Annotated in this window: 41 protein-coding genes and 2 CRISPR repeat arrays; of the genes, 22 read left to right on the top strand and 19 right to left on the bottom strand. The window is 55.5% G+C overall.

The window, feature by feature from the left end; translation table 11 throughout:
• Positions 1 to 581 (top strand): integrase core domain-containing protein (locus K5E19_RS00005; protein WP_221549473.1); only part of this gene is annotated, 581 nt, incomplete at its 5' end.
• A 208-nt stretch (positions 582 to 789) separates the two neighbouring features.
• Here the strand turns inward: K5E19_RS00005 and K5E19_RS00010 are convergent.
• The 4 genes from K5E19_RS00010 to poxB form a co-directional block, all read right to left on the bottom strand.
• Positions 790 to 1803 (bottom strand): NAD(P)-dependent oxidoreductase, encoded by a 1014-nt coding sequence (locus K5E19_RS00010; RefSeq protein ID WP_221549475.1) that lies wholly within the window; start codon positions 1801 to 1803, stop codon positions 790 to 792.
• 93 nt (positions 1804 to 1896) lie between these two features.
• Positions 1897 to 3333: an SDR family oxidoreductase gene (locus K5E19_RS00015; RefSeq protein ID WP_221549477.1), complete on the bottom strand. Its 1437-nt coding sequence runs from the start codon at positions 3331 to 3333 to the stop codon at positions 1897 to 1899.
• Positions 3334 to 3343: 10 nt separating this feature from the next.
• Positions 3344 to 4345, bottom strand: coding sequence for a low-specificity L-threonine aldolase (gene ltaE / locus K5E19_RS00020; protein ID WP_221549479.1), 1002 nt, complete (start codon positions 4343 to 4345; stop codon positions 3344 to 3346).
• 38 nt (positions 4346 to 4383) lie between these two features.
• Positions 4384 to 6102: a ubiquinone-dependent pyruvate dehydrogenase gene (gene poxB, locus K5E19_RS00025; RefSeq protein ID WP_047346936.1), complete on the bottom strand. Its 1719-nt coding sequence runs from the start codon at positions 6100 to 6102 to the stop codon at positions 4384 to 4386.
• 151 nt (positions 6103 to 6253) lie between these two features.
• Between poxB and K5E19_RS00030 the strand changes: the two genes are divergently transcribed.
• Positions 6254 to 6688: a DoxX family protein gene (locus K5E19_RS00030; RefSeq protein WP_221549482.1), complete on the top strand. Its 435-nt coding sequence runs from the start codon at positions 6254 to 6256 to the stop codon at positions 6686 to 6688.
• A 90-nt stretch (positions 6689 to 6778) separates the two neighbouring features.
• On the opposite strand, the gene hcr is transcribed toward K5E19_RS00030, so the two are convergent.
• The 4 genes from hcr to aqpZ all read right to left on the bottom strand — a co-directional run bounded on the left by hcr (position 6779) and on the right by aqpZ (position 11321).
• Positions 6779 to 7747, bottom strand: a complete 969-nt coding sequence (gene hcr, locus K5E19_RS00035; protein ID WP_221549484.1) for an NADH oxidoreductase — start codon at positions 7745 to 7747, stop codon at positions 6779 to 6781.
• 10 nt (positions 7748 to 7757) lie between these two features.
• The gene (hcp, locus tag K5E19_RS00040; protein WP_108415988.1) at positions 7758 to 9410 is read right to left on the bottom strand and encodes a hydroxylamine reductase; all 1653 of its coding nucleotides are present in this window, start codon (positions 9408 to 9410) and stop codon (positions 7758 to 7760) included.
• A gap of 144 nt (positions 9411 to 9554) precedes the next feature.
• A complete protein-coding gene (locus K5E19_RS00045) occupies positions 9555 to 10454 on the bottom strand; it encodes a lysine exporter LysO family protein (protein ID WP_221549486.1) in 900 nt (299 codons plus the stop codon).
• A 171-nt stretch (positions 10455 to 10625) separates the two neighbouring features.
• Positions 10626 to 11321, bottom strand: a complete 696-nt coding sequence (aqpZ, locus tag K5E19_RS00050) for an aquaporin Z (RefSeq protein WP_010429151.1) — start codon at positions 11319 to 11321, stop codon at positions 10626 to 10628.
• A gap of 374 nt (positions 11322 to 11695) precedes the next feature.
• Between aqpZ and K5E19_RS00055 the strand changes: the two genes are divergently transcribed.
• Positions 11696 to 13354 (top strand): ATP-dependent endonuclease, encoded by a 1659-nt coding sequence (locus K5E19_RS00055; RefSeq protein ID WP_221549487.1) that lies wholly within the window; start codon positions 11696 to 11698, stop codon positions 13352 to 13354.
• Here the strand turns inward: K5E19_RS00055 and K5E19_RS00060 are convergent.
• A complete protein-coding gene (locus tag K5E19_RS00060; RefSeq protein ID WP_221549489.1) occupies positions 13351 to 14307 on the bottom strand; it encodes a VirK/YbjX family protein in 957 nt (318 codons plus the stop codon). The two genes, K5E19_RS00055 and K5E19_RS00060, sit on opposite strands and share 4 nt — an antisense overlap.
• Before the next feature lie 159 nt (positions 14308 to 14466).
• Between K5E19_RS00060 and macA the strand changes: the two genes are divergently transcribed.
• Positions 14467 to 15582 carry a macrolide transporter subunit MacA gene (macA, locus tag K5E19_RS00065; RefSeq protein ID WP_221549491.1) on the top strand — a complete coding sequence of 372 codons (1116 nt, stop codon included), beginning with the start codon at positions 14467 to 14469 and terminating at the stop codon, positions 15580 to 15582.
• A complete protein-coding gene (macB, locus tag K5E19_RS00070) occupies positions 15579 to 17519 on the top strand; it encodes a macrolide ABC transporter ATP-binding protein/permease MacB (protein ID WP_221549493.1) in 1941 nt (646 codons plus the stop codon). Before macA ends, macB begins: the two co-directional genes overlap by 4 nt.
• Before the next feature lie 70 nt (positions 17520 to 17589).
• On the opposite strand, the gene cspD is transcribed toward macB, so the two are convergent.
• Positions 17590 to 17811: a cold shock-like protein CspD gene (gene cspD / locus K5E19_RS00075; protein ID WP_221549495.1), complete on the bottom strand. Its 222-nt coding sequence runs from the start codon at positions 17809 to 17811 to the stop codon at positions 17590 to 17592.
• Between the two features lie 267 nt (positions 17812 to 18078).
• Here cspD and clpS point away from each other — a divergent pair, with 267 nt between their 5' ends.
• Together clpS and clpA are read left to right on the top strand one after the other, a co-directional pair.
• Positions 18079 to 18399 carry an ATP-dependent Clp protease adapter ClpS gene (clpS, locus tag K5E19_RS00080; RefSeq protein ID WP_006174393.1) on the top strand — a complete coding sequence of 107 codons (321 nt, stop codon included), beginning with the start codon at positions 18079 to 18081 and terminating at the stop codon, positions 18397 to 18399.
• Positions 18400 to 18426: 27 nt separating this feature from the next.
• Positions 18427 to 20706, top strand: a complete 2280-nt coding sequence (gene clpA, locus K5E19_RS00085; protein ID WP_221549497.1) for an ATP-dependent Clp protease ATP-binding subunit ClpA — start codon at positions 18427 to 18429, stop codon at positions 20704 to 20706.
• Positions 20707 to 20798: 92 nt separating this feature from the next.
• On the opposite strand, the gene K5E19_RS00090 is transcribed toward clpA, so the two are convergent.
• Both K5E19_RS00090 and K5E19_RS00095 read right to left on the bottom strand, forming a co-directional pair.
• On the bottom strand, positions 20799 to 21278 hold the full coding sequence (locus K5E19_RS00090; protein ID WP_221549499.1) for a type VI secretion system tube protein TssD: 480 nt from the start codon (positions 21276 to 21278) through the stop codon (positions 20799 to 20801).
• A gap of 232 nt (positions 21279 to 21510) precedes the next feature.
• Positions 21511 to 22212: a hypothetical protein gene (locus K5E19_RS00095; protein ID WP_221549501.1), complete on the bottom strand. Its 702-nt coding sequence runs from the start codon at positions 22210 to 22212 to the stop codon at positions 21511 to 21513.
• 641 nt (positions 22213 to 22853) lie between these two features.
• On the opposite strand from K5E19_RS00095, the gene K5E19_RS00100 reads away from it, so the two are divergent.
• The 7 genes from K5E19_RS00100 (at position 22854) to cas6f (ending at position 32844) form a co-directional block, all read left to right on the top strand.
• Positions 22854 to 23294 carry a hypothetical protein gene (locus K5E19_RS00100; protein WP_221549503.1) on the top strand — a complete coding sequence of 147 codons (441 nt, stop codon included), beginning with the start codon at positions 22854 to 22856 and terminating at the stop codon, positions 23292 to 23294.
• A 178-nt stretch (positions 23295 to 23472) separates the two neighbouring features.
• Positions 23473 to 24464: direct repeats of the CRISPR family, unit length 28 nt; unit sequence GTTCACTGCCGTACAGGCAGCTTAGAAA.
• 334 nt (positions 24465 to 24798) lie between these two features.
• Positions 24799 to 25782, top strand: a complete 984-nt coding sequence (gene cas1f, locus K5E19_RS00105) for a type I-F CRISPR-associated endonuclease Cas1f (RefSeq protein WP_221549505.1) — start codon at positions 24799 to 24801, stop codon at positions 25780 to 25782.
• Positions 25779 to 29009 (top strand): type I-F CRISPR-associated helicase Cas3f, encoded by a 3231-nt coding sequence (cas3f, locus tag K5E19_RS00110; RefSeq protein ID WP_221549507.1) that lies wholly within the window; start codon positions 25779 to 25781, stop codon positions 29007 to 29009. The genes cas1f and cas3f overlap by 4 nt, the downstream gene beginning before the upstream one ends.
• Before the next feature lie 16 nt (positions 29010 to 29025).
• The gene (gene csy1 / locus K5E19_RS00115) at positions 29026 to 30336 is read left to right on the top strand and encodes a type I-F CRISPR-associated protein Csy1 (protein WP_221549509.1); all 1311 of its coding nucleotides are present in this window, start codon (positions 29026 to 29028) and stop codon (positions 30334 to 30336) included.
• Positions 30333 to 31268 carry a type I-F CRISPR-associated protein Csy2 gene (gene csy2 / locus K5E19_RS00120; protein ID WP_221549511.1) on the top strand — a complete coding sequence of 312 codons (936 nt, stop codon included), beginning with the start codon at positions 30333 to 30335 and terminating at the stop codon, positions 31266 to 31268. Before csy1 ends, csy2 begins: the two co-directional genes overlap by 4 nt.
• A 13-nt stretch (positions 31269 to 31281) precedes the next feature.
• Positions 31282 to 32280: a type I-F CRISPR-associated protein Csy3 gene (gene csy3 / locus K5E19_RS00125; RefSeq protein ID WP_221549513.1), complete on the top strand. Its 999-nt coding sequence runs from the start codon at positions 31282 to 31284 to the stop codon at positions 32278 to 32280.
• Positions 32281 to 32289: 9 nt separating this feature from the next.
• Positions 32290 to 32844, top strand: coding sequence for a type I-F CRISPR-associated endoribonuclease Cas6/Csy4 (gene cas6f / locus K5E19_RS00130; RefSeq protein WP_221549514.1), 555 nt, complete (start codon positions 32290 to 32292; stop codon positions 32842 to 32844).
• 21 nt (positions 32845 to 32865) lie between these two features.
• On the opposite strand, the gene K5E19_RS00135 is transcribed toward cas6f, so the two are convergent.
• From K5E19_RS00135 to trxB, 7 genes are all read right to left on the bottom strand, one after another.
• Positions 32866 to 33339, bottom strand: coding sequence for an RES family NAD+ phosphorylase (locus K5E19_RS00135; protein ID WP_221549515.1), 474 nt, complete (start codon positions 33337 to 33339; stop codon positions 32866 to 32868).
• Positions 33336 to 33779: an antitoxin Xre/MbcA/ParS toxin-binding domain-containing protein gene (locus tag K5E19_RS00140; RefSeq protein WP_023337017.1), complete on the bottom strand. Its 444-nt coding sequence runs from the start codon at positions 33777 to 33779 to the stop codon at positions 33336 to 33338. The genes K5E19_RS00135 and K5E19_RS00140 overlap by 4 nt, the downstream gene beginning before the upstream one ends.
• 235 nt (positions 33780 to 34014) lie before the next feature.
• Positions 34015 to 34520: direct repeats of the CRISPR family, unit length 25 nt; unit sequence CACTGCCGTACAGGCAGCTTAGAAA.
• A gap of 168 nt (positions 34521 to 34688) precedes the next feature.
• Entirely contained in the window at positions 34689 to 34907 is a 219-nt protein-coding gene (infA, locus tag K5E19_RS00145; protein ID WP_002211347.1) for a translation initiation factor IF-1, read from the bottom strand.
• 284 nt (positions 34908 to 35191) lie between these two features.
• On the bottom strand, positions 35192 to 35896 hold the full coding sequence (gene aat / locus K5E19_RS00150; protein WP_221549516.1) for a leucyl/phenylalanyl-tRNA--protein transferase: 705 nt from the start codon (positions 35894 to 35896) through the stop codon (positions 35192 to 35194).
• 46 nt (positions 35897 to 35942) lie between these two features.
• Positions 35943 to 37664 carry a heme ABC transporter ATP-binding protein/permease CydC gene (cydC, locus tag K5E19_RS00155; RefSeq protein WP_221549519.1) on the bottom strand — a complete coding sequence of 574 codons (1722 nt, stop codon included), beginning with the start codon at positions 37662 to 37664 and terminating at the stop codon, positions 35943 to 35945.
• Positions 37664 to 39430 (bottom strand): heme ABC transporter permease/ATP-binding protein CydD, encoded by a 1767-nt coding sequence (gene cydD, locus K5E19_RS00160; RefSeq protein WP_221549522.1) that lies wholly within the window; start codon positions 39428 to 39430, stop codon positions 37664 to 37666. The genes cydC and cydD overlap by 1 nt, the downstream gene beginning before the upstream one ends.
• A gap of 114 nt (positions 39431 to 39544) precedes the next feature.
• Complete coding sequence (trxB, locus tag K5E19_RS00165; RefSeq protein WP_221549524.1) at positions 39545 to 40513, bottom strand: thioredoxin-disulfide reductase; 969 nt, start codon at positions 40511 to 40513, stop codon at positions 39545 to 39547.
• A 544-nt stretch (positions 40514 to 41057) separates the two neighbouring features.
• Between trxB and lrp the strand changes: the two genes are divergently transcribed.
• The 8 genes from lrp to K5E19_RS00205 all read left to right on the top strand — a co-directional run bounded on the left by lrp (position 41058) and on the right by K5E19_RS00205 (position 52987).
• Positions 41058 to 41552 carry a leucine-responsive transcriptional regulator Lrp gene (gene lrp / locus K5E19_RS00170; RefSeq protein ID WP_000228469.1) on the top strand — a complete coding sequence of 165 codons (495 nt, stop codon included), beginning with the start codon at positions 41058 to 41060 and terminating at the stop codon, positions 41550 to 41552.
• 136 nt (positions 41553 to 41688) lie between these two features.
• A complete protein-coding gene (locus K5E19_RS00175; RefSeq protein ID WP_221549526.1) occupies positions 41689 to 45357 on the top strand; it encodes a DNA translocase FtsK 4TM domain-containing protein in 3669 nt (1222 codons plus the stop codon).
• A gap of 128 nt (positions 45358 to 45485) precedes the next feature.
• The gene (gene lolA / locus K5E19_RS00180; protein WP_221549528.1) at positions 45486 to 46100 is read left to right on the top strand and encodes an outer membrane lipoprotein chaperone LolA; all 615 of its coding nucleotides are present in this window, start codon (positions 45486 to 45488) and stop codon (positions 46098 to 46100) included.
• Between the two features lie 9 nt (positions 46101 to 46109).
• Positions 46110 to 47453 (top strand): replication-associated recombination protein RarA, encoded by a 1344-nt coding sequence (rarA, locus tag K5E19_RS00185; RefSeq protein ID WP_221549530.1) that lies wholly within the window; start codon positions 46110 to 46112, stop codon positions 47451 to 47453.
• Positions 47454 to 47545: 92 nt separating this feature from the next.
• Complete coding sequence (gene serS, locus K5E19_RS00190; RefSeq protein WP_010429208.1) at positions 47546 to 48838, top strand: serine--tRNA ligase; 1293 nt, start codon at positions 47546 to 47548, stop codon at positions 48836 to 48838.
• Between the two features lie 211 nt (positions 48839 to 49049).
• Positions 49050 to 51494, top strand: a complete 2445-nt coding sequence (gene dmsA / locus K5E19_RS00195) for a dimethylsulfoxide reductase subunit A (RefSeq protein ID WP_221549532.1) — start codon at positions 49050 to 49052, stop codon at positions 51492 to 51494.
• A gap of 10 nt (positions 51495 to 51504) precedes the next feature.
• Positions 51505 to 52122, top strand: coding sequence for a dimethylsulfoxide reductase iron-sulfur subunit DmsB (gene dmsB / locus K5E19_RS00200; RefSeq protein ID WP_089597769.1), 618 nt, complete (start codon positions 51505 to 51507; stop codon positions 52120 to 52122).
• A gap of 1 nt (position 52123) precedes the next feature.
• On the top strand, positions 52124 to 52987 hold the full coding sequence (locus K5E19_RS00205) for a dimethyl sulfoxide reductase anchor subunit family protein (RefSeq protein ID WP_221549534.1): 864 nt from the start codon (positions 52124 to 52126) through the stop codon (positions 52985 to 52987).
• Positions 52988 to 53080 lie beyond the last annotated feature (93 nt).

A 53080-nucleotide genomic window follows, 5' to 3' on the forward strand; every position in this document is an offset into this window, starting at 1 on the left:
TCGGCGTGTTTGAGCGTTACGGCCTGCCGGACCGGATGACGATGGACAACGGCTCACCGTGGGGCGACACCACCGGCACCTGGACGGCGCTGGAGCTGTGGCTGATGCGCCTGGGTATCCGGGTGGGACACTCCCGGCCTTATCATCCGCAGACGCAGGGCAAGCTGGAGCGTTTTCACCGCAGCCTGAAGGCGGAAGTGCTGCAGGGAAAATGGTTCGCAGACAGCGGTGAGCTGCAGCGCGCCTTCGACCACTGGCGGATGGTCTATAACCTTGAACGCCCGCACGAGGCGCTGGATATGGCGGTACCGGGCTCGCGGTATCAGCCGTCAGCGCGGCAGTACAGCGGCACCATGACGCCTCCGGAATACGACGAGGGCATGATGGTCAGGAAAGTGGATATCAGCGGAAAGCTGAGCGTGAAAGGGGTAAGTCTGAGCGCAGGCAAGGCGTTCAGGGGAAAACGGGTCGGGCTGAAGGAGACGCAGGAAGACGGCAGCTACGAGGTGTGGTGGTACAGCACGAAAGTGGGGGTGATCGACCTGAAGAAAAAGTCGATCACCATGGGTAAAGGATGTTAAAAAGTGTTCACCATGTCCCCGAACACCTGTCTACCATGTCCCGAGACTGTACAGTGGGAGAGGGCCGGGGTGAGGGCATCAGGCCGCACACTCTGTCTTTTGCCGGGTGGCGCTGCGCTTACCCGGCCTACATGGGGCTAGAGGGGCGAGGGGATAGTACGGTGCAGTTGTAGGCCCGGTAAGGCGAAGCCGCCACCGGGCATAAAGGTTAGCGATGAAGCTTCCCGTGATCCCGTAACCACGCCGCTGTGCGCACAATCCCTTCATCCAGCGGCACAACCGGTTTATATCCCAGCTCGTTCTCCGCCCGCGAAATATCCAGCGTGAAATCAAAGTTAAGCTTCGATACGCCATAATGCGTCAGTGCAGGCTCTTTGGCCGATTTACTGCCAAAACGCTCCATGCTGCGGGCAATCATATCCAGCATCGGGTAGGGCACTGAACGGATACGGCAGTCGATCTGCAACTCGTCGATCAGCCGCTGCACAATGCTGCGCAGCGTGCAGGGTTCGCCGTTGGTGATGTTATAGGCGCGACCGGAAATGAGCTTGTCGCACTCCGGCTGACTCGCCAGCCACATGGCGTGAACGGCGTTTTCGTAGTAGGTCATATCCACCAGCGCATCGCCGCCGCGCGGCAGCAGCACGCTGCCGTAGTGGTGCATCATCTGCGCCAGACGCGGAATAAACACCTTGTCGTGCGGCCCGAACAGGCTCTGCGGGCGCAGCACCGTAAAGCGGGTGTGCGGGTTCGACTGCGCCAGCAGGTCAATCACCTCTTCGCTGGCCGCCTTGCTGCGGGCAAACTCACAGGCAAAGCGAGCCGGGCGGAAATCTTCTTGCACATCACGATGGTGGTGATAGTCAAAATAGAGTGACGGGGAGGAGATATGAATGAAATTACGCACGCCCCAGGCGACGGCCCATTCGCCCAGACGGCGCGTGGCGCGCACGTTGGCGAGGTCAAAGGCTTCCTGGGTGCCCCACGGGGAGGTGAAACTGGAGCAGTGCCACAGCGTGTCGATACCGGCCAGCATCACTTTCGCCTGAGAGGAGACCAGCTCCGTCAGGTCGGCATGGACAAACTCTGCGCCCATTTTTTGCAGCAGCCTACCCATCGCCTCGTTGCGACCGGTGGCCCTTACGCTGATGCCTTTGTTGCGCAGAAACTCGACCGCATTTCGGCCTAAGCCGCTGGTCGCCCCGGTAACCAGTACCTTCATATCAATCCACTGTGTTGAAAAAGAATTTCGTGCGCATTCTTTCGTGAATTACGACGTGTTGCAATGGGAAAGGTGAAAGAATAAGAGTTTTATTTACTTCTTTTCCGTCTTTTGTTCTGCCAGTTGCGCAATACGTTTTGCCATTCCGCGGAAGATAAACAGGTGTGCAGGGATCATCAACAGCCAGTAGAACAGACCCGGCATGCCGTGCGGATGCCACCAGGCGCGGACGTCCAGTTCACGATGATCGCCTTTGTCTTTGAGGGTAAAGCAGAGTCGGCCCAGCCCTGGCGCTTTCATACCAAACAGCAGCGCCAGCTGTTTTTCCGGCTCGACGATGATCACCTTCCAGCTGTCGACCGCATCGCCCACCTCAAGATACGGGTGCGCCGGGCGGCCTTTCGCCAGCCTGTGCCCCACGAGCAGATCCATTGCCCCGCGCGTTTGCCAGAGGATATTGCCGAAGAAATAACCGTCTTTGCCGCCAATCTGGTTCACGACCTCCCACAGATCTGCAAGGCTGGCGGAAGTCTTCACCGCGCAGCCCGCCTGTTTCGGGTAATAGCCGTATTCCGGCCGCCAGCGGGCAAAGGCCTGCGCGTCGTAGCCCCAGTCGCTGGAGTTCACCAGCTGCTCTTCCTCTTTCAGCGTATTGCGCACGGCGTCGTCAAAGCGGATCAGATCCTGGGGAATGAGTGCCCGCAGCTCGCGATCGTCCGCCAATAGATCGTGTTTTAGCCCCTGAATCAGCGCTTTTGCCGTGGTTGGCGGCACCGACGTAATGACGTTCAAAAACCACACCGAAATCCAGCGGGTTGGAAAGGGGATGGGGATCAGCCAGCGGCGGCGGCCACTGACGCGCATAAAGTGTTCGAACTGCTCCTGATAGCTCAGGACTTCAGGGCCAGCGGCTTCCAGCACGCGGTGTTGCTCCGCCGGGTGATCCAGCAGCGCCGCCAGATAATGCAGTAAATTCTCCAGCGCAATCGGCGTGGTGCGCGAACGAACCCAGCGCGGCGGCGTGAGTACCGGCAGGTTGTAGACCATATCGCGCATCACTTCGAAGGCGGCGGAGCCCGCGCCGACGATAATGCCGGCGCGCAGTTCGGTAACAGGGATAGCGGCACCGCGCAGGGTGTCGGCCGTCAGCTGGCGGGCGCGCAGGTGGTCGGACTGTTCGTGTTCGGGGGCCTGGAGCGAGCTTAAAAAAATCACCTGCTTCACCGGCGTTTGCAGCAGGGCGTCGCGAACGTTCATCGCCACCTGACGCTCGTGGGCAATAAAGTCGCCGCCTTCACCCATGCTGTGGACCAGATAGTAAAGCGTGTCGACCCCTTCCAGCAGCGCGGGAAGCTCCTTCGGCCAGTTGAGGTCAACGCTGTGACAGGTGACGCCGGGCAAGCTGAGCTTTTGCAGGCGCTCCGTGTTACGTGCCGCAGCCAGCACCTGATGTCCCTGCTGGCTTAACGCCGCGGTGAGATGCTGACCGATATACCCGCTGGCGCCGAGCACCAGAATTCGTTGCGGCACGTGATGCTCCTTATCGCTGTAAAAACGCCTGCCAGTGTTTCACTACGTCCGCCAGCTGTTCGCGGCTGACGTCGAGATGCATCACCAGACGCACGACAGGTGAGGCGTTGATCAGCACGCCACGTGATTTCATAAATTCGCCCAGCGCGGCGGCGCGCTCGTCACCGACGCGCACAAACAGCATGTTGGTGTCGTGGCGCATCACGTCGGCACCGATTTCGCGCAGCTGCGTAGCCATCCACGCGGCGTTGTCGTGATCGTCCTTCAGGCGCGCGACGTTGTTTTTCAGGGCATACAACCCGGCCGCCGCCAGAATACCCGCCTGACGCATGCCGCCGCCGGTCATCTTACGCCAGCGGTTGGCGCGCTTGATGTAGTCTGCGTTACCGACCAGCAGAGAGCCGACCGGCGTGCCCAGACCTTTAGAGAGGCAAATGGTGAACGAGTCGCAATATTGCGTAATCTCTTTCAGCTCGCAGCCGTACTCCACCACGGCGTTGAAGATACGCGCGCCGTCCACGTGCAGGCCGAGCCCGCGCTCGCGGGTGAATTCCCATGCGGCTTTCAGGTACTCGCGCGGCAGCACTTTGCCGTTGTGGGTGTTTTCGAGGCTGAGCAGCCTGGTGCGGGCGAAGTGAATATCGTCGGCTTTGATTTTCGCGGCGACCTTATCCAGCGGCAGGGAGCCGTCCGGCGCGGCGTCAATCGGCTGCGGCTGAATGCTGCCGAGCACCGCCGCGCCGCCTGCTTCATACAGGTAGTTATGCGCGCCCTGGCCGACAATGTACTCTTCCCCGCGCTCGCAGTGGCTGAGCAGCGCCACCAGGTTAGCCTGCGTGCCGGTTGGCAGGAACAGTGCAGCCTCCTTGCCGCTCAGCTCTGCTGCGTAACGCTGCAGTTCGTTGACCGTCGGGTCATCGCCGTAGACGTCGTCCCCGACCGGGGCGGCCATCATCTCTTCGAGCATGGCGCGGCTCGGGCGGGTTACGGTATCACTGCGTAAATCAATCATGGCATGTCCTTATTATTAAAAAGGCGATGCCAGATGTTTTACCTGAGCCAGTTGGTTTTTGCCAGTTCGATCACCTCATCGCCGCGCCCGCTGATGATGGCGCGCAGCATATACAGGCTAAAGCCTTTGGCCTGTTCAAGCTTGATCTGCGGCGGGATCGCCAGCTCCTCTTTGGCAACCACCACATCCACCAGCACCGGACCGTCGATGGAGAACGCGCGCTGCAGGGCTTCATCCACCTCAGAGGCTTTCTCCACGCGAATACCGGTGATGCCGCAGGCCTCGGCGATGCGCGCGAAGTTGGTGTCGTGCAGCTCGGTGCCGTCCGTCAGGTAACCGCCGGCCTTCATCTCCATTGCCACAAAGCCCAGCACGCTGTTGTTGAAGACCACGATTTTCAGCGGCAGCTTCATCTGCACCACCGAGAGGAAATCCCCCATCAGCATGCTAAACCCGCCGTCGCCGCACATCGCCACCACCTGACGCTCCGGGGCTGTCGCTTTTGCGCCCAGCGCCTGCGGCATGGCGTTGGCCATCGAGCCATGGTTGAACGAGCCAAGCAGGCGGCGCTTGCCGTTCATCTTCAGATAGCGGGCCGCCCAGACGGTTGGCGTGCCCACGTCGCAGGTAAAGATGGCGTCGTCGTCAGCGAAATGGCTGATCTGCTGCGCCAGATACTGCGGGTGAATGGCTTTGTCGCTCGGTTTGGCGAGGTCGTCCAGCCCCTTGCGCGCGTCGCGATAGTCGCTCAGGGCTTTATCAAGGAACTTGCGGTCCGTTTTTTCTTCCAGCAGCGGCAGCAGGGCGGCAAGGGTTGATTTAATGTCGCCCACCAGCGCCATATCGACCTTGCTGTGCGCGCCGATGCTGGCCGGGTTGATATCAATCTGAATGATTTTGGCATCCGCCGGATAGAACGGACGATACGGGAACTGGGTGCCGAGCAGGATCAGCGTGTCGGCGTTCATCATGGTGTGGAAGCCGGAAGAAAAACCGATCAGCCCGGTCATCCCCACGTCGTAAGGGTTGTCGTACTCGACGTGCTCTTTGCCGCGCAGGGCGTGAACTATCGGCGATTTCAGCTTACCGGCAAATTCAAGCAGCTCCTTGTGCGCGCCCGCGCAACCGCTGCCGCACATCAGGGCGATATTACTGGAGTAACGCAGCAGCTGCGCCAGCTTTTTCAGCTCCTCTTCGGCAGGCGTTACCACGGGCTGTGGGGCGTGATACCAGTGGGTGCTGGCTCCTTCAGGCGCGGCCTTGAGGGCTACATCTCCCGGGATAACGACCACAGAAACGCCGCGGTTCAGCACGGCCTTGCGCATGGCGATCGCCAGCACCTGCGGGATCTGCTCCGGGGATGAAACCAGCTCGCAATAGTGGCTGCATTCACGGAACAGCTCCTGCGGATGCGTCTCCTGAAAATAGCCGCTGCCGATTTCGGAAGAGGGGATGTGGGCGGCAATCGCCAGCACCGGCACGTGGTTACGGTGACAGTCGAACAGGCCGTTGATCAGATGCAGGTTGCCGGGACCGCACGAGCCCGCACACACGGCCAGTTCCCCCGTAAGCTGTGCTTCAGCGCCTGCGGCGAAGGCGGCAACCTCTTCATGGCGGGTGGGCATCCATTCGATAGTCTTCATCTTGTTGAGGCTGTCGCTGAGTCCGTTCAGGGAATCGCCGGTTACGCCCCAGATACGTTTCACGCCAGCCTGTTCGAGCGTTTTCGCAATATATGCAGCCACGGTTTGTTTCATGGTTGTCCGTCTCCTTTTTGTGATATCGCTTACAAGCTTAGAAGAAAGTCTCCGTATTGCCCGTCATCTCCCCCTAATTAAAAGGTGCTTTTCACGCGCAATTATTCGGCATAATCTGGCAATACCTCGGTGAAAACAGGAATCATTTCAAATGGTTAAATCATTGTTAATTGCTGTTAATGAAAAGCTATCATGCGACGATCTTGGCAAACTCTTGTTACGACTTGCCGTCGGCGGACTGATGCTCTTTCACGGTTTGCACAAGCTTTTCGGCGGCGTGGGCTTTATCAGCGGCATGCTGGTGGAAAAAGGGCTGCCGGGATTTATCGCCTACGGCGTGTTGGTTGGCGAAGTGTTGGCACCGATCCTGATTATTGTCGGTCTCTTTACGCGTCCGGCCGCACTGGTGCTGGCGTTTACGATGATTGTGGCCTGGCTGATGGTCGGCACGGGCAAAACCTTTGCGCTGGATGCGGTAGGCGCATGGGCGATTGAAAGCCTTGTGTACTTCTTTATCGGCTCGCTGGCTGTCGCGTTTTTAGGGGCAGGGCGGTTTGCGGTAGGGAAAGGTCCGGCGTGGCGGTAGGGGTGTTGTAGGTCGGGTAAACGTAGTGCCACCCGACAAAAAGCCCGGTGGCGCTAGCGCTTACCGGGCCTACGATCGAACGTTTAACGCTTATGCGAGGACCAGATCGCCCTGCGGATGACATGAGCACGCCAGCACGTAACCCTCGGCAATTTCCGCGTCGGACAGCGTCATGGTGCTGGTGACGGTATACTCTCCGGAAACCACCTTCGTCTTACAGCAGCCGCACACGCCCGCGCGGCAGGCAGCCACTACCGGCACCTTGTTGCTTTCCAACGCCTCCAGCAGCGTGGTCCCTACGCGGCCAAAGAAGGTCTGCGCAGGCTGCAGTTTGGTGAACTTCACGCCGCTGGTTGCCGCTTCCGCCACCGGCGTGAAGAACTGCTCTTTGAAGAAGCGGGTCACGCCAAGCGCTTTCACCTCTTTTTCCACGATATCCATGTAAGGCGCCGGGCCGCAGGTCATCACTGTACGGTTCGCCAAATCCGGCACGCTTTGCAGCAGCTCGCGGCTCAGGCGACCGGGCACAAAGCCGTGGGTCGCGTTGTGCTCCGCCACCAGCGTCACCGGATAATCTCGCCATTCCCCGGCAAAAATCACATCTTCCGGAGAGCGCACGCTGAAGATAACCTGCACGTCGGCCTGAGGGCGATTTTTCGCCAGCCAGCGGCGCATCGACATGATCGGCGTTACGCCACAGCCCGCCGCCAGCAGCAGGAATTTATCGTCTGCCTTGTCGTCACAGGTGAATTCCCCCTGCGCGTCAGACAGCCAGATATAATCCCCGCGCTTCACGTCCCGCGTCAGCCACTGCGAGCCTGCGCCGTCGTCAATGCGGCGGACGGTGAGCGTAATGTACTCGCTCACGCCCGGCGTTGAGGAGATCGTATAGGCGCGCAGCGTGTCCGCCGAATTGCGAACGCTGACCAGCGCATACTGGCCTGCACGGTACGGATAGTAGTCATGGCACAGCAGTGACAGCGTCCACACATCCGGCGTCTCCTGATGGATGTGATGAACCTGCATCCGCCACGGACATTGTGAGGTTGGCATGGTCATGAATAACTCCTTACGCGCTCAGCAGCTGCTTCATATCATCTTCAACGTTGGTCACGGAACGCAGACCGAATTTCTCGTTCAGCACCGCCAGCAGGTCCGGCGTCAGGAAGCCAGGCGCGGTCGGGCCGGTCACGATGTTGGTGACGCCGAGAGAGAGCAGGGTCAGCAGGATGACGATCGCTTTCTGCTCAAACCAGGACAGCACCAGCGAGAGCGGCAGGTCGTTCACGCCGCAGCCCAGTTTCTCCGCCAGCGTGACCGCCAGAATGATGGCTGAGTATGCATCGTTACACTGACCCGCATCGATCAGGCGCGGCAGACCTTCGATGTCGCCGAAGTCCAGCTTGTTGAAACGGTATTTGCCGCACGCCAGAGTCAGGATCAGGCAGTCTTCCGGCACGCGGGTGGCGAAATCGGTGAAGTAGTTACGCTCGCCGCGCGCGCCGTCGCAGCCACCGACGAGGAAGATGTGGCGCAGCTTTTCACGGCTGACGAGATCGATCAGCGAATCAGCGGCACCGAGCAGGGTTTCACGACCAAAGCCGACGGTAATGAGGTGCGGGATTTCGCTGTACGGGAAGCCCGCCATCTGCTGCGCCTGGGCGATAACCGGACCGAAATCGTCACCTTCAAGATGGCTCACGCCCGGCCAGCCGACGATGCTGCGGGTCCAGATGCGGTCGTCATACGCGCCCACGGTAGGGTCGATGATGCAGTTAGAGGTCATCACGATAGGGCCAGGGAAGCGGGCGAACTCCACCTGCTGGTTCTGCCAGCCGCTGCCGTAGTTACCGATCAGATGCTTAAATTTACGCAGCTCCGGGTAGCCGTGCGCCGGGAGCATTTCACCGTGGGTATAGACGTTAACGCCGGTACCTTCGGTTTGCTTCAGCAGGTTGTAGAGATCTTTCAGGTCGTGACCGGAAATCAGGATGCATTTGCCTTCGGTCGCCTTGACGTTGACCTGCGTTGGCGTCGGGTGGCCGTAGGTGCTGGTTTCACCGGCATCCAGAATGCTCATTACCTTGAAGTTCATCTGGCCGATTTCCATCGAGCATTCCAGCAGCGCGTTCATATCCGCAGGCCAGGTGCCTAGCCACGCCATGATTTTGTGGTACTGGGCGTAGATGTCGTTGTCGTACTGACCGAGCACGTGCGCGTGTTCCATATAGGCCGCAGCGCCTTTCAGGCCGTACAGGCACAGCAGGCGTAGGCCGAGAATGTTCTCGCCAATCGCCGCTTTGTCTTTATTCGGGGTGAATTCTGCCGCCTGACGCTGGAGGTCGCCCAGATCGTCGCTCACCAGCTGAAGTTCAGACATCGGGTTTTCCACGCGCGCGCTGGCATCGGCCTTCAGGCACTGCGCTTTCAGCGCTTCACGCAGGGCAATCGCTTCGCGGGCATAGCCGACAATGCGCGGAGAATCGAAGTTAACGTTGGTCAGCGTGGAGAAAAACGCGCGAGGGGCGAAGTTGTCTACATAATGGTCGACAATGCCGTATTCACGGGCTTTAAAGGCCCATGCGGAAAGGCCTTGCAGGGCAGCAATCAGCAGGTCCTGCAGGTCAGATGTTTCTGCGGTTTTGCCGCACATACCCTGTGCGTAAGAGCAGCCATTGCCTGCCGGGGTACGGATGGTTTGTTCACATTGCACACAAAACATAATCACACCTGTTAAAGTTATATTTGATATACATGTTTAAGATTATGCCTGTGCCTGAACGGTGAAAAGGGCTTTCTGCGACAAAATAGGGGGAGATTGATTTAGCGCAATTTTGGCGGCAGGAAACCTACCGCCAAAGAAGTATCAGGCGGAGAAGAAGGCCATCAGAATGGGAACCAGCAGGCTTAAAATAAAGCCGTGTACGATGGCGGCAGGGACCAGCTCCAGCCCCCCCGAGCGTTGTAAAACCGGCAGGGTAAAGTCCATTGAGGTCGCGCCACACAGCCCAAGCGCGGTTGAGCGGCTGCGGCGTACCAGACCCGGGATCAGCATTATGGCTATCAATTCGCGCGCAAGGTCATTGAAGAAAGCGGCGCTGCCAATGACCGGGCCGAACGATTCGGTCAGAAGAATACCGGAGAGGGAGTACCAGCCAAAACCCGACGCCATCGCCAGGCCGGTTTTTAGCGGCAGGTCGAGAATAAGGGCATTAATCACGCCTGCGATCAGAGAACTGGCGACGACGACAATGGCCACTATCATTCCCCGGCGGTTGAGGACAATCTGTTTCAGTGTCATGCCATTATTTCGCAGCTGGATACCGATCAGGAACAGCAGGAAGATTAGGGTATATTCGCTGGCCTCCGTGGCGTGCTGTAAAAATGACCATCCGGTAAGACCCAGAAGAAAACCGAGCACCACGACGCCGCAGAGTTTTAATGATTCCAGCGCCATCGCAATACGGGAAGGGAGTTTTTCCTGCTGATGATTATTTTTCCATGGAATAGTGCGTTCCAGCCAGAAAAGTGCGGCAATATTGCACAGCAAAATAACCACCACGGTGACGACGGAATAATGGAGTATCGAGAGTAAATTCGCCGACAGGTTATCCAGGAATGCCAGGCTAATCCCCATGAAGAAAAGAATAACGTAGACAATCCAGCTCAGGAATCGATTAATGAGCCTTAACGCGGATTCACGATGCAGCGGAATAAGGTAGCCCACGATCAAGGGCAGCAAAATAATGAGGAGTCCTGAAAACATGAACAGCCGGTCCTTTTTGAGTATCTGTTGAGCGCCAGAGACACTACCCAATAAAGGCTGTCAGGTAAAGGAGCAATAAAAAAGCCGGGTGGCGGCTACGCCTTACCCGGCCTAAAAGTGCACTCTCACGTAGGTCGGGTGAGCGTTAGCTCCACCCGACACCGAGCGCAATTAATCGCGTTTTTCCAGCAGGGTGCGATACAGCACGCCGCCCAGGATACCGCCGATGATTGGCATTACCCAGAACAGCCACAACTGCTCAAGCGCCCAACCGCCCTGGAAGATAGCAACCGCGGTGCTGCGCGCCGGGTTAACGGAGGTGTTGGTCACCGGGATTGAGATCAGGTGAATCAGCGTCAGCGCCAGACCAATAGCGATTGGCGCGAAGCCCGCAGGTGCGTATTTGTCCGTTGCGCCGTGAATAACCAGCAGGAAGCCTGCGGTCAGTACGATTTCAATCACGATGGCAGACAGCATGGAGTAGCCGCCCGGTGAATGTTCACCGAAACCGTTAGAGGCGAAACCGCTGGCGGCGGCGTCAAAGCCTGCTTTGCCGCTGGCAATCACGTACAGGACTGCGGCTGCAATAATACCGCCAATGACCTGGGCAATAATATAACCCAGGACGTCTTTCACCGGGAAACGACCGCCCGCCCATAAACCCAGCGTCACCGCAGGGTTAAAATGACCGCCGGAAATATGCCCTACCGCGAATGCCATAGTTAAGACCGTTAAGCCGAATGCCAGTGCGACACCGACAAAACCAATTCCTAATTCCGGGAATGCCGCTGCCAGCACTGCACTACCGCAGCCACCAAACACCAGCCAGAATGTACCAAAACATTCTGCCGCTAATTTTCTGAACATAACCACCTCAATAATAAATTTCCGCACGCTTTCCCGCGCACGGGTTATATCGCCATAAAGGGATGACGACTCAAAGAGCCTTTATTTTAGAAAGCAACAACACCCCTTCGCCACTTAAATAAATTCGGATAATTTGATTTAAGGCAATGTGATGTCAATCCTTGTTCAAACTGGAGGTAAATAGAGCATAGTCCAATTTTCAAACGGGAGTATCTTGTTCTGTAAGCACCTTTTCAAATGAAACTTGATGGGTAAAGTCTGAATTTTTCGTGCTTCATCGGAATAACGGAGGTGTATAGCAGTGTCCTGTCGGCCCGGCTGCCGCTATACTGCTGATAACTTGAAGGAAAAAGTGGTTATTTCGCGGGGGATTTATGCTTCTCGAACGTGTGGAAATTGTCGGGTTTCGCGGTATTAACCGCCTGTCGCTCCAGCTGGAGCAGAACAACGTCCTGATCGGTGAAAACGCCTGGGGTAAATCCAGCCTGCTGGATGCGCTAACCCTGCTGCTTTCCCCTGAAGACGACTTGTACCACTTCGTTCACGATGACTTCTGGTTTCCGCCGGGGGATGTCACCGGGCGCGAGAAGCATCTGCATATCATCCTGACGTTCCGGGAGTCCGAGCCGGGGCGGCATCGCGTGCGTCGTTTCCGGCCGATGTCGTCATGTTGGGTGCCGTGCGATGATGATTATCACCGTATTTTCTACCGTCTTGAAGGTGAAATGGCGGAAAATGACGGGGTGTTAACCCTGCGTGAGTTCCTTGATGAAAAAGGCAACCCCATCCCGCTGGAGAATATCGACGACCTGGCGCGCCATCTGATTCGCCTGTCGCCGGTGCTGCGTCTGCGCGATGCGCGCTTTATGCGCCGGATCCGCAACGGTACCGTACCCAATATGCCGGAGGTGGAAGTCACCGCCCGCGAGTTGGATTTCCTGGCGCGTGAGCTGGTCTCTCGCCCGCAGAACCTCACCGACGGTCAAATCCGCCAGGGGCTTTCGGCCATGGTGCAGCTGCTGGAGCACTATTTTTCCGAGCAAGGAACGTCACAATCACGCCATCGCCTGATGCGTCGCCGTTCGCACGATGAACAGCGCAGCTGGCGTTATCTCGACATCATTAACCGGATGATAGACCGGCCCGGTGGACGTACCCATCGGGTGATCCTGCTGGGGCTATTCTCAACGCTTTTGCAGGCGAAAGGCACCGTCCGGTTAGACCGGGATGCCCGCCCGCTGCTGCTGGTGGAAGACCCCGAGACGCGCCTGCATCCGATCATGCTCTCCGTTGCGTGGCACCTGCTGAACCTGCTGCCGCTGCAGCGCGTGACCACCACCAACTCCGGCGAGTTGCTCTCGCTAACGCCCGTGGAATACGTCTGCCGCCTGGTGCGTGAATCCTCGCGCGTATCCGCCTACCGGCTGGGGCCGGGCGGCCTGAACGCGGAAGACGGTCGCCGCATTGCGTTCCATATTCGCTTTAATCGTGCGTCGTCGCTGTTTGCCCGCTGCTGGCTGTTGGTTGAAGGTGAAACCGAGACCTGGGTTATCAACGAACTGGCACGTCAGTGCGGTCACCACTTCGACGCGGAAGGTATTAAGGTCATTGAGTTTGCCCAGTCGGGATTAAAACCGCTGATCAAGTTTGCCCGCAGGATGGGGATTGAATGGCATGTCCTGGTCGATGGCGATGAAGCAGGTAAAAAGTATGCCGCAACCGTGCGCGGTTTGCTGAATAACGATCGCGAAGAAGAGCGTGACCACCTGACTATGCTCCCCGCGATGGACATGGAACACTTTATGTATCGGCAGGGGTTTGACGATGTTTTTCACCGCGTGGCGATGATCCCGGTGGATGTGCCGATGAACATGCGGAGGGTGATCGCCAAAGCGATTCATCGTTCGTCGAAGCCGGACCTCGCCATCGAAGTGGCGACGGAGGCGGGCAGGCGAGGCGTGGAGTCCGTACCCACGCTGCTGCGCAAAATGTTCTCCCGCGTGCTTTGGCTGGCTCGCGGGAGAGCGGATTAACGGCGGGTCGCCTGCGTCATTTGTTGAATCAGGCTATCCAGCAGTTCGTAGCGGCGGCGGTATTCAGCGCGTTTCTTACTCGCAATCTCTTCCATCGGTTTGCGCGGCATGGTTAACGGCAGCGCGAAATGACCGCTCTCCCGGCGTTCGCCACCCAGTGAGAGCCAGAAACTGTCGTAATCCGCCAGCAGTTTCCCCTCTTTTTTCTTGCGGTAACGCCAGCTACGGTAAATGTGGGTGGCGTTACTCACGGCGAGGATCTGTTCAACCGGGAACGCGGTGCCCAGCGTCATCACCGCTTCAACCAGCAGACGTTTCGGGAACAGGCCGTGGCACGCTTTGGTTGCGCCCTGAATCAACTCATGCGGAACGTGCGCTTTTGCGCCCTGTAACCCGCCGATGAACAGCGTGGTTTTTCCCTCAAACGGGCACAGCGTAAAGGTCATTTCGGCCAGCACCGTGTTCTGATGGTTGCAGAAGGTGAGGGTCGCTTCACCCTCTTTGTCCATAAAGGCATCGGCACACAGGCGAATCGTGAACTGCTGCTCGTCCTTGCCGGTTAGCGTCAGCAGCGTCACCCCCTGACTTGAAAGATAGCCCTTGAGCAGCGCGGCGGGGAGGCGTTGGCTCATCGTCTGATAGTGCCCGTTCAGCGCCTCCAGCGCGTTCCTGCGATCCATACCGACCGTCAGCCACGGACGATGCAGACGGCACGGCAGCCCAGGCTGAACCTGTAAGATTTGCATCAGACGCGGTTGCTTTGCCAGGCTTGCCAGCAGGCGAGCGGTGCTGAAGGGGGAAGCCAGGGAACGTAACATAAATTTGCGTCGATATGCGGGGTTTTGCCACGCCAGACCGGGCGTGATGGCACCGGTTGCCAGACTTTTAAAAAGCGCCCAGCCGGACGTAGGCTGCGGCAGATTGGAATAAGGTGTATCGACTATGGAAGACATGTTAGATCCTGCTTCTGGGGGAAGAACGCTATTTCAGCAGGCGTTTTGTCAACGTCATGTAAACAAATGCGGCCATTTCCAGAAAACAGGGGTTTCGTTGAGGAGTGGTTTAGATAGAATCAACGGTGATGTTAGCCAGAATAATTATTTGGAATATTTATGAACCTTAAGGGAAAACGCAGAAAACTGTTTCTGCTGCTGGCGGTCGTGCTGGTGGTCGGTGGATTCTGGCTTTGGCAGGTACTGAATGCGCCTGTACCCCAGTATCAAACGCTGATCGTTCGCCCCGGCGAGCTGCAGCAAAACGTGCTGGCGACCGGCAAACTGGATGCCCTGCGTAAAGTCGATGTTGGTGCGCAGGTGAGTGGCCAGCTGAAAACGCTGTCCGTCGAGATTGGCGACAAGGTCAAAAAAGGCCAGCTGCTCGGCGTAATCGATCCTGAACAGGCCGAAAACCAGATCCGCGAAGTGGAAGCGACGCTGATGGAGCTGCGCGCGCAGCGTGCGCAGGCCCTGGCGGAGCGTAACCTTGCGCAGGTGACGCTGACGCGCCAGCAGGCGCTGGCGAAAACCCAGGCCATCTCGAAGCAGGATCTGGACACCGCCGCGACGGAGCTGGCAGTAAAACAGGCGCAGATCGGCACGATCGACGCGCAGATTAAACGCAATCAGGCCTCGCTGGATACGGCGAAAACCAACCTCGACTATACCAAAATCGTCGCGCCGATGGCCGGTGAAGTGACGCAAATCACCACGCTGCAGGGCCAGACGGTGATTGCCGCGCAGCAGGCGCCAAACATTCTGACGCTGGCGGACATGGGCACCATGCTGGTCAAAGCGCAGGTTTCCGAGGCGGATGTAATTCACCTCAAGCCGGGGCAGAATGCCTGGTTTACGGTGCTGGGCGACCCGCAGACCCGCTACGAAGGCGTGCTGAAAGACATTCTGCCGACGCCAGAAAAAGTGAACGACGCCATCTTCTACTATGCCCGCTTTGAGGTGCCAAACCCGCAGGGCGTGCTGCGTCTGGACATGACCGCCCAGGTGCATATCCAGCTGACCGGCGTGAAAAACGTGCTGACCGTTCCGCTCTCCGCGCTGGGTGAATCCGCCGGAGATAGCCGCTACAAGGTGAAGGTGCTGCGCAACGGCGAAACGCGCGAGCGGGAAGTGGTGATTGGCGCGCGAAACGACACCGACGTGGTGGTGGTGAAAGGGCTGGAAGAGGGCGAGGAGGTTGTTGTCAGCGAAAGCCTGCCCGGAGCCGCCAAATGACGGCGCTGCTTGAGCTGAAGGATATCCGCCGCAGCTATCCCTCCGGCGACGGCCCGGTGGAGGTGCTGAAAGGCATCTCGCTGCGCGTGGAGGCGGGCGAGATGGTGGCGATTGTCGGCGCGTCCGGTTCGGGCAAATCGACGCTAATGAACATTCTCGGCTGTCTGGATAAGCCCACCAGCGGTACGTACCGGGTGGCCGGAACGGACGTCTCCACGCTGGACGGCGACGCGCTGGCGAAGCTGCGCCGGGAACATTTTGGCTTTATCTTCCAGCGTTACCATCTGCTTTCTCACCTGAGCGCGGCGCAGAACGTGGAGGTTCCCGCGGTCTATGCGGGCGTCGAGCGTAAGAAACGGCTTGAGCGCGCGAAGGCGCTGTTAACGCGTCTGGGGCTGGCGGAGCGGGTAGAGTACCAACCGTCGCAGCTGTCCGGCGGTCAGCAGCAGCGCGTGAGTATTGCCCGTGCGCTGATGAACGGCGGGCAGGTGATCCTCGCGGATGAACCGACCGGTGCGCTCGACAGCCACTCCGGCGAAGAGGTGATGGCGATCCTGCATCAGCTTCGCGATCAGGGCCACACGGTGATTATCGTTACCCACGATCCGCAGGTGGCGGCGCAGGCGGAGCGCATTATTGAGATCCACGACGGCGAGCTGGTCAGCAACCCGCCGCCGCGTGAGTCCCGGGCGGCGGCACCGAAAGAGGCGCTGCCGGCTGCGACCGGCTGGGGCCAGTTCTCCAGCGGCTTTCGTGAAGCGCTGACCATGGCCTGGCTGGCGATGGCGGCCAATAAAATGCGCACCCTGCTGACGATGCTCGGCATCATTATCGGTATTGCCTCGGTGGTGTCGATTGTGGTGGTGGGCGATGCGGCGAAGCAGCTGGTGCTGGCCGATATCCGCGCCATCGGCACCAACACTATCGACGTCTATCCCGGCAAAGACTTTGGCGACGACGAGCCGCAGTACCAGCAGGCGCTGAAATACGACGATCTGGCCGCGATTCAAAAGCAGCCGTGGGTCAATTCGGCCACGCCTGCGGTCTCGCAAAACCTGCGTCTGCGCTACGGCAACATCGACGTAGCGGCCAGCGCCAACGGCGTCAGCGGTGACTACTTCAACGTCTACGGCATGACCTTCAGCGAAGGGGCGACCTTCAACGCCGAACAGCTGGCGGGCAGGGCGCAGGTGGTGGTGCTGGACGCCAACTCCCGCAGGCAGCTGTTCCCGAATAAAACCAACGTAGTGGGCGAGGTGATTCTGGTTGGCAACATGCCTGCCACGGTCATCGGCGTGGCGGAAGAGAAGCAGTCGATGTTCGGCAGCAGCAAAATCCTGCGCGTCTGGCTGCCCTACACGACGATTTCCGGGCGCATTATGGGGCAGTCCTGGCTCAACTCCATCACCGTTCGCGTGAAGGAGGGCTACGACAGCGCGATGGCCGAACAGCAGCTTGAGCGATTGCTCACCCTGCGCCACGGGAAGAAGGATTTCTTCACCTGGAACATGGACGGTCTCTTGAAAACGGCGGAAAAGACCACACGTACTCTTCAGATGTTCCTGACGCTGGTGGCGGTGATTTCGCTGGTCGTCGGCGGTATCGGGGTGATGAATATCATGCTGGTGTCGGTCACGGAGCGCACGCGGGAGATTGGCATCCGCATGGCGGTCGGGGCAAGAGCCAGCGACGTGCTGCAGCAGTTTCTGATTGAAGCGGTGCTGGTGTGTCTGGTCGGCGGGGCGATGGGCATCGCGCTTTCGATGATGATCGCGTTTGCGCTCCAGCTCTTTTTACCGGGTTGGGAGATTGGCTTTTCGCCCGTCGCGATCCTCACGGCGTTCTTATGCTCGACCTTCACAGGTATTTTGTTTGGCTGGTTACCGGCACGCAATGCGGCGCGGCTGGATCCGGTGGACGCGCTGGCGCGGGAATAACCCGAAAATAAAAATGCCAGCCGATCGGGCTGGCATTTTGCCTGCGGGGTGTACACAATGAAACAGAGAGCTATGCAACCGCTTCTGCTTCAACGGGGACGATCAGACTGGCATGATTGCCTTTGGGCCCCTGGTGTACATCGAACCGAACGGACTGCCCGGCTTTGAGCGTTCTGTAACCATCCATCTGAATGGTGGAATAGTGAGCGAAGATATCCTCGCCGCCGCCATCAGGGCAGATGAAACCAAACCCTTTGGCGTTGTTGAACCACTTAACAGTACCCATTTCCATGCTTCGACATCCTTCGTAAATCTTATAAATTAAGATGGAATGAACCGGTGGTGGAGTGGGGGCTGTTCAAAACCTCGCCATCTCACGCTTGTACAATTTAGATAAACGGAAGAAGCCGTCAAGCGTTTGGCGCTGGAGTTGGGACAATAATCAACCAAAATTTGAGGCAGTTAACGCTATTGCAACAGTTTGTGACAGACATCGCGGATGACAGTAATAGATGATTGTTATCTAACATCTGAGGTAGATTCAAAGTGGTTATGCATAATGGGTAAGACCAACGATTGGCTGGATTTTGACCAGCTGGCGGAAGATAAAGTGCGCGACGCGCTAAAACCGCCATCTATGTATAAAGTTATGTTAATGAACGATGATTACACGCCGATGGAATTTGTTATTGACGTGCTACAAAAGTTCTTTTCTTATGATGTAGAACGTGCAACGCAACTGATGCTTACCGTTCATTATCGAGGCAAAGCGATCTGCGGCATCTTTACTGCCGAAGTCGCGGAAACCAAAGTGGCGATGGTGAACGACTATGCGAGGGAGAACGAGCATCCGTTGCTGTGTACGCTGGAAAAGGCCTGATAAGGCATAAAATTGGGGGAGGTGCCTATGCTCAATCAAGAACTGGAACTCAGTTTAAACATGGCTTTCGCCAGAGCGCGTGAGCACCGACATGAGTTTATGACCGTCGAGCATTTACTGCTCGCACTGCTTAGCAACCCATCTGCCCGCGAAGCGCTGGAAGCCTGCTCCGTGGATCTGGTGGCGCTACGTCAGGAACTCGAAGCCTTCATCGAACAAACCACACCGGTGCTGCCAGCCAGTGAAGAAGAGCGCGACACGCAGCCGACGCTCAGCTTCCAGCGCGTGCTGCAGCGCGCGGTATTCCACGTCCAGTCTTCTGGACGTAGCGAAGTGACTGGCGCAAACGTCTTAGTCGCCATCTTCAGCGAGCAGGAGTCACAGGCTGCCTACCTGCTACGCAAACACGAAGTCAGCCGCCTTGACGTGGTTAACTTTATTTCTCACGGCACGCGCAAAGACGAGCCTAACCAGGCATCGGATTCCAGCAATCAGGTCAATAACAATGAAGAGCAAGCAGGCGGGGAGGATCGTATGGAAAACTTCACCACCAACCTTAACCAGCTTGCTCGCGTTGGCGGTATCGACCCGCTGATTGGTCGCGATAAAGAGCTGGAGCGCGCGATCCAGGTGCTGTGCCGTCGCCGCAAGAACAACCCGCTGCTGGTGGGTGAGTCAGGCGTAGGTAAAACCGCGATTGCCGAAGGGCTTGCCTGGCGCATTGTGCAGGGCGACGTGCCGGAAGTGATTGCCGACTGCACCATCTACTCGCTGGATATCGGCTCGCTGCTGGCGGGCACCAAATACCGCGGTGATTTTGAAAAACGCTTCAAGGCGCTGTTGAAACAGCTGGAGCAGGACACCAACAGCATCCTGTTTATCGATGAGATCCACACCATCATCGGCGCAGGTGCGGCCTCCGGCGGCCAGGTGGATGCGGCTAACCTGATCAAACCGCTGCTCTCCAGCGGCAAGATCCGCGTGATGGGCTCCACGACGTACCAGGAGTTCAGCAACATCTTTGAGAAAGACCGCGCGCTGGCGCGTCGCTTCCAGAAAATCGACGTCACCGAGCCGTCCGTTGACGAAACGGTGCAGATCATCAACGGCCTGAAAACCAAGTACGAAGCGCACCACGACGTGCGTTACACCGCGAAAGCGGTCCGTGCGGCGGTGGAGCTGGCGGTGAAATACATCAACGACCGTCATCTGCCGGATAAGGCGATTGACGTCATTGATGAGGCAGGGGCGCGTGCGCGTCTGATGCCGGCCAGCAAGCGTAAGAAAACCGTTAACGTGGCGGATATCGAGTCCGTGGTGGCCCGCATCGCGCGTATCCCTGAGAAGAGCGTTTCTCAGAGCGACCGCGACACGCTGCGCACCCTCGGCAATCGCCTGAAAATGCTGGTCTTTGGTCAGGATAAAGCCATTGAGGCCTTAACCGAAGCGATCAAGATGGCCCGCGCCGGACTGGGGCACGACCACAAACCTGTCGGTTCCTTCCTGTTCGCTGGCCCGACCGGCGTGGGGAAAACCGAGGTGACGGTTCAGCTCTCCAAAGCGCTGGGCATTGAGCTGCTGCGCTTTGATATGTCCGAGTATATGGAGCGTCACACCGTCAGCCGCTTGATTGGTGCGCCTCCGGGCTACGTGGGCTTTGACCAGGGCGGCCTGCTCACCGACGCGGTGATCAAGCATCCGCACGCGGTCCTGCTGCTCGATGAAATCGAGAAAGCGCACCCGGACGTGTTCAACATCCTGCTGCAGGTGATGGACAACGGGACGCTGACCGACAACAACGGGCGCAAGGCGGACTTCCGCAACGTGGTGCTGGTGATGACAACCAACGCCGGTGTGCGTGAAACCGAGCGTAAATCCATCGGCCTGATCCACCAGGATAACAGCACCGATGCGATGGAGGAGATCAAGAAGATCTTCACGCCGGAGTTCCGTAACCGTCTGGACAACATTATCTGGTTCGATCACCTCTCTACCGACGTGATCCATCAGGTAGTGGACAAGTTCATCGTCGAGCTGCAGGTTCAGCTGGATCAGAAAGGCGTGTCGCTGGAAGTAAGCCAGGAGGCCCGCAACTGGCTGGCCGAGAAAGGCTACGACCGTGCGATGGGTGCCCGTCCGATGGCGCGTGTGATTCAGGACAACCTGAAGAAACCTCTGGCGAACGAGCTGCTGTTTGGCTCGCTGGTGGACGGCGGCCAGGTGACCGTGGCGCTGGACCAGGCGAAGAACGAACTGACGTACGATTTCCAGAGTGCGGCGAAGCACAAGCCGGAAGCGGCTCACTGAGTTGTAAGGTAAAAGCAAAACGGCAACTTCGGTTGCCGTTTTTTTGTTTTAGTAAGATGGTCACATAAAAAAGAACTTTTGATAGTTCTTTTTTATGCCACTGCTCTTTCATTCCATGAGTCTTTGAACATTATGTTCCCATCACAGTAAATCCATTCTATAGATTCATAACGAATTTCAATTTCTTCCATATGCTTACTTGCAACGCCTATTGGGAATAAAATGGGAGAAATTCTTGTAATTTTTACGTTTTCCATCTTTATATTAAAGTATTCTACTTCCATTCCTGCTTCATTAATCTTATACATTTTAATTAAAGCTTTTTTTAATGTTCTACCCTGACATACCGCCCTGAATAAATAGGGGGTAAGGCGATCTATCTCTTTTTCAAATGTAATTGGAACATGTAGGCGTGTTCCAGTAAGTTTTCCAGTGTTATAATCTGTAGGGATCCATACAGAATGATTGAACGATTTAAGTTCTGTGGAACCCAATCGTGTAGGCATTAAACATTCACCTATTATAGGTGAGTTATTTTCATCGGTAAGCCACATATATGCTGGTATAGACATTTATTTTTTTCCTTTATAAAAAAGTATTAATGAAAATATAGTCACTACTATCGAGACGATAATTATAAATGAAACTTTGTTATTATTGACTAGAGCCGAAACGAAAATGGAGATCATTATAATAAAAAAATAATCCCCCAACCTATAAGATCATTAATGCAATTATCTTTAATACTGGTAAATAAACGCTTAACACAACGCCAAAGAAATTCATTTATTAAATTAAACATTATCACATCATTCTCTTTAATGCTTGGGTAATTTCTTCATCTGAGGCTAAGCTAATATTCAGATATCCTGCTTTCATGATAATCGGTTCGATCAAGAAATACAGCATTTCTAATCCCTCTCTGTATAAAGCATTATAAAATAATGGACAAAAATATTTCAGATTATTTGCACTTTCAGCAGCATGTTGAACAATGCCATAAATATTTGCGCCTCCCACCACCCATCCGACTCTGCTACCTATTTTTTTCATTAATGCATCTTGAACTACTAAACTCATCTTGTTCCCATAGCATATATAAGATGTCACAGCATATATTAAACCATTTTTTGAAATGTATTTTATAGAGTAGTGTGTTGTAAAGGGTGTTAATTTCTCAAGGATTGATTTTTTTTCTACTTCACTCTTATTTTTTAGAAGTGTTTCAATGTATATTTTTACCATCCGGAATATAACATCCCGATGTTTTATCAGTTCATACAGAGAAAACAAAAATCTTTTATCCTCAGATATTAGTTTATTACACACATCTTGATAATTGTCTGTAAGACAAGAGGTATAATAAAGTAATCGTGTTACGCCATCCTCCAGACCATTTACATAATCGACAACCCCCTCTTTAACTCCAGCTAACGCTTTATCTAATCGCACTGCTAGCTCTTTATCGGTTCCAATTTTCCTAATGATTTCTTCGCTGTAATACATAATATATTCCTTTAATTTAATGCGTTTATCTTCTTATGCGAAAAGATTTGATCAAGTGATCATGCTCTCACTTTTGTTAAATAGGGAAAAAGATTACTCTTTATCATCTTGATGTATGTATGTGCTTAAATAATTAATGTGGTGAATCTAAAACTGGATTGTCAGTTGTTTATTATTTTGATTGGCTTATTTCCCGATTTCAAAGTGCGTCCGGAGAGGTAATCACGGATTCCAACCCGTCCTGCACCTCTCTCACGTAAATTACATTATTATTTGTTCTTTTTGGACGTCCTTTGTTGTAAGAGAGGGGGGAGAGAATGTGGCCGCAGAGGAATTTTGCGAGGCGCTTTCCAGTTTCTTTCGAAGTTAGTTGCTGGATAAATCCACAGTAATAAAATGGCGGCGCACCTGCAAAATCAGGTGTCGGGATTGGCGTCCTGAAAGTGTGTGAGCAGCAGTAATGCTGCAGGCTTCGTTCGCCCTAAGGAAAAGGGTATAATTCTGCATCTGGCGGGCGAATCGGAAGCTTCTTTTGAAGCGCCAGTAGCACACACACTGGTACGCCAATTCCTTTTCGTCCGCCGCCAGCAAATTGGCGTTTCCTGCGGTGGTAAATTCAAAGTGTGTGAAGGAATTACCCAATGAATACAGAAAACAATTTCGCCCATTTATACAGCGAACTCTCCCTCAACCCCGATCTCCCAACCCTTGCCGAGCGCTGCAAACTGCTCACCGAAATCCTTCTCGACTGCAAATCCCTCCCGCAAACGCAGCCCGTTTGCCGCTGTCTCGGAGCCTACCTGGAAGAGGTGAAATCCGGCCTCACAGAATCAATGCGTGATTTTCAGGTGGTGGAATTTGAGGACGAAGCGGAACAGCCGCGACAAAAAGAGTGGTTGCTGGAAGATACAGAAACGAAATGCGACTACTGCCGGGCGTTAAACCATGTGCTGCTGGTGTCGCATTTTGACCGTGATATGTTGCCGCACCTCACGGGACTCCTTCATGACATTACGCATTCGATGGCCGCGGATGTCGTTGCACCTCAACGTGCAGAAACGGTAATTCACATTATTTCCTGAGTGCAATCCGAGGCGTCGGGGGTGTTCCTCTGACGCCATTGGTTTAAACCCTTTTTTCTGATGCTTACGTAACGTATTGATTTATATGGTGCGAATTTACGTTCCAGAAAAAAGGGTTTTTATGCGTTAAAGTTGATTATTTTGTTTGCTAACAATAAGATGGCGTTGTTTCCTTTCAGTTCACTGCCGTACAGGCAGCTTAGAAAAAATATCACCAGATGATAATGCGGGCGCCAATGTTCACTGCCGTACAGGCAGCTTAGAAACGATTCTCGCGTTCAGCGTCCGGAGTATTTAGGTTCACTGCCGTACAGGCAGCTTAGAAATGTCGGCAAACCAAAATAATCCGCCATATCACGTTCACTGCCGTACAGGCAGCTTAGAAAACGTCAGCGCGCGGCCAGACATTATCCCGGTCAGTTCACTGCCGTACAGGCAGCTTAGAAAACTTTCACAGCAAGCGCAGACATTTTTACGTTGTTCACTGCCGTACAGGCAGCTTAGAAAGGTGCGCTGTCGTTCGCCTGCGAGTTATCAATGTTCACTGCCGTACAGGCAGCTTAGAAAAGCCGCGACGACTCCACGCCGATTTCACCACTTGTTCACTGCCGTACAGGCAGCTTAGAAAGAAGTATTACCGCGAAAACATGCCCTCGTTTAGTTCACTGCCGTACAGGCAGCTTAGAAACCAGAGCCGAACAGGTAGAAGCTGCCGTTCGCCGTTCACTGCCGTACAGGCAGCTTAGAAATTCGGCGTTTCTGGAGCATATAAACATGGTTTCGTTCACTGCCGTACAGGCAGCTTAGAAATCTGCTTCAGAACGTCGCCAGCTGCAGCCAGAGTTCACTGCCGTACAGGCAGCTTGGAAAACGACCGCGAGCAGATGAGCCGTATGGCCCATGTTCACTGCCGTACAGGCAGCTTAGAAAGGCTCGGCTAATTGGGTAGGTGAAGGGAAGGGGTTCACTGCCGTACAGGCAGCTTAGAAAAGTGGTGCCCGTGACCTTGAGCTGGCAGACGAGTTCACTGCCGTACAGGCAGCTTAGAAAATTATGCTGCCTCCTGGTAGTGCAGACGGAACGTTCACTGCCGTACAGGCAGCTTAGAAAACGAAAGGGAAAGCAGTGCATTCACTTACGTAGTTCACTGCCGTGCAAGCAGCTTAGAAAAATGAGCAACATCGACAAACAGGCGCTACAGGGTTCACTGCCGCACAGGCAGCACAACTAAAATCCACCCTCAAAAACATTCACCTTGCCTATTTTAAACTTAATACCATCAAACCCACACTCTCTATTTTTCACAATAAATAAAAAAATCATTCACGCGTCAATTATATTCTAATAAATATATTATTCGTAAAGATAATACATTAAATGAAAAAATAGTTTTTCGCTTTATTATTACGGTAATTACTCTTCATTTGATACCCGTCAAATTTGTTTTCATCTTATCTCCGATAACATACCGCCCATTCAACACCTTGAAATAAAAGCCCTTGCCATGTCCGTAAACAGCATCACTCCAACAGACTTAAAAACCATTCTGCATTCAAAACGCGCCAACATTTATTATCTGGAGAAATGCCGCATCCAGGTAAATGGTGGACGCGTTGAATATGTCACTCAGGAAGGCAAAGAGTCGTTTTACTGGAATATTCCCATCGCTAATACCACGGCGGTGATGCTGGGAATGGGAACATCTGTTACGCAAATGGCAATGCGGGAATTTGCACGGGCAGGCGTGATGGTCGGCTTTTGCGGAACGGACGGCACGCCGCTTTATTCTGCGAACGAGGTGGATATCGACGTCTCATGGCTTTGCCCGCAAAGCGAATACCGCCCGACGGCGTATTTACAAAACTGGGTCTCATTCTGGTTTGATGAAGAAAAACGTCTGCAGGCTGCAAAGCAGTTTCAGTTTATTCGTTTGCAGCAAATCGAAAAGCAGTGGGCAGGGCTGCGGATGCAGCGAGAAACGTCTTTTCAGCCCGATCGAGACGGGCTGGAAACTATTCTGGAGCGTGCGAAGCAGGGTATGGAAAACGCGCAGGATCACACCTCGCTGATGCTCCAGGAAGCTCAGCTCACAAAATCACTCTACAAGCTGGCCAGCCAGACGGTGGGGTACGGCAGCTTTACCCGCGCCAAACGGGGAGGCGGGGCGGACATGGCGAACCGTTTTCTCGATCAGGGCAACTATCTGGCCTACGGGCTGGCGGCTGTCGCAGCCTGGGTGACGGGCATTCCTCATGGCCTGGCCGTCATGCACGGTAAAACCCGACGCGGCGGGCTGGTTTTTGATATTGCCGATTTAATCAAAGACGCCCTCGTTATGCCGCAGGCCTTTATTGCGGCCATGGAGGGTGAGGATAATCAACAGTTTCGTCAGCGCTGCATCAACGCGTTTCAACAGGCAGATGCGCTGGATGTGATGATCGCCACCTTGCAGGAAACCTCTAACTCGCTGGCGAGCGTCGCAAAATGAATGTGCTGATTATCTCCCGATGTACCAAACGTGCGCGCGAGCAAAGCTGTCAGATTATCGATCAGTTTGCTGAACGTACGGGTGACGCGGCATGGCAGACGACGATTACGATGGAAGGTGCCATCACGCTGCGCAAGTTGCTGCGTAAAACGGCACGTCGTAACACCGCCGTGGCCTGTCACTGGCTGAAAAAAAACGGTCAAACCGAACTGTTGTGGATAGTCGGGAATTTGCGTCGCTTTAACGCGCAGGGGCGCGTGCCAACAAATCGCACAACGCTGCAAATTATCCGTAATGACAGCGAACACCGCTGGCAAAGTGCGGAAAGCATCGCCCTGCTGGCGGCGATTGCCGGGCTTTTTCATGACTTTGGTAAAGCGGGGATGTGCTTCCAGCAGACGCTGAAGGGTGAAAGTCAGCACCTTTGCCAGCCGTATCGCCATGAGTGGGTCTCGGTTCGTCTGTTCGAGGCGTTTGTAGGGGAACGAACAGATGAGCAGTGGCTGACATCCCTCACTCAGCTAAAAGCTGCTGATGAAACGGCCATGCTGAAAGCGCTGAAGATGGATACGGACAAGAACTGCAGCCTTTTGGAGAAACTCCCACCTCTGGCTAAAGTGGTGGTATGGCTGATGTTATCGCATCACCGCTTACCGCAGTCGCATTCGACACGTCCTCAGTTGATCTACTGCGAAGGCTGGTTTGAGAAACAGCTGAACGCAGACTGGAACTCGCTTAACCATAAATCCACCGAAAAACATCAGTGGAAAGAGCGTGATTTTAAAAACGTCTGGAAATTCCCCCTGGGCACGCCGCTAAAAAGTAAAACCTGGCGCGAGAAGGCCAGACAGATTGGTAAACGCATCCGAAACCTGCCCGCGCTGCTTCAGGCGGGATCGCTGGATAATCGTCTTACTATCCATCTCGCTCGCCTGTCGCTGATGCTGGCCGATCACGTTTACTCCTCTCAACCCGCGTATGCCGGATGGCAGGATGATGCCGTCCAGTGCTGGGCTAACAGCGACCGCCAGTCCGGGCAGCTCAGGCAAAAGCTGGATGAGCACAATGTCGGCGTCGCGCATCTGGCGCTGTTGATGGGGCGTTCTCTTCCGGCGTTGCGCCGTTCGTTACCCGCCATCGCCCGGCATAAAACGTTTCGGGAGCGCGCAAAAGAAAAACGCTTTTCCTGGCAAAACGACGCGTGGGACGTTGCGTCCTCCCTGCGCGAGAAGAGTGCCGAGCAGGGCTTCTTCGGCATCAATATGGCCTCAACCGGATGCGGTAAAACCTTTGCTAACGCCCGGATTATGTATGCACTGGCAGATGAGCAGGCAGGGTGTCGTTTCAGCGTGGCGCTGGGGTTACGCACGCTGACGCTGCAGACGGGTCAGGCTTTGCAGTCGCGCCTGGGACTGGATGACGACACGCTGGCCGTCGTGACCGGTGCCGCAGCAGTGAGGGAGTTATATCAGGGTAATGACGCTGAAGATACCAGCAGCGCCAGCGACGAAACGTTCTTCGCCAGCCATCACTACGTACATTACGAAGGGGCGACCAGTAGCGGTATCGCCCAGCAGTGGCTGGCGAAAGAACCGGCGCTCAATCGCCTGGTCAGTGCCCCGGTGCTGGTGACAACCATCGATCACCTGATGCCTGCAACGGAAGGCGTGCGCGGCGGCAGGCAGATCCCCGCTATGCTGCGTCTGTTGACCAGCGATCTGGTCCTTGATGAGCCTGATGACTTTGACATTGATGATTTGCACGCTCTTTGTCGGCTGGTGAACTGGGCCGGAATGCTCGGCTCTCGCGTGCTGCTGTCCTCCGCAACGTTACCTCCTGCGTTAACGGAAGCGCTGTTTGAAGCCTATCGGGAAGGGCGCAGAGCCTGGCAGGCCGCGTGCGGTCAGTCGGACAGACCGATGAGTATCTGCTGCGCCTGGTTTGATGAGTATGGCGCGCAGCCGCAGGATGTGGCCGACGATGCTCAATTCCGTCAGGCGCATGGCGATTTTGTCAGGCAGCGGATTAAACGTCTGCCAGACCATCCCCGGCTTCGTCTGGGTAAACTGGCCGCCGTGGAGCCGCCCGCTTCCCGCAATGCTGATGTTATCTCTGCGCTGGCGCAGACGCTGCACCAGCAAATGTTCGCGCTGCACGGTCATCACCGTAGCACCCATAAAAGTGGCAAAACCGTGTCGTTTGGTCTGGTGCGGATGGCGAACATCAACCCGCTGGTTGCCGTCGCGCAGGCGCTGATGGCATTACCTTCTCCGGACAATTATCGCATTCATTATTGCGTGTACCACAGCCAGCACCCATTGGCGGTGCGTGCGGCGATTGAAAAGCGACTCGATGCCGCGTTCACGCGGCACGAACCGGAGCGGGTCTGGCAGTTGCCTGACGTTAAGCAGGCGCTGACGTCACCGGAACAGCATCATCTTTTTGTCGTGCTCGGAACATCCGTTCTCGAAGTCGGGCGCGATTTTGATACCGACTGGGGGATTATCGAGCCGAGCTCAATGCGTTCACTTATTCAGTTTGCGGGGCGTATTCAGCGCCATCGTCAGATCGTGCCTGAGAGCGAAAATCTGGTGATCCTGGAACGCAACGTCCGCGCGCTTCGCGGAGAAAAGGTCGCCTACTGCCGACCCGGTTTTGAAACTGAGCATCATCTGCTGCCTCACCACGATCTCCATGAACTGCTCAGCGAAGAGGGCTATCGCACGCTGAATGCGATCCCGCGCATCGTTGAAAACCTACCCGGCAATGCGCTGGCGGAGCTGGAGCATGCGCGCTTGCGCGCCGCGCTGCTGGACGGCGGCGATAAGTCAGATGCTGTAGCCGCGTCGTGGTGGCGGCTGCCGCTGACGTGGAACGGTGAGTTGCAGCGGCGGACGCCGTTTCGCCGCGCTTCACCGCAGGAATCGTTCTTTCTGAGTATGAAAGAGGAAGGCGATGAACCCGAGTTTTGCCTGATGCAGGAAAACGGGGTGTTAAAACCTGCGGGAGGATTTTGCGAACAGGCGTTATCCATGGCAGACGGCGTAGCGCCGTGGATTGAAATTGATTATGCCGAGGTATTACAGGCGCTGGCCGAGACGAAGCAGATGGAACTGGATGCGGTGTCGCGACGGTATGGCGAGATTACGTTAAGAGTCAGCAGGGAGGAGGAGACGGAACAATGGCTGTATCACCCGATATTGGGTGTGTTCAGGGAATATCGATAAAGAGCCAGGAGCGAGTATGTCAGTTGAAGCACTAAGCGCTTTCATCGCTGAGTACATTGCCGGACGACGGCAAACAAAGCTGGAAGCATTTGATAAAGAGGCCGCAAAGCGCAGCGATACAGATAGCGCAACGCTTGCGGCTGAACGCCGGGATATAGAACTTCGCTATGAGCCGAAAGCGTGGCTGACGGATGCCGCGAAGCGAGCCGGACAAATTAACCTCGTGACCCATGCGGCGAAGTTCACCCACGGGGATTCAAAAAGTAGCAGTATTTACAGCGAGGCAGTGGCGAGAGAAGGGTATCTCGGCAGTGCAGCGTTGTCAGGTCTGGAACCGGACGCCGTGGGAAATGCCGCAGCACTGGATGTGGCTAAGCTCATGCAAACGCGTACTGAAGATGGCGATTCCCTTCTGGCGAGCCTGAAACGGGGTAACCACGCTGCGCTGTCGGCATTTACCGACGATGAGAATCAGCTAAATGAGTGGGTTGCGGGATTATCGCGAGCCTTCGCTCCCGGAAAACCAGCATCACATAAGCTGGCGAAGCAAGGCTATTTTCCCGTTGGCGAGAGTTACCATATTTTAAGCCCGCTGTTTGCCACCTCGCTCGTTCACGCGGTACACCAAAAAATGGTTGCCCTGAGGTTTGGGGAAGAGATGAAAAACGTCTGGAAAGCGCGGCGCGAGAAATCCTGGCATCCTGGTACGCTAACGCTTTTCCCGGATTCAGCGGAAATGCACTTTGGGGGCACCAAACCGCAGAACATTTCCTATCTTAACAGCGTGCGCGGTGGGCGTGTCTGGCTCCTGTCCTGCCAGCCGCCGCAGTGGAAAAAGTCAGTCAAGCCACCCACGACTTTACGTTCCCTCTTTACGTCAGGGAGTCAGTTCGATCGCCGCGCGAAGGGCATCGTTCAACTGCTTGCTTCATTACTGACCAGAACTGGTGATTATACCAACTTCCGTATTCGTGAGGCGCTTGATGGCTATATCAATGCGCTTATCGACCTGTTGTTCGACGTGGCGGCACAGCTTCAACAGCAAGCCTGGCAAAACTGGACGTTAAAATGCCCTGAGCTGGAGAACAATCAAAAACTTTGGCTAGATCCCTGGCGTACCAAAACAGACGAAGCTTTTCGTCTTGAGCGAGACAAAGATGACTGGCAGACCCGCGTGGCAACGGATTTTGCCGTCTGGCTGAACGTGCGTTTGCGTAAGTCGTTGAAGGAGTTGGGGAAAGTTGAACAACATGAATGGGAAACTCGGGAACGTTTTCGCACTAATCTGCGCGAGATGGAGAAAATCCTTCAGGAGGCGCTGAAATGAGCTCACTGATTTTGCTTCGTCGTATCAGCGTCGAAAACGCCAACGCGATTGCCGGGCTGACATATGGTTTCCCTGCAATTACGCATTTTCTGGGATTCTCTCATGCGCTGTCTCGCCGTCTGACCGAAACGCACGAGCTTCGCATCGATGGCTGTGCCGTCGTGAGCCACGAACACCAAATCCACGCGCATACCTCCGGCCGTGATTATCAATTTGCCCTGACCCGCAATCCGCTTACCCGTGAAGCGAAAACAGCCTCCTTTAATGAAGAGGGGCGCATGCATATGACGGTTTCGCTGCTGCTGGAATGTCACGGGGAAATCCCCAACGGTGAATACGGGCAGCGCGACCTGGCCGAGTTTCTGTCTCAGGTGTGCCCTACGCTCCGACTGGCGGGGGGAATTATCGTCGATATCCAGGATATTTCGGTTATGGCGATGCCTGCCAGCGCTCAGGAGATGGGCCGATTACAGTGGCAACTGATGCCGGGCTTTGCTTTACGCGATCGCAGTAGCTGGCTGGGCAAACATCATCAAACGCTTCTTGAAAACGATCCTAACGCCACGCTGCTTGACGCCTGGCTGGATTTTGCTGCTCTCAAAATACAGGCCGAAACGCCGGAAGACGGCAACATACGCGAAGGCGAACCGGCCAACTGGCACGTTGTTCCCAAACCCTATCCCGGTTATCTGGTGCCATTAATGACCGGCTACCAGCGTATCTCTGAACTGTTCGCTCCGGGTGTAGTGGCAAATGCACGCGATGCGGAAACGCCCTTCGCGTTTACGGAAGCCGTGTATGGCGTGGGCGAATGGTGCGGCCTGCACCGGATTCGGTCACTGGAAGATATTTTCTGGCGTTATCGCACGACAGAAACAGGCTACTACTGTCAGGGCGCGGGCGCGCCGGTGACATCTGAACATCTTAATTAAAAAGGACTTATCTATGGCAAAGGCTCCAACTGCCGTTAAAACGGCATCCGTACTGGCATTTGAACGTAAACTGGCAACCTCGGATGCGGTGATGTATTCCGGAAGCTGGGAGGGCAAGCAGTGGCAGCCGATCCGCATCCAGGAAAAAGCGGTGCGCGGCACTATTTCTAACCGTCTGAAAAATGCGCTCACCAACGATACGACAAAACTGGATGCTGAGATCCAGAAAGCGAACCTGCAGCGTGTGGATGTGGCGGCGCTGCCTGCCGATGCAGACACCCTGAAGGTGAAATTTACCCTGCGCGTGCTGGGTAATCTGTCGACGCCTTCTGTGTGTAATGACCGAGCCTATCAGGATGAACTTCAGCAGGTGATCGACGGCTATATCAGTGAACACGGTTTTGCCGAACTGGCGCGTCGCTACGCAACCAACCTGGCGAACGGCCGTTTTTTATGGCGCAACCGCGTCGGTGCAGAAAAAATTATCGTGACCGTAACGGGCAGTAAGTCGTGGACGTTTGATGCATACAATTATGCGCTGCGAGATTTTTCTGCCAGCGACGAGAGCCTAAACGCACTGGCGCAGGAAATCGAAAAAGGGCTGAGCGGTGAAGGATTTGTTCTCCTGAACGTCGAAGCGCAGGTGCTGCTTGGTGCCGGTCAGGAGATCTTCCCGTCGCAGGAGCTGGTCCTGGACAGCAACAGCAGTAAGAGCCGCCTGTTATATCAGGTAGACAGCGTTGCGGGCATGCACTCGCAGAAAATCGGGAATGCCATTCGAACTATCGATACCTGGCACCCTCAGGTAGATGCGCTGGGCGCTATCGCTGTCGAGCCGTACGGCTCAGTCACCAGCCGCGGCGTGGCCTGTCGTCAGCCGAAAGAGAAAATGGACTTCTACACCTTGCTGGATAACTGGGTGACGAAAGGCCAAAAGCCTGACGTTGAACAGCAGCATTACGTGATGGCCGTCCTGATCCGCGGCGGTGTCTTCGGTGAGAAGGGCGACTAAGGAGTAGTTATGGATCACTATCTTGAGATCCGCGTCCTGCCCGACCCGGAGTTCAGCGAGGAGATGCTGATGGCCGCGCTGATGGCTAAACTGCATCGTGCGCTGGGCCAGCGGGGGCTGGGGGATATTGGTATCAGCTTCCCTGCACATGGCATTAAGCCCGGCGCGGTGTTACGCCTGCACGGTACTCAAACGGCGTTAAGCGAACTTGAATCACTCCTATGGCGAAAAGGATTGAGCGACTACTGCATGTCCTCAGACATCCAGCCCGTGCCTGTCGTCAATCAGTGGCGCTGCGTGAGCCGCGTCCAGGTGAAAAGCAGCGCGCAGAGGCTCATGCGACGCTCGGTGAAAAAAGGATGGCTTACAGAGGAGGAGGCGCAACAACGTCTTCTGACGATGCAGGAGGCGAGGACGGATTTACCCTGGCTAAACCTGCGCAGTCTCTCTACGGGCCAGTCTTTTAAGCTCTTTATTCGTCATGGTGATTTGCTCGCTACGCCTGTCTCCGGGATGTTTACGACCTACGGACTCAGCGCGACGGCAACGGTTCCCTGGTTCTGAGACGCATAGCCGCATCCGCGTTCAGGGTGCGGTTTTTTCAGCCAGTCGGGTATCAAAAATAAAGGACAGCTGCTGAACTGAATTGAGCGCCGTGTGGAATGCCGGATGTAAAGGGTTAAGGATTGCGTTGTTTTCATAAGGAATGATGCAGGAAGGTAAAATAAGCGCGAGGGCACGGTTAGCCTGCAACCATCCGGTTCCCAGATCCATCGTTGATACTGGGGCTGGATTTTCCTGCCAGTCCTCGGGGAGCCACGCTTTATCCAGGTAATCAATCTGATCATCCGGAATATCAATGCTGAAAAGCTGGTACTGATTCAGCACGCTATCTTTTCGAACGTGCACCAAAATCTCCAGTGAGGCGAGTGAAATGGAGGTGGATACATAAACAGCTGGATGGCCTTTATGGTTCCAGCGTCCGCCATATTGGTTTGCACCACTTCCACTCCACGCTTCGCTGGCATAGCGCCCCGTTACCAGTCGATAAAAAATCATGCGAATACGCCATGTTCAAGTCGACCAATCAGGTCGGTGACTTCCAGCGCACCGGTTTCCGTAGCGATCAGGTCGACAGGGGCAACATTTCCCAGTCCGCGCACCGGTGCCTGCAGCCAGTTCCATGCCTCTTCTTTACTACCAAAATAGTCGACGGCAGCATCCAGCACCCGAACGAAACGGGCCACGCGTTCGCTTTCATCCGGCGTCAGCGTTCGTCCCGCGCTTTTGCGGCGGGCCACGTTGCGTTCGTTAATTCCGGTGACGCGCAAAATGTCTGCTTTCGACATCGCGGTCCACTCATGAATGTTGTCGAGGACGCTGACGGGTAATCCCTGATTGAGAAATTCAATCAGCCGCATACCTCTGTTTGCAGGTAAACCGGCGTACCGCCAAAGCGCGTTATCAGCAGGTTTCTGCGCGGGGATCCATGTTCTCATGTTACCTCCGGGTTTATGTCATTTGTCATGGTTTAGTATAGCCATTTGTCAGGGTGAGTGAAATGGTTGTTTTGTATGCAGAGGGGAAAGTGGGGCATTTGACCCTAATTTTTTGTGTATTTGTAATGCATTGATTTTAAATGGATAATTTGGGTGGGTAAAAAAGAGGGTAAGAGAAGGGTTTTTAGCTTTTTTTGTATGAAAATCATAATAGTGTGGGGATATTATTCCAGTGCACTGCTGTACAGGCAGCTTAGAAATTGGGCAGTCAGGTTGCGCTGGATATGAACCTGTGCACTGCTGTACAGGCAGCTTAGAAATGGAAAATACGGGTAAAGCCTGTTCAGGGTGTGTGCACTGCTGTACAGGCAGCTTAGAAACGTTGCTCCGTCCGGTCATGGCGTGACAGCTAGTGCACTGCCGTACAGGCAGCTTAGAAAGTCATGCGCTGGCCTGGCAGCCGCCAGGACATCGTGCACTGCCGTACAGGCAGCTTAGAAAGCAACTACCTGCCCGATCTGAGCATTTAGACGGTGCACTGCCGTACAGGCAGCTTAGAAACAGAAGAGGCGCGGAAAGTGCTGGAGGACGTGGTACACTGCCGTACAGGCAGCTTAGAAACGAAGGGCCGGGCTGAGACAGCAGGGCTGGCTGTGCACTGCCGTACAGGCAGCTTAGAAATTGTAACTCCATCCCGAACACTGAGCCGCTTCATCCACTGCCGCACACGCAGCTTAGCAAAATAGAAAATAAGGTCTCCCCCCTTACTCTCTTCACTGTCGAACAGACAGCCCTGAAGCAGAAACAAAACCTAAATAATTGTTCAAATAATCAACTGCACCAAAAAAAATAAGGCCGGGAAAATCCCGGCCTTATTTAATATTCATCTGCCATTACAGGCGAAAACAATTAGCGACTACGGAAGACAATGCGGCCTTTGCTCAGGTCGTACGGGGTCAGTTCAACAGTCACTTTGTCGCCCGTTAAAATGCGGATGTAGTTTTTGCGCATTTTACCGGAGATGTGCGCAGTTACCACGTGACCGTTTTCCAGCTCTACGCGAAACATGGTATTAGGCAACGTATCAAGTACGGTACCCTGCATTTCAATATTGTCTTCTTTGGCCATCTAATCCTCTGGGGTATCACTACCAAGTTTTGAACCGGCAAGATAATGCCGAAATTCATCAATTAAGTAAAGAATTGCGCGTTTAAAACGCAGCAAAACAGTTTCAGCGCATTGCCCAAGCGTCACGGTACAACCGAACGGAAAGCGCATTCGTAAAGGGGAAACGACAGGATAAACGTCAGGACGTTATCTGAAGCGAGGGTCCCAAACGGCGGCGGGGCAACAGGCAGAAGCTACTCTGCGGCATAATTATAACACCCTCATAAAAAATATGCGGAAAACATTTAGGCATTGGGCAGAAAGAGTGTACGCGGCACCCAGAAGTCGCGCGGGAGCTTCTCCTGACGGCAATTATCGAGATGTTCAATGTAGTGGCGGCGGGAGATTTCAACGGCGCCGAGCGAGGCGGTGTGCTCGTTAAGCACCTGGCAATCCATCAGTCGTCCGCCACGCTGGGCAAATTCCTCGCAGAACACTAGCAGTGCCGTTTTTGAGGCATTAACCGCACGCGAGAACATCGACTCCCCACAAAACAGCGTTCCCTGGGCCACGCCGTACATGCCGCCCATCAGTTCACCGCCATTCCATACTTCAATAGAATGCGCGTAACCCAGCTCATGCAGCTGATGATAGGCGGAGATAATATCGCGGGTGATCCACGTGCCTTCGTGCCGATCTTCCGCGCAGCCTTCTATGACCTGACCAAAAGCGTGATTCAGGGTTACGCGATACGGCGACTTTGCGTGAAAGCGCTTCATGCTGCGGCTAACGTGAAACTGCGCTGGCCACAATACGGCTCGTGGGTCGGGCGACCACCATAAAATCGGGTCGCCGGGGGAAAACCACGGAAAAATCCCGCGCTGATAAGCCATCAACAGACGAGCTGGGCTGAGATCGCCGCCCAGTGCCAGCAACCCGTTAGGTTCACGTAGCGCCCCCTCCGGAGAAGGGAACGCAATATTATGACGAGACAGCTGGACCAGGCGCATGACAGCAGAACTCCAATACGCGAGTGAGGATCGGTACAAATATAGTCTACAGACGCTGTTTAAACTGGTAGTAGCGACCCTGTTTTGCCAACAGTTCTGCGTGACTACCTTGCTCAATAATGTGTCCGTTGTCCATCACAATTATCCGATCGAAACTCGCCAGTCCGCGCAGGCGGTGTGTGACCATCAGCACCGTTTTGCCTGCCATCACCGTCGCCAGTAAATCAAGGATTTGGCTCTCGGTGGTGGCGTCCAGCCCTTCGGTAGGTTCGTCCAGCAACATCAGCGGCGCATCGTGCAGCAGCGCACGGGCAATTGCCAGACGACGCAGTTCGCCGCCGGAGAGTTGACGGCCCCCTTCACCCAGCCAGCTGTTTAGCCCTTCGTCTTCAAGCAGCTTATGCAGACCGACCTGTTCGAGCGTGGTACGAAGTGCATCGTCAGATGCGTCCGGCGCTGCCAGCAGCAGGTTGTCGCGCAGCGTGGCGCTAAACAGATGCACGCGCTGTGGGACAACGCTAACGGTCTTGCGTAAGGTCTGCTCGCTGAAATCAACCAGCGGCACTTCGTTAAACAGGATCTGACCGCGCTGCGGATCCCAGGCGCGCGTCAACAGCTGCAGCAGTGTCGACTTACCGCATCCGGTGCGCCCAAGGATTGCAATGCGCTGACCCGGGTTAACGGAGAGATTGATATCTTCAAGCGCATTCTGCGCCTGTGCATCATAGGCGAAGGTGACGTTGTTCAGCGTCAGCGCAACCTGCGCAGGAACCGCACTCTGTTCAGCAGTGAATTTCACCTCTGGTTCCTGCTCGGCAATTTCCGTGATGCGCAGGGCAGAGGCTATAACCTGTCCAAGATGCTGGAAGGCACCCGTCACAGGTGCCAGCGCTTCGAAGGCTGCCAGGGCACAGAAAACAAAGAGTGCAATCAGCGGGCCTGGCTGAACATTTCCACCCACGCCGCCGGAGGCCATCCACAGCATCGCGATAACAGCCACGCCGCCGATGAGCATCATCAGCGCCTGGGAGAAGGCCGTGAGTTCAGACTGTCGACGCTGGGCTTCATGCCAGTTCAACTCCGTACTTTCCATACGCGCGCGGTAACGCTTGCTGGCACCGAAAAGGGTCAGCTCTGCCTGACCCTGCAGCCACGAAGTTAACTGCTGGCGATATTCTCCCCGCAGGCGGGTCAGGTTTTCGCCAGTGGATTTACCGGCGCGGTAAAACAGCGGCGGCAGGATAATCAACGTCAGCAGCATAATGCCGCCTAGCGTCAGTGCGATAGGGACGTCCAGTACACACAGCCCCAGCGTGACGACAACAATCACCACAAACGCGCCGACTATCGGTGAAATCACGCGCAGATAGAGGTGATCCAGCGTATCGACATCCGCAACCACGCGGTTGAGCAATTCGCCCTGACGAAAACGCGCCAGCCCGGCAGGGGAGAGCGGGAGCAGCTTGCTGAAAGTGTAAATGCGCAGGTGCTGGAGCACGCGGAACGTGGCGTCATGGCTGACCAGACGCTCGAAGTAACGCCCGGCGGTACGGGTAATGGCGGTGCCACGCACGCCCGCAGCCGGGAGCATATAGTTAAAGCTGTAGAGTCCGGCGAAACCTGCAACGGCAGAGGCAGACAAGAACCAGCCGGAAAGGGTGAGCAAGCCGATGCTGGCAAGCAGGGTAATAATCGCCAGCACGATCCCCAGCGTCAGCATCCATTTGTGGCGCTTATACAGGGCAAGATAAGGGAGCAGGGCACGCATCAGATGTCCTCCTGACGATTCGCGAGAAGGGCCGCGAAAGGCCCCTGCGCGGCAACGAGTGAGGCGTAATTGCCTTGCTCAACGATTTGACCGTTTTCCATCACCCAAATCTGGTCCCAGTCGGCGATGCCTTCAAGCTGGTGGGTGACCATCAGCGTGGTTTGCTGCGCTGATGCGGCATTAAGCGCTTCCATCACGCGTTGTTCGCTGTGCGCGTCCAGGCTGGCGGCAGGCTCATCCAGCAACATCAGTTGGCACGGATTTAACAACGCGCGGGCAACTGCCACACGCTGCGCTTGCCCCACGGACAGCCCGGCAGACTGGTCGCCAACGACCGTATCTACGCCCTGCGGGAGCAGCGGCAGAAATTCGCTAACCCAGGCACGATCGAGGACCGACTGCAGCTCGTCATCCCGCGCGTCCGGGCGAGCCAGAAGCACGTTTTCGCGTAGCGTGGAAGCCGGAAGCTGCGGGTTTTGTCCCACCCAGCTCAGCTGTTTGCGCCAGGCATCAGGCTCCAAATCGGACAACTCAGTTTTATTAATGCACAGTGAACCGGTGTAAGCCATAAAGCCGGAGAGTGCGTTCAACAGCGAACTTTTCCCTGAGCCACTGGTTCCGACCAGCACCACGCGCTGTCCTGCAGGCAGGGTAAAGTTCAGCGGACCTGCCAGCACTTTGCCTTCGGGTGACAGAACAGAAAAATTCTTCGCCTCAATCGTCACGGACTCTTTGGCGTTCAGGGTGATGTCACCGCGCTCAGGATGCGCCAGCGGTGTTTCAAGGAAGGTTTTCAGGCTATCGGCTGCGCCAACCGCCTGTGCTTTGGCATGGTAAAAGGTGCCAAGATCGCGCAGCGGCTGGAAAAACTCCGGGGCCAGGATCAGTGCCAGGAAACCTGCTGAAAGCGTTACGGCGGTGCCGTAGTGGCCGAAATCCAGCGCGCCGAGGTACGAGAACCCGAAGTAGACCGCCACGAGGGCAATCGACAGCGAGGTGAAGAATTCAAGCACGCCAGAGGAGAGGAATGCGAGACGCAGCACTTCCATGGTGCGCTGACGGAAATCCTGAGACGCGAGACGAATATTTTCCGTTTCCGCGTCACCCCGGCCAAAAATACGCAGGGTTTCCATTCCGCGCAGCCGGTCAAGGAAATGGCCGCTCAGGCGGCCCAGCGCGAGGAAGTTACGACGGTTAGCATCCGCCGCACCCATACCGACCATCGCCATAAACAGCGGGATCAGCGGGGCGGTACCCAGCAGGATCAGCGCCGCTACCCAGTTGGTCGGGAAAATCGCAATCAGTATCAGCAGCGGTACGCAAACGGCCAGCGCCATCTGCGGCAGGTAGCGGGCGTAGTAGTCGTGCATATCGTCGATTTGCTCAAGGATCAGCGTCGCCCAGCTCCCCGCAGGTTTACCCTGGATCCAGGCCGGCCCGGCCTCCTGAAGACGATCCAGGACCTTACGGCGGATCTCGTAGCGGATATGCTGCCCGGCATGAAAACCAACGCGTTCACGCAGCCAGACGACCCACGCGCGAAGAACAAAAACCAGAATCAGGACAATAAAGGGCAACAGGAGCGCTTCACGCGGAATGTTCTCCATGATCATATGATTAAGAATGCGGGCCAGCAGCCATGCCTGGGCAACAATCAACAAACCACTGACGAGCCCCAGAAGACGGGAAATCATGAGCCAGCGGCGGGAAAGAACGCTTTGCTGTTTAAGCCAGCGTGTTAACTCTTGTTGACGGGTTTTTTCCATTGCGTACTTAGCAGGTGACGTTATAAGAAATTAGACAACTGCATGTTACACGTGGGGAAAAATAAAGGCGACCTGTGGCCGCCTTTATTTACGTTTGTTACTGACTTGTAAAGATTATTTACCTTGTTCAGCCAGTCCGTCGAGGTAGCGTTCAGCGTCCAGCGCGGCCATACAGCCGGTGCCCGCAGAGGTAATCGCCTGACGGTAAATATGGTCCATCACGTCACCAGCCGCAAACACGCCCGGGATGCTGGTCTGGGTCGCGTTACCGTGAATACCAGACTGCACTTTGATGTAGCCGTTTTCCAGCTCCAGCTGACCGTCGAAGATCGCAGTGTTCGGGCTGTGACCGATCGCCACAAACAGACCCGCCACTTCCAGCGACTCGATGTTATCGGTGTTCTGAGTATCGCGCAGACGCAGACCGGCAACACCCATCTGGTCGCCCGTCACCTCTTCCAGGGTACGGTGGGTGTGCAGCACGATGTTGCCGCTTGCCACTTTATCCATCAGGCGTTTGATCAGGATCTTCTCCGCGCGGAAGGTGTCGCGACGGTGGATCAGGTGTACTTCAGAGGCGATGTTCGCCAGGTAGAGCGCTTCTTCCACCGCGGTATTACCACCGCCGATGACCGCGACTTTCTGATTGCGATAGAAGAAACCGTCGCAGGTGGCGCAGGCAGAGACGCCGCGACCCTTGAACGCTTCTTCAGACGGCAGACCAAGGTAACGGGCAGAGGCGCCGGTGGCGATGATCAGCGCGTCGCAGGTGTATTCGCCGCTGTCGCCCGCCAGGCGGAACGGACGGTTCTGCAGATCGACCTTATTGATGTGGTCGAACAAAATTTCGGTTTCGAATTTGGCGGCATGCTCGTGCATACGTTCCATCAGCAGCGGCCCGGTCAGGTCGTTCGGGTCCCCTGGCCAGTTTTCCACTTCGGTGGTGGTGGTCAGCTGACCGCCTTTTTCCATACCGGTGATGAGTACCGGGTGCAGGTTAGCGCGTGCAGCATAGACCGCTGCGGTATATCCCGCAGGTCCAGAACCAAGGATTAGCAGCTTACTGTGTTTGGCCGTGCCCATGAGATCCCCATTGTTGTTGGCAGACATTTGGCTGGATTGTAGGGAATTTGTTGTCGTAAAAAAAGAGCGCAGCAATTTTGATATCAATCTGTGTAATAGCCACGGACGATGAATGACGCGCTATAACATCACTCTTTCTCCTTAAAACCGGTCGTTTATAAGGCAATAAAATGACGATTAATACCCTGCCGTAATGAATATCCGGCATGTTGTACTAAAAATCGATGTTTTGCTTTGACAATCACCTGCGCTTTTGCGAAAACATTCAAGGAAGAAAAAAAACCGCGTTAACCGTGTGCCGCATAGGCATGCACGTAAATGCCATTTTTACCGTGTCAGTGAAATCTACGCATGGCGTGGACAGACGCCATACGTGATGTCGGTGACTGCCTTCGGGCAACGGTCTTCTTACCAACAGAACCCGAATCCGCATCGCGTCTAATACATAACCAGGCGATGTGATGACTAACGGGTACAGGCTCTGAACAGTGATGTGCACAGGGTCCAGGCAGGAGTAGGGAAGGAATACAGAGAGACAATAATAATGGTAGATAGCAAGAAGCGCCCTGGCAAAGATCTCGACCGTATCGATCGTAACATTCTTAATGAATTGCAAAAGGATGGGCGTATTTCCAACGTCGAGCTTTCAAAACGTGTGGGACTTTCCCCGACGCCGTGCCTTGAGCGTGTGCGCCGACTGGAAAGACAGGGTTTTATTCAGGGCTATACGGCTCTGCTGAACCCGCATTATCTGGATGCCTCACTTCTGGTATTTGTTGAGATTACTCTGAATCGTGGTGCACCGGATGTGTTTGAACAATTTAACGCCGCTGTACAAAAACTTGAAGAAATTCAAGAGTGTCATCTGGTTTCCGGTGATTTCGACTACCTGTTGAAAACCCGTGTGCCTGATATGTCCGCCTACCGTAAGCTGCTGGGTGAAACCCTGCTGCGTCTGCCGGGCGTGAACGACACCCGTACCTATGTGGTGATGGAAGAGGTCAAACAGAGCAATCGTCTGGTTATTAAGACGCGCTAACACGGAACAGGTGCAAAATCAGCGTAGTTTGATTACACTCCTGTTAATCCATACAGCAACAGTGCCGGGGAGTCCCCGGCGCTGTTGTCCGTTTTAGCAAACAGGCAGGATATGCCTGATACCTGGAGAGCCTTTCTTGAGCCAGGAATACACTGAAGACAAAGAAGTCACACTATCGAAGCTAAGCAGCGGACGTCGTCTCCTCGAGGCTTTGCTGATGGTTATTGCCCTTTTCGCCGTCTGGCTGATGGCAGCCTTACTCAGTTTCAACCCCTCCGATCCCAGCTGGTCGCAAACCGCATGGCATGAGCCTATCCATAATTTAGGCGGTGTACCGGGTGCCTGGCTTGCGGACACGCTCTTTTTCATTTTCGGTGTGATGGCTTATACCATTCCCGTCATTATCATTGGCGGATGCTGGTTTGCCTGGCGTCATCGTCAGAATGACGACTACATCGATTACTTCGCTGTCTCGCTGCGCCTGATTGGCGCGCTGGCGTTGATTCTCACGTCGTGCGGGCTGGCGGCTATAAATGCCGACGATATCTGGTACTTCGCCTCCGGTGGCGTAATCGGCAGCCTGCTGAGTTCCGCCCTGCAGCCGATGCTTCACAGCAGCGGTGGCACCCTGACGCTGCTTTGTATCTGGGCCGCAGGGTTGACCCTGTTTACGGGCTGGTCGTGGGTGAGCATCGCCGAGAAGATCGGCAGCTTTATTCTCACTATCCTCACTTTCGCCAGTAACCGTACCCGTCGTGACGATACGTGGGTCGATGAAGACGAATATGAAGATGAGTACGAAGAGGAAGACGAGGCGCCTGTACAGCGTCGTGAATCTCGCCGTGCCCGTATTCTTCGCGGCGCGCTCGCGCGTCGTCAGCGCGTCGCTGAAAAATTTGCCAATCCGCTGGGGCGTAAAACCGATGCGGCGCTCTTTTCCGGCAAACGCATGGATGAAGACGAGCAGGTTGAGTACCGTGCGGCGGGTGCCGCCGTCGATCCTGATGATGTGCTCTTCTCCGGCAACCGTGCGATGCCAGGCGATTTTGACGAATATGATCCGTTGCTGAATGGTCATTCAGTTACAGAGCCTGTCGCAGCCGCCGCTGCCGCAACCACGGCAGCGCAGGCTTTTGCTGCGCCTGCGGAAGCCGTAACGCCATCCGCGCCCGTTCCTGCACCGGAGTCTGTTATCCAGCAGCCTCAGGTTGACTGGCAAACTGCGCCGGGTGTTCACACCCCGGAACCTGTTATTGCGCCTGAACCAGAAAGTTATGTTCCTGTGCAGCAGGAACAATGGCAGCAACCTTATCAGCCGGAGCCTGTGTATGAACCACAGGGATACCCGGAATATGAGCAGCCGGTCGCACAGCCGTATGTACCGGAGCCGGTAGAACCTGCGCAGCCATACGTACAACCTGAGCCTGACGTGGCAGAAGAGGCGAAACCGTCTCGTCCACCAATGTACTATTTCGAAGAAGTGGAAGAGCGTCGTGCCCGTGAACGCGAGCAGCTGGCAGCCTGGTATCAACCTGTGCCGGAGCCGGTGCAGGAGCCTGTCACAAAAGCGCCTTCCGTTTCCGTACCGCCAGTCGATCCAACGCCAGTGGCAGAGAGCGTGAAGCAAGCCTCTGTCGCCGCTGCCGCTGCTGCACCGGTCTTTAGCCTCGCGACAGGCGGCGCGCCTCGTCCTCAGGTGAAAGAGGGCATTGGCCCGCAATTGCCTCGCCCGAATCGCGTGCGTGTACCCACGCGCCGCGAACTGGCTTCCTACGGTATCAAGCTGCCTTCCCAGCGTATGGCTGAAGAAAAAGCGCGTGAATCGGACTATGAAGACGACGCCGATGAACTCCATCAGGATGAGCTGGCGCGTCAGTTCGCCGCGCAGCAAAATCAGCGTTACGGCGAAGAATATCAGCACGACGAGCAAATCCAGGAAGATGAAGACGACGCGGCAGAAGCGGAATTAGCCCGCCAGTTCGCCGCTACGCAGCAGCAGCGTTATTCTGGTGAACAGCCTTCGGGTGCGAACCCGTTCTCACTGACGGATTTTGAATTCTCACCGATGAAAGATCTGGTGGATGATGGCCCAAGCGAACCGTTGTTTACCCCGAGCGTAATGCCGGACGCTGAGCCCGTGCGCCAGCAGCCTGCGCCTCAGGCCTACGCGCAGCCGCAACAACCTGTTCAGCAGCCGTATGCGCAACCGCAGCAGCCAACACAGCCGCCGCAGTTCCAGCAGCCTGCGCCTCAGCCACAGGAAAGCCTTATTCACCCGCTGCTGATGCGTAACGGTGACAGCCGACCGCTGCAGCGTCCAAGCACGCCGCTGCCGTCTCTGGATCTGTTAACGCCGCCGCCGGCAGAAGTGGAGCCGGTCGATACCTTTGCGCTTGAACAAATGGCGCGTCTGGTAGAAGCCCGTCTGGCTGATTTCCGCATCAAGGCGGATGTGGTGAACTACTCCCCGGGTCCGGTGATCACACGATTCGAACTGAACCTGGCACCTGGCGTAAAAGCGGCGCGTATTTCTAACCTGTCCCGCGACCTGGCGCGTTCTCTCTCAACCGTGGCGGTACGTGTGGTGGAAGTGATCCCAGGCAAGCCGTACGTTGGGCTTGAGCTGCCGAACAAGAAACGCCAGACCGTTTACTTGCGAGAAGTGCTGGATAACACCAAGTTCCGCGATAACCCATCCCCGCTGACTGTGGTGCTGGGGAAAGATATCGCGGGCGACCCGGTGGTGGCAGATCTCGCGAAAATGCCTCACCTGCTGGTTGCCGGTACCACCGGTTCCGGTAAGTCTGTCGGCGTGAACGCCATGATCCTCAGCATGCTGTATAAAGCGCAGCCGGAAGATGTGCGTTTCATCATGATCGACCCGAAAATGCTCGAACTGTCGGTCTACGAAGGCATTCCGCATCTGCTGACCGAAGTGGTCACCGACATGAAAGACGCCGCCAACGCCCTGCGCTGGAGCGTCAATGAGATGGAACGCCGCTACAAGCTCATGTCTGCGCTGGGCGTGCGTAACCTGGCCGGTTATAACGAGAAAATTGCCCAGGCTGTGCGCATGGGGCGTCCTATTCCGGATCCTTACTGGAAGCCGGGTGACAGCATGGATGCCCAGCATCCGGTGCTGGAAAAACTGCCTTATATCGTCGTGCTGGTGGATGAGTTCGCCGATCTGATGATGACCGTCGGTAAGAAAGTGGAAGAGCTGATTGCTCGTCTGGCGCAGAAAGCGCGTGCGGCGGGTATTCACCTTGTGCTGGCGACGCAGCGTCCTTCCGTAGACGTTATCACCGGCCTTATCAAAGCGAACATTCCGACGCGTATTGCGTTTACCGTATCAAGTAAAATTGACTCCCGTACCATTCTTGACCAGGGCGGCGCTGAGTCGCTGCTGGGTATGGGTGATATGCTTTACTCTGGCCCGAACTCCACCTCGCCGGTGCGTGTCCACGGTGCGTTTGTCCGCGATGAGGAAGTTCACGCCGTCGTGCAGGACTGGAAAGCGCGTGGTCGACCGCAGTACGTTGATGGTATTACCAGCGATACGGAAAGCGAAGGCGGCGGCGGCGGCGGCTTCGACGGCGGCGAAGAGCTGGATCCGTTGTTCGATCAGGCGGTTAACTTCGTGACCGAAAAACGCAAAGCGTCTATTTCTGGCGTGCAGCGTCAGTTCCGCATCGGCTACAACCGCGCGGCGCGTATCATCGAGCAGATGGAAGCGCAGGGCATTGTGAGCGAGCAGGGGCATAACGGTAACCGCGAGGTGCTGGCACCGCCGCCGTTTGATTAACCTTCAGCGATTGCAAAGAAGGGTAAATCAGCCAAAATTAAGCATTTTCTTCTGTCGCCTGCCTTCGGGCAGGTCCAGAATGGAAGACGGAACCCCCATAACGGGAAGACGTATTTTAAGGAATAACAATGAAAAAAATCGCCATCGCCTGTGCATTACTCACCAGTTTTGTCGCCAGCAGCGTCTGGGCTGATGCAGCCAGCGACCTTAAAAGCCGACTGGATAAAGTAAGCAGCTTCCACGCCAGCTTCACGCAAAAAGTGACTGACGGCAGCGGCAACGCGGTGCAGGAAGGCCAGGGAGATTTGTGGGTGAAACGCCCAAATCTGTTTAACTGGCACATGACCCAGCCGGATGAGAGCATCCTGGTGTCTGACGGTAAAACCCTGTGGTTCTTCAACCCGTTCGTTGAACAAGCCACGGCAACCTGGCTGAAAGATGCGACCAGCAATACGCCATTTATGCTGATCGCCCGCAACCAGTCCAGCGACTGGCAGCAGTACAACATCAAACAGAACGGTGATGAATTTGTCCTGACGCCGAAAGGCAGCAACGGCAACCTGAAGCAGTTCACCATTAATGTGAGCAGCAACGGTACCATCAATCAGTTCGGTGCGGTTGAGCAGGACGACCAGCGCAGCAGCTATCAGCTGAAGTCCCAGCAAAACGGCGCTGTTGACGCATCGAAATTCACCTTTACCCCGCCGCAGGGCGTAACGGTGGATGACCAACGCAATAAGTAAGAGGCATGAGTGGGCAATCTGTCGCTCGATTTTTCAGATAATGCGTATCAACCTCTGGCCGCTCGTATGCGGCCAGAAAATTTAGCGCAGTACATCGGCCAGCAGCATCTGCTGGCTGCAGGGAAACCGTTGCCACGCGCTATTGAGGCAGGGCACCTGCACTCGATGATCCTTTGGGGGCCACCCGGCACCGGCAAGACCACGCTTGCAGAAGTGATCGCCCGCTATGCCAACGCGGATGTCGAACGCATCTCGGCGGTCACCTCCGGCGTGAAAGAGATCCGTGAGGCGATCGAGCGTGCGCGGCAGAATCGCAATGCCGGACGCCGGACTATCCTCTTCGTGGACGAAGTCCACCGCTTCAACAAGAGCCAGCAGGATGCCTTCCTGCCGCATATTGAAGACGGCACGATCTTCTTCATCGGTGCCACCACGGAAAACCCCTCTTTTGAACTCAACTCAGCGCTGCTTTCCCGTGCGCGCGTTTACCTGCTTAAATCGCTGACCACCGAAGATATCGAAAAGGTGCTCACGCAGGCGATGGACGACAAAGCGCGAGGGTACGGCGGACAAGACATCGTTCTACCGGATGAGACGCGCCTCGCGATTGCTCAACTGGTTAACGGCGATGCGCGTCGGGCGCTGAACACGCTGGAAATGATGGCCGATATGGCCGAAATGGATGATTCCGGTAAGCGGGTGCTGAAACCTGAATTGCTCACCGAAATTGCCGGGGAGCGCAGCGCGCGTTTTGATAATAAAGGCGATCGTTTTTACGACCTGATCTCGGCGCTGCATAAGTCTGTGCGGGGTAGCGCACCCGATGCGGCGCTCTACTGGTACGCGCGCATTATCACCGCAGGTGGCGATCCGTTGTATGTCGCCCGTCGCTGTCTGGCGATTGCATCAGAAGATGTTGGTAATGCCGACCCGCGCGCCATGCAGGTGGCTATCTCCGCCTGGGATTGTTTCACCCGCGTCGGGCCTGCGGAAGGCGAGCGTGCGATTGCGCAGGCGATTGTCTATCTGGCCTGCGCGCCGAAGAGTAATGCGGTTTATACCGCCTTCAAGGCAGCAATGTCTGATGCGCGCGAGCGTCCGGACTATGATGTGCCGGTTCATCTTCGTAACGCACCGACCAAACTGATGAAAGAGATGGGGTACGGGCAGGAGTATCGTTACGCTCACGACGAACCTAATGCCTATGCTGCCGGAGAGGACTATTTCCCGCAGGAGATGGCACAAACCCGCTATTATCACCCCACAAACAGAGGTCTTGAGGGTAAGATTGGCGAAAAGCTCGCCTGGCTTGCCGGACAGGATCAAAATAGCCCTATAAAACGCTACCGTTAGCGCTATCGTTGCGGTAATGTTGGCGTTGTATCCCTGTGATCGCAGGCTGTGGTCACTTTTTCCTATTTTAATTCGATAAGCACAGGATAAGCATGCTCGATCCCAATCTGCTGCGTAATGAGCCAGACGCAGTCGCTGAAAAACTGGCACGCCGGGGCTTTAAGCTGGATGTAGATAAGCTGCGCGCTCTTGAAGAGCGTCGTAAAGTTCTGCAGGTACAAACTGAAAATCTGCAGGCAGAGCGTAATTCTCGATCGAAATCCATCGGCCAGGCGAAAGCGCGCGGGGAAGATATTGAGCCATTACGCCTGGAAGTGAACAAACTCGGTGAAGAGCTGGATCAGGCGAAAGCTGAACTGGACGTTCTTCAGACCGAAATTCGTGATATCGCCCTGGCTATCCCGAACATTCCTGACGACAGCGTGCCTGTCGGTAAAGATGAAAACGACAACGTTGAAGTGAAACGCTGGGGCACGCCTCGTGAGTTCGACTTCGAGGTTCGCGATCACGTGACCCTGGGCGAAATGCACGCGGGCCTGGACTTTGCGGCGGCGGTTAAGCTGACCGGTTCTCGCTTCGTGGTCATGAAAGGTCAGATTGCCCATCTGCACCGCGCGCTGGCACAGTTCATGCTGGATCTGCACACCGAGCAGCACGGTTACAGCGAAACCTACGTACCGTATCTGGTTAACCACGATACGCTGTACGGTACTGGCCAGCTGCCGAAATTTGCCGGCGATCTTTTCCATACCCGTCCGCTGGACGAGGAAGCCGACAGCAGCAACTACGCGCTGATCCCAACCGCGGAAGTGCCGCTGACTAACCTCGTGCGTGATGAGATCATCGACGAAGACGACCTGCCAATCAAGCTGACTGCACACTCTCCGTGCTTCCGTTCTGAAGCAGGATCTTACGGTCGCGACACGCGCGGTCTGATCCGTATGCACCAGTTCGACAAGGTTGAGATGGTGCAGATCGTCCGTCCGGAAGAGTCTATGGACGCGCTGGAAGAGATGACCGGCCACGCGGAGAAAGTGCTTGAACTGCTGGGTCTGCCGTACCGTCGTATGGCGCTGTGCACCGGCGACATGGGTTTTGGTGCCTGCAAAACCTTCGACCTGGAAGTCTGGGTGCCTGCACAGAACACCTACCGTGAAATCTCCTCCTGCTCTAACGTCTGGGATTTCCAGGCACGCCGCATGCAGGCTCGCTGCCGCAGCAAGTCCGACAAGAAAACCCGTCTGGTGCACACCCTGAACGGTTCTGGTCTGGCTGTGGGTCGTACGCTGGTTGCCGTGCTGGAAAACTATCAGCAGGCAGACGGACGTATTGAGATCCCGGAAGTGCTGCGTCCTTACATGAAGGGTCAGCAGTTCATCGGCTAATAATTTGTCTTAAAACAATAAAGCGCCTCAGGGCGCTTTTTTTATGCCTGCTAATTGATACGACTCAATAATCTCTCCCTCTAAAGTAGTAATACTCCTCCGAATGAAAGTCAGCATAAAAAGCTGATAACGAAGAAATTCGTTCTATATAAAACTATATAGCGGTCTATGCCGCCTCTCTTTTCTTTGTGAGCAACCAAAGTGAGTCTTTATGAAAATCAAAGCGCCTGAAGCGTTAATGGCTGCCGAGGTCACTCGCCGTGGGTTGATGAAAACCACGGCAATTGGCGGCCTGGCTGTAGCCAGCAGCGCCTTCACGCTCCCTTTTACCCGACTAGCAACGGCGGCGGATGCGTTATCCCCAGCCACAGCCCCGGAAAAAGTGGTGTGGAGTGCATGCACCGTTAACTGCGGTAGCCGTTGTCCACTGCGTATGCATGTAGTGGATGGCGAAATTAAATATGTCGAAACCGATAACACCGGGGACGATAACTATGAAGGGTTACATCAGGTTCGCGCCTGCCTGCGCGGGCGCTCCATGCGTCGCCGCGTCTATAACCCGGATCGCCTGAAATACCCGATGAAGCGCGTCGGTAAGCGTGGGGAAGGGAAGTTCGAGCGCATTAGCTGGGACGAAGCCTACGATATTATCGCGACCAACATGCAGCGTCTGATCAAGGAGTATGGCAACGAGTCCATCTACCTGAACTACGGCACCGGGACGCTCGGCGGCACGCTGACTCGCTCCTGGCCGCCGGGAAAAACGCTGGTAGCACGCCTGATGAACTGCTGCGGCGGTTATCTCAACCACTACGGCGACTACTCTTCCGCGCAGATTGCAGCAGGTCTCAATTACACCTACGGCGGCTGGGCTGACGGCAATAGCCCGTCTGATATCGAAAACAGTAAGCTGGTCGTACTCTTCGGTAACAACCCGGGTGAAACCCGCATGAGCGGCGGCGGGGTGACCTACTACCTCGAACAGGCCCGGGCCAAATCCAATGCCCGCATGATCATCATCGATCCGCGCTACACCGACACCGGAGCCGGACGTGAAGACGAGTGGATCCCAATCCGTCCAGGTACCGATGCGGCGCTGGTCTCAGCGCTGGCGTGGGTGATGATCACTGAAAACCTCGTCGATCAACCTTTCCTGGATAAATACTGCGTCGGTTATGACGAGAAAACGCTGCCTGCCAGCGCGCCTGCTAACGGTCACTACAAGGCGTATATTCTTGGACAGGGCAGCGACGGCGTAGCGAAAACGCCAGAGTGGGCGTCCACCATCACCGGGATCCCGGTTGAGCGTATTGTGCAGCTGGCGCGTGAAATCGGATCGGCCAAACCGGCCTACATCAGCCAGGGCTGGGGACCGCAGCGTCATGCGAACGGTGAAATCGCGACCCGTGCTATCTCCATGCTCTCCATTCTGACCGGTAACGTCGGCATACACGGCGGTAACACCGGCGCGCGCGAAGGCTCGTATGAAGTGCCGTTTGAACGTATGCCTACCCTGGACAACCCGGTTCAGACCAGCATCTCCATGTTTATGTGGACCGATGCGATTGAACGTGGTCCGGAAATGACTGCCCTGCGCGACGGCGTGCGCGGTAAAGACAAGCTGGACGTGCCGATCAAGATGATCTGGAACTATGCCGGTAACTGTCTCATCAACCAGCACTCTGAAATCAACCGTACCCATGAAATCCTGCAGGATGACAAGAAGTGCGAGATGATTGTGGTCATTGACTGCCACATGACCTCCTCGGCGAAATATGCCGATATCCTGCTGCCAGACTGCACCGCCTCTGAGCAGATGGATTTCGCGCTGGACGCCTCATGCGGCAACATGTCCTACGTGATCTTTACCGACCAGGCCATCAAACCGCGCTTTGAGTGCAAAACTATCTATGAGATGACCTCTGAGCTGGCAAAACGTCTTGGCGTTGAGCAGCAGTTTACCGAGGGACGTACTCAGGAAGGGTGGATGCGCCATCTGCACGAGCTTTCTCGGAAAGCGATCCCTGACCTGCCGGACTTCGACACTTTCCGCCAGCAGGGGATGTATAAACAGCGCGATCCGGAAGGGCATCACGTGGCGTACAAAGCCTTCCGCGAAGATCCACAGGCGAACCCGCTGACCACGCCGTCGGGCAAAATCGAAATTTATTCCGAAGAACTGGCAAAAATTGCCTCCACCTGGGAGCTGCCGGAAGGGGATGTTATCGATCCACTGCCCATCTACACGCCGGGTTTCGAAAACTACAACGATCCGCTTACCGCGAAATTCCCGCTGCAGCTGACCGGTTTCCATTATAAGGCTCGCGTCCACTCAACTTACGGTAACGTCGACGTACTGAAAGCCGCGTGCCGTCAGGAGATGTGGATCAACCCGATGGATGCCAAAGCTCGTGGAATTAACAATGGTGACCGCGTGCGTATCTTCAATGGCCGTGGCGAGGTACATATCGAAGCCAAAGTGACTCCGCGCATGATGCCTGGCGTTGTCGCGCTGGGGGAAGGGGCCTGGTATAACCCGGATGCAAACCGCATTGACCAGGCGGGCAGTATTAACGTACTGACCACACAGCGGCCGTCGCCATTGGCGAAGGGCAACCCGTCCCACACGAACCTTGTTCAGGTTGAAAAGGTGTAAGGAGTAACCGATGACAACCCAGTATGGATTTTTTATTGATTCCAGCCGCTGCACAGGGTGTAAAACCTGTGAGCTGGCCTGCAAAGATTACAAAGACCTGACACCGGACGTGAGCTTCCGCCGTATTTACGAGTACGCCGGTGGCGACTGGCAGGAAGATAACGGCGTCTGGCATCAAAACGTTTTTGCCTACTACCTGTCAATTGCGTGCAACCACTGCGAAGATCCGGCTTGTACTAAAGTCTGCCCGAGCGGTGCGATGCACAAACGTGAAGATGGTTTTGTGGTGGTGGACGAAGATGTGTGCATCGGCTGCCGCTATTGCCACATGGCGTGCCCTTACGGCGCACCGCAGTACAACGAAGCAAAAGGCCATATGACCAAGTGCGACGGCTGCCACTCCCGCGTGGCCGACGGTAAAAAACCGATCTGCGTGGAATCCTGCCCGCTGCGCGCGCTGGACTTTGGCCCGATTGAAGAGCTGCGTAAAAAACACGGCCAGCTTGCTGCCGTTGCGCCGCTGCCTTCCGCGCACTTCACTAAGCCGAGCATTGTGATTAAACCTAACGCCAACAGCCGTCCTACAGGTGATACCACCGGCTATCTGGCAAACCCGAAGGAGGTGTGAGATGGGAAGTGGATGGCATGAATGGCCGCTGATGATCTTCACGGTCTTTGGGCAGTGCGTGGCGGGTGGTTTTATTGTGCTCGCGCTGGCGCTGTTGAAGAGTAATCTCAACGCTGAACAGCAGCATCGTCTGGTGCTGAGCATGTTTGGCCTGTGGGTGTTGATGGGGCTTGGCTTTATTGCTTCTACGCTGCACCTCGGTTCACCAATGCGCGCGTTTAACTCTCTGAACCGCGTGGGTGCGTCGTCCCTCAGTAACGAGATTGCCAGTGGGGCGATTTTCTTTGCTGTTGGCGGGCTGGGCTGGCTGCTGGCCGCGCTAAATAAATTGCCTGCGGCTCTGCGTAGTCTGTGGCTGATTGTGACGATGGTGCTGGGCGTGGTGTTCGTGTGGATGATGGTGCGCGTCTATAACACTATCGATACCGTTCCTACCTGGTACAGCGTCTGGACGCCGATGAGCTTCTTCCTGACGATGTTTATTGGCGGTCCTCTGCTGGGCTACCTGCTGCTGCGTGTGGCGGGTGTGGATGGCTGGGCAATGCGTTTGCTGCCTGCCGTTTCGCTACTGGCTTTGGTCGTGAGCGCTGTGGTTGCTCTGATGCAAGGGGCGGAGCTGGCAACGATTTACAGCTCCATTCAGCAGGCATCTGCCCTGGTCCCGGATTACGGTTCTCTGATGGCCTGGCGCATCGTTCTGCTGGTCGCGGCGTTGGTATTCTGGATCGCTCCTCAGCTTAAAGGTTATCAGCCCGCGCTGCCGCTGCTGTCACTGGCCTTTGTGCTGGTACTGGCGGGTGAACTGATTGGCCGTGGTGTATTCTACGGGTTGCATATGACCGTTGGTATGGCTATCGCCAGTTAACGTTGCATTGAGTTATATCAAGCCGGGCCAGAGCGCCCGGCTTTTCTTTTTTCAATCATGAAATTTTTCGACTGTCGTTTTGTTTTAATTTCG

The organism is Enterobacter sp. RIT637, from assembly GCF_019718755.1.
GTDB lineage: Bacteria > Pseudomonadota > Gammaproteobacteria > Enterobacterales > Enterobacteriaceae > Enterobacter.

Bases quoted from the DNA above. Each gene is read 5' to 3' on its own strand.
- K5E19_RS00010 (WP_221549475.1), bottom strand. From the start codon at position 1,803: ATGAAGGTACTGGTTACCGGGGCGACCAGCGGCTTAGGCCGAAATGCG.
- ltaE (WP_221549479.1), bottom strand. From the start codon at position 4,345: ATGATTGATTTACGCAGTGATACCGTAACCCGCCCGAGCCGCGCCATG.
- poxB (WP_047346936.1), bottom strand. From the start codon at position 6,102: ATGAAACAAACCGTGGCTGCATATATTGCGAAAACGCTCGAACAGGCT.
- K5E19_RS00030 (WP_221549482.1), top strand. From the start codon at position 6,254: ATGGTTAAATCATTGTTAATTGCTGTTAATGAAAAGCTATCATGCGAC.
- hcr (WP_221549484.1), bottom strand. From the start codon at position 7,747: ATGACCATGCCAACCTCACAATGTCCGTGGCGGATGCAGGTTCATCAC.
- hcp (WP_108415988.1), bottom strand. From the start codon at position 9,410: ATGTTTTGTGTGCAATGTGAACAAACCATCCGTACCCCGGCAGGCAAT.
- K5E19_RS00045 (WP_221549486.1), bottom strand. From the start codon at position 10,454: ATGTTTTCAGGACTCCTCATTATTTTGCTGCCCTTGATCGTGGGCTAC.
- aqpZ (WP_010429151.1), bottom strand. From the start codon at position 11,321: ATGTTCAGAAAATTAGCGGCAGAATGTTTTGGTACATTCTGGCTGGTG.
- K5E19_RS00055 (WP_221549487.1), top strand. From the start codon at position 11,696: ATGCTTCTCGAACGTGTGGAAATTGTCGGGTTTCGCGGTATTAACCGC.
- K5E19_RS00060 (WP_221549489.1), bottom strand. From the start codon at position 14,307: ATGTCTTCCATAGTCGATACACCTTATTCCAATCTGCCGCAGCCTACG.
- macA (WP_221549491.1), top strand. From the start codon at position 14,467: ATGAACCTTAAGGGAAAACGCAGAAAACTGTTTCTGCTGCTGGCGGTC.
- macB (WP_221549493.1), top strand. From the start codon at position 15,579: ATGACGGCGCTGCTTGAGCTGAAGGATATCCGCCGCAGCTATCCCTCC.
- cspD (WP_221549495.1), bottom strand. From the start codon at position 17,811: ATGGAAATGGGTACTGTTAAGTGGTTCAACAACGCCAAAGGGTTTGGT.
- clpS (WP_006174393.1), top strand. From the start codon at position 18,079: ATGGGTAAGACCAACGATTGGCTGGATTTTGACCAGCTGGCGGAAGAT.
- clpA (WP_221549497.1), top strand. From the start codon at position 18,427: ATGCTCAATCAAGAACTGGAACTCAGTTTAAACATGGCTTTCGCCAGA.
- K5E19_RS00090 (WP_221549499.1), bottom strand. From the start codon at position 21,278: ATGTCTATACCAGCATATATGTGGCTTACCGATGAAAATAACTCACCT.
- K5E19_RS00095 (WP_221549501.1), bottom strand. From the start codon at position 22,212: ATGTATTACAGCGAAGAAATCATTAGGAAAATTGGAACCGATAAAGAG.
- K5E19_RS00100 (WP_221549503.1), top strand. From the start codon at position 22,854: ATGAATACAGAAAACAATTTCGCCCATTTATACAGCGAACTCTCCCTC.
- cas1f (WP_221549505.1), top strand. From the start codon at position 24,799: ATGTCCGTAAACAGCATCACTCCAACAGACTTAAAAACCATTCTGCAT.
- cas3f (WP_221549507.1), top strand. From the start codon at position 25,779: ATGAATGTGCTGATTATCTCCCGATGTACCAAACGTGCGCGCGAGCAA.
- csy1 (WP_221549509.1), top strand. From the start codon at position 29,026: ATGTCAGTTGAAGCACTAAGCGCTTTCATCGCTGAGTACATTGCCGGA.
- csy2 (WP_221549511.1), top strand. From the start codon at position 30,333: ATGAGCTCACTGATTTTGCTTCGTCGTATCAGCGTCGAAAACGCCAAC.
- csy3 (WP_221549513.1), top strand. From the start codon at position 31,282: ATGGCAAAGGCTCCAACTGCCGTTAAAACGGCATCCGTACTGGCATTT.
- cas6f (WP_221549514.1), top strand. From the start codon at position 32,290: ATGGATCACTATCTTGAGATCCGCGTCCTGCCCGACCCGGAGTTCAGC.
- K5E19_RS00135 (WP_221549515.1), bottom strand. From the start codon at position 33,339: ATGATTTTTTATCGACTGGTAACGGGGCGCTATGCCAGCGAAGCGTGG.
- K5E19_RS00140 (WP_023337017.1), bottom strand. From the start codon at position 33,779: ATGAGAACATGGATCCCCGCGCAGAAACCTGCTGATAACGCGCTTTGG.
- infA (WP_002211347.1), bottom strand. From the start codon at position 34,907: ATGGCCAAAGAAGACAATATTGAAATGCAGGGTACCGTACTTGATACG.
- aat (WP_221549516.1), bottom strand. From the start codon at position 35,896: ATGCGCCTGGTCCAGCTGTCTCGTCATAATATTGCGTTCCCTTCTCCG.
- cydC (WP_221549519.1), bottom strand. From the start codon at position 37,664: ATGCGTGCCCTGCTCCCTTATCTTGCCCTGTATAAGCGCCACAAATGG.
- cydD (WP_221549522.1), bottom strand. From the start codon at position 39,430: ATGGAAAAAACCCGTCAACAAGAGTTAACACGCTGGCTTAAACAGCAA.
- trxB (WP_221549524.1), bottom strand. From the start codon at position 40,513: ATGGGCACGGCCAAACACAGTAAGCTGCTAATCCTTGGTTCTGGACCT.
- lrp (WP_000228469.1), top strand. From the start codon at position 41,058: ATGGTAGATAGCAAGAAGCGCCCTGGCAAAGATCTCGACCGTATCGAT.
- lolA (WP_221549528.1), top strand. From the start codon at position 45,486: ATGAAAAAAATCGCCATCGCCTGTGCATTACTCACCAGTTTTGTCGCC.
- serS (WP_010429208.1), top strand. From the start codon at position 47,546: ATGCTCGATCCCAATCTGCTGCGTAATGAGCCAGACGCAGTCGCTGAA.
- dmsA (WP_221549532.1), top strand. From the start codon at position 49,050: ATGAAAATCAAAGCGCCTGAAGCGTTAATGGCTGCCGAGGTCACTCGC.
- dmsB (WP_089597769.1), top strand. From the start codon at position 51,505: ATGACAACCCAGTATGGATTTTTTATTGATTCCAGCCGCTGCACAGGG.
- K5E19_RS00205 (WP_221549534.1), top strand. From the start codon at position 52,124: ATGGGAAGTGGATGGCATGAATGGCCGCTGATGATCTTCACGGTCTTT.